Annotated in this window: 51 protein-coding genes, 1 rRNA gene and 1 pseudogene (1 of these 53 running past the window's edge); 27 read left to right on the top strand and 26 right to left on the bottom strand. The window is 67.3% G+C overall.

Translation table 11 applies throughout. The features are described 5' to 3' along the window. Positions 1 to 812, bottom strand: a 16S ribosomal RNA gene (locus tag PLC66_RS11970); the annotation flags it as partial. A gap of 430 nt (positions 813 to 1242) precedes the next feature. Further along, positions 1243 to 2652 carry a hypothetical protein gene (locus tag PLC66_RS11975; protein WP_324540662.1) on the bottom strand — a complete coding sequence of 470 codons (1410 nt, stop codon included), beginning with the start codon at positions 2650 to 2652 and terminating at the stop codon, positions 1243 to 1245. Between the two features lie 243 nt (positions 2653 to 2895). Here PLC66_RS11975 and PLC66_RS11980 point away from each other — a divergent pair, with 243 nt between their 5' ends. Beyond that, positions 2896 to 3690 (top strand): thymidylate synthase, encoded by a 795-nt coding sequence (locus PLC66_RS11980; RefSeq protein WP_324540663.1) that lies wholly within the window; start codon positions 2896 to 2898, stop codon positions 3688 to 3690. Continuing rightward, the gene (locus tag PLC66_RS11985) at positions 3687 to 4184 is read left to right on the top strand and encodes a dihydrofolate reductase (protein WP_324540665.1); all 498 of its coding nucleotides are present in this window, start codon (positions 3687 to 3689) and stop codon (positions 4182 to 4184) included. Before PLC66_RS11980 ends, PLC66_RS11985 begins: the two co-directional genes overlap by 4 nt. Positions 4185 to 4265: 81 nt before the next feature. Here the strand turns inward: PLC66_RS11985 and PLC66_RS11990 are convergent, their stop codons facing one another. From PLC66_RS11990 to apbC, 3 genes are all read right to left on the bottom strand, one after another. Continuing rightward, positions 4266 to 6509 (bottom strand): Orn/Lys/Arg family decarboxylase, encoded by a 2244-nt coding sequence (locus tag PLC66_RS11990; RefSeq protein ID WP_324540668.1) that lies wholly within the window; start codon positions 6507 to 6509, stop codon positions 4266 to 4268. Between the two features lie 149 nt (positions 6510 to 6658). Continuing rightward, on the bottom strand, positions 6659 to 7225 hold the full coding sequence (gene dcd, locus PLC66_RS11995; RefSeq protein WP_324540670.1) for a dCTP deaminase: 567 nt from the start codon (positions 7223 to 7225) through the stop codon (positions 6659 to 6661). A gap of 152 nt (positions 7226 to 7377) precedes the next feature. Next, positions 7378 to 8469, bottom strand: coding sequence for an iron-sulfur cluster carrier protein ApbC (gene apbC / locus PLC66_RS12000; RefSeq protein WP_324540671.1), 1092 nt, complete (start codon positions 8467 to 8469; stop codon positions 7378 to 7380). A 159-nt stretch (positions 8470 to 8628) separates the two neighbouring features. On the opposite strand from apbC, the gene PLC66_RS12005 reads away from it, so the two are divergent. From PLC66_RS12005 to PLC66_RS12020, 4 genes are all read left to right on the top strand, one after another. Continuing rightward, on the top strand, positions 8629 to 9210 hold the full coding sequence (locus PLC66_RS12005; protein ID WP_324540673.1) for an OmpA family protein: 582 nt from the start codon (positions 8629 to 8631) through the stop codon (positions 9208 to 9210). 124 nt (positions 9211 to 9334) lie between these two features. Then, entirely contained in the window at positions 9335 to 11515 is a 2181-nt protein-coding gene (gene metG, locus PLC66_RS12010; protein ID WP_324540675.1) for a methionine--tRNA ligase, read from the top strand. A gap of 136 nt (positions 11516 to 11651) precedes the next feature. Then, positions 11652 to 13343, top strand: coding sequence for a SulP family inorganic anion transporter (locus PLC66_RS12015; protein ID WP_324540677.1), 1692 nt, complete (start codon positions 11652 to 11654; stop codon positions 13341 to 13343). Further along, positions 13336 to 13644 carry an acylphosphatase gene (locus PLC66_RS12020; protein WP_324540679.1) on the top strand — a complete coding sequence of 103 codons (309 nt, stop codon included), beginning with the start codon at positions 13336 to 13338 and terminating at the stop codon, positions 13642 to 13644. The genes PLC66_RS12015 and PLC66_RS12020 overlap by 8 nt, the downstream gene beginning before the upstream one ends. A 50-nt stretch (positions 13645 to 13694) precedes the next feature. Here PLC66_RS12020 and dnaE read toward each other — a convergent pair whose 3' ends face one another. The 4 genes from dnaE to PLC66_RS12040 form a co-directional block, all read right to left on the bottom strand. Further along, complete coding sequence (dnaE, locus tag PLC66_RS12025; protein ID WP_324540681.1) at positions 13695 to 17201, bottom strand: DNA polymerase III subunit alpha; 3507 nt, start codon at positions 17199 to 17201, stop codon at positions 13695 to 13697. Positions 17202 to 17296: 95 nt separating this feature from the next. Next, complete coding sequence (locus PLC66_RS12030; protein WP_324540683.1) at positions 17297 to 18271, bottom strand: quinone oxidoreductase family protein; 975 nt, start codon at positions 18269 to 18271, stop codon at positions 17297 to 17299. A gap of 56 nt (positions 18272 to 18327) precedes the next feature. Continuing rightward, entirely contained in the window at positions 18328 to 19533 is a 1206-nt protein-coding gene (locus PLC66_RS12035; RefSeq protein WP_324540685.1) for a phospholipase A, read from the bottom strand. 128 nt (positions 19534 to 19661) lie between these two features. Continuing rightward, a complete protein-coding gene (locus PLC66_RS12040) occupies positions 19662 to 21956 on the bottom strand; it encodes an NADP-dependent malic enzyme (protein WP_324540686.1) in 2295 nt (764 codons plus the stop codon). Between the two features lie 362 nt (positions 21957 to 22318). Between PLC66_RS12040 and PLC66_RS12045 the strand changes: the two genes are divergently transcribed. After that, positions 22319 to 23098, top strand: coding sequence for a ParA family protein (locus PLC66_RS12045; protein ID WP_324540689.1), 780 nt, complete (start codon positions 22319 to 22321; stop codon positions 23096 to 23098). A 91-nt stretch (positions 23099 to 23189) separates the two neighbouring features. On the opposite strand, the gene PLC66_RS12050 is transcribed toward PLC66_RS12045, so the two are convergent. From PLC66_RS12050 to PLC66_RS12065, 4 genes are all read right to left on the bottom strand, one after another. Next, positions 23190 to 23594 carry an FKBP-type peptidyl-prolyl cis-trans isomerase gene (locus PLC66_RS12050; RefSeq protein ID WP_324540691.1) on the bottom strand — a complete coding sequence of 135 codons (405 nt, stop codon included), beginning with the start codon at positions 23592 to 23594 and terminating at the stop codon, positions 23190 to 23192. A gap of 148 nt (positions 23595 to 23742) precedes the next feature. After that, entirely contained in the window at positions 23743 to 26364 is a 2622-nt protein-coding gene (gene alaS, locus PLC66_RS12055) for an alanine--tRNA ligase (protein ID WP_324540693.1), read from the bottom strand. 85 nt (positions 26365 to 26449) lie between these two features. Then, a complete protein-coding gene (locus tag PLC66_RS12060; RefSeq protein WP_324540771.1) occupies positions 26450 to 26863 on the bottom strand; it encodes a type II toxin-antitoxin system VapC family toxin in 414 nt (137 codons plus the stop codon). Further along, positions 26853 to 27104, bottom strand: a complete 252-nt coding sequence (locus PLC66_RS12065; RefSeq protein WP_324540695.1) for a ribbon-helix-helix protein, CopG family — start codon at positions 27102 to 27104, stop codon at positions 26853 to 26855. Before PLC66_RS12065 ends, PLC66_RS12060 begins: the two co-directional genes overlap by 11 nt. Before the next feature lie 124 nt (positions 27105 to 27228). Between PLC66_RS12065 and PLC66_RS12070 the strand changes: the two genes are divergently transcribed. Continuing rightward, positions 27229 to 27780 carry a cob(I)yrinic acid a,c-diamide adenosyltransferase gene (locus PLC66_RS12070; RefSeq protein ID WP_324540697.1) on the top strand — a complete coding sequence of 184 codons (552 nt, stop codon included), beginning with the start codon at positions 27229 to 27231 and terminating at the stop codon, positions 27778 to 27780. Between the two features lie 43 nt (positions 27781 to 27823). Here the strand turns inward: PLC66_RS12070 and PLC66_RS12075 are convergent, their stop codons facing one another. The 3 genes from PLC66_RS12075 to aroG form a co-directional block, all read right to left on the bottom strand. Beyond that, complete coding sequence (locus PLC66_RS12075; RefSeq protein ID WP_324540699.1) at positions 27824 to 29833, bottom strand: ATP-binding cassette domain-containing protein; 2010 nt, start codon at positions 29831 to 29833, stop codon at positions 27824 to 27826. A 13-nt stretch (positions 29834 to 29846) separates the two neighbouring features. Next, positions 29847 to 30953 carry a DNA polymerase IV gene (gene dinB / locus PLC66_RS12080; RefSeq protein WP_324540701.1) on the bottom strand — a complete coding sequence of 369 codons (1107 nt, stop codon included), beginning with the start codon at positions 30951 to 30953 and terminating at the stop codon, positions 29847 to 29849. Between the two features lie 66 nt (positions 30954 to 31019). Continuing rightward, a complete protein-coding gene (gene aroG, locus PLC66_RS12085; RefSeq protein ID WP_324540703.1) occupies positions 31020 to 32102 on the bottom strand; it encodes a 3-deoxy-7-phosphoheptulonate synthase AroG in 1083 nt (360 codons plus the stop codon). 192 nt (positions 32103 to 32294) lie between these two features. On the opposite strand from aroG, the gene msrP reads away from it, so the two are divergent. Both msrP and msrQ read left to right on the top strand, forming a co-directional pair. Further along, positions 32295 to 33242, top strand: a complete 948-nt coding sequence (gene msrP / locus PLC66_RS12090) for a protein-methionine-sulfoxide reductase catalytic subunit MsrP (RefSeq protein WP_324540704.1) — start codon at positions 32295 to 32297, stop codon at positions 33240 to 33242. Then, positions 33242 to 33913 carry a protein-methionine-sulfoxide reductase heme-binding subunit MsrQ gene (msrQ, locus tag PLC66_RS12095; protein ID WP_324540706.1) on the top strand — a complete coding sequence of 224 codons (672 nt, stop codon included), beginning with the start codon at positions 33242 to 33244 and terminating at the stop codon, positions 33911 to 33913. The genes msrP and msrQ overlap by 1 nt, the downstream gene beginning before the upstream one ends. Here the strand turns inward: msrQ and PLC66_RS12100 are convergent. From PLC66_RS12100 to yjgA, 3 genes are read right to left on the bottom strand one after another with little or no spacing between them, the layout of a single operon-like run. Continuing rightward, entirely contained in the window at positions 33900 to 35072 is a 1173-nt protein-coding gene (locus PLC66_RS12100) for a methyltransferase (RefSeq protein ID WP_503012200.1), read from the bottom strand. The genes msrQ and PLC66_RS12100 overlap by 14 nt on opposite strands. A 7-nt stretch (positions 35073 to 35079) precedes the next feature. Beyond that, a complete protein-coding gene (mog, locus tag PLC66_RS12105; protein WP_324540708.1) occupies positions 35080 to 35670 on the bottom strand; it encodes a molybdopterin adenylyltransferase in 591 nt (196 codons plus the stop codon). Between the two features lie 21 nt (positions 35671 to 35691). After that, complete coding sequence (yjgA, locus tag PLC66_RS12110; protein WP_324540710.1) at positions 35692 to 36330, bottom strand: ribosome biogenesis factor YjgA; 639 nt, start codon at positions 36328 to 36330, stop codon at positions 35692 to 35694. 56 nt (positions 36331 to 36386) lie between these two features. Between yjgA and pmbA the strand changes: the two genes are divergently transcribed. From pmbA to ribD, 9 genes are all read left to right on the top strand, one after another. Next, complete coding sequence (pmbA, locus tag PLC66_RS12115) at positions 36387 to 37733, top strand: metalloprotease PmbA (RefSeq protein WP_324540712.1); 1347 nt, start codon at positions 36387 to 36389, stop codon at positions 37731 to 37733. 55 nt (positions 37734 to 37788) lie between these two features. Continuing rightward, entirely contained in the window at positions 37789 to 38895 is a 1107-nt protein-coding gene (locus PLC66_RS12120) for a TRAP transporter substrate-binding protein (protein WP_324540714.1), read from the top strand. A gap of 76 nt (positions 38896 to 38971) precedes the next feature. Then, the gene (locus PLC66_RS12125) at positions 38972 to 39646 is read left to right on the top strand and encodes a histidine phosphatase family protein (RefSeq protein ID WP_324540716.1); all 675 of its coding nucleotides are present in this window, start codon (positions 38972 to 38974) and stop codon (positions 39644 to 39646) included. A gap of 150 nt (positions 39647 to 39796) precedes the next feature. Continuing rightward, entirely contained in the window at positions 39797 to 40879 is a 1083-nt protein-coding gene (locus tag PLC66_RS12130) for a TRAP transporter substrate-binding protein (RefSeq protein ID WP_324540718.1), read from the top strand. A 138-nt stretch (positions 40880 to 41017) separates the two neighbouring features. Then, positions 41018 to 41596, top strand: coding sequence for a TRAP transporter small permease subunit (locus PLC66_RS12135; RefSeq protein ID WP_324540720.1), 579 nt, complete (start codon positions 41018 to 41020; stop codon positions 41594 to 41596). Continuing rightward, positions 41593 to 43278, top strand: a complete 1686-nt coding sequence (locus PLC66_RS12140; RefSeq protein ID WP_324540722.1) for a TRAP transporter large permease — start codon at positions 41593 to 41595, stop codon at positions 43276 to 43278. The genes PLC66_RS12135 and PLC66_RS12140 overlap by 4 nt, the downstream gene beginning before the upstream one ends. Before the next feature lie 112 nt (positions 43279 to 43390). Next, positions 43391 to 44641, top strand: coding sequence for a serine hydroxymethyltransferase (glyA, locus tag PLC66_RS12145; protein ID WP_324540724.1), 1251 nt, complete (start codon positions 43391 to 43393; stop codon positions 44639 to 44641). Positions 44642 to 44699: 58 nt separating this feature from the next. Next, a complete protein-coding gene (gene nrdR / locus PLC66_RS12150; protein ID WP_324540726.1) occupies positions 44700 to 45218 on the top strand; it encodes a transcriptional regulator NrdR in 519 nt (172 codons plus the stop codon). Continuing rightward, a complete protein-coding gene (ribD, locus tag PLC66_RS12155; RefSeq protein ID WP_324540728.1) occupies positions 45199 to 46296 on the top strand; it encodes a bifunctional diaminohydroxyphosphoribosylaminopyrimidine deaminase/5-amino-6-(5-phosphoribosylamino)uracil reductase RibD in 1098 nt (365 codons plus the stop codon). The genes nrdR and ribD overlap by 20 nt, the downstream gene beginning before the upstream one ends. A 21-nt stretch (positions 46297 to 46317) precedes the next feature. On the opposite strand, the gene PLC66_RS12160 is transcribed toward ribD, so the two are convergent. The 4 genes from PLC66_RS12160 to PLC66_RS12175 are packed head-to-tail and all read right to left on the bottom strand — an operon-like array spanning position 46318 to position 50343. Further along, the gene (locus PLC66_RS12160) at positions 46318 to 47067 is read right to left on the bottom strand and encodes a HesA/MoeB/ThiF family protein (RefSeq protein WP_324540730.1); all 750 of its coding nucleotides are present in this window, start codon (positions 47065 to 47067) and stop codon (positions 46318 to 46320) included. A 9-nt stretch (positions 47068 to 47076) separates the two neighbouring features. Then, positions 47077 to 47526 carry a hypothetical protein gene (locus PLC66_RS12165; protein ID WP_324540731.1) on the bottom strand — a complete coding sequence of 150 codons (450 nt, stop codon included), beginning with the start codon at positions 47524 to 47526 and terminating at the stop codon, positions 47077 to 47079. A 23-nt stretch (positions 47527 to 47549) separates the two neighbouring features. After that, a complete protein-coding gene (locus tag PLC66_RS12170; protein ID WP_324540733.1) occupies positions 47550 to 48926 on the bottom strand; it encodes a S41 family peptidase in 1377 nt (458 codons plus the stop codon). A gap of 49 nt (positions 48927 to 48975) precedes the next feature. After that, positions 48976 to 50343 carry a murein hydrolase activator EnvC family protein gene (locus PLC66_RS12175; RefSeq protein ID WP_324540735.1) on the bottom strand — a complete coding sequence of 456 codons (1368 nt, stop codon included), beginning with the start codon at positions 50341 to 50343 and terminating at the stop codon, positions 48976 to 48978. A gap of 215 nt (positions 50344 to 50558) precedes the next feature. Here PLC66_RS12175 and PLC66_RS12180 point away from each other — a divergent pair, with 215 nt between their 5' ends. From PLC66_RS12180 to PLC66_RS12205, 6 genes are all read left to right on the top strand, one after another. Further along, positions 50559 to 50888, top strand: coding sequence for an ArsR/SmtB family transcription factor (locus PLC66_RS12180; protein WP_324540737.1), 330 nt, complete (start codon positions 50559 to 50561; stop codon positions 50886 to 50888). 44 nt (positions 50889 to 50932) lie between these two features. After that, positions 50933 to 51349: a rhodanese-like domain-containing protein gene (locus PLC66_RS12185; protein ID WP_324540739.1), complete on the top strand. Its 417-nt coding sequence runs from the start codon at positions 50933 to 50935 to the stop codon at positions 51347 to 51349. A 2-nt stretch (positions 51350 to 51351) separates the two neighbouring features. Then, positions 51352 to 51621, top strand: a complete 270-nt coding sequence (grxC, locus tag PLC66_RS12190; RefSeq protein WP_324540740.1) for a glutaredoxin 3 — start codon at positions 51352 to 51354, stop codon at positions 51619 to 51621. Positions 51622 to 51740: 119 nt separating this feature from the next. Continuing rightward, a complete protein-coding gene (gene secB / locus PLC66_RS12195; protein ID WP_324540743.1) occupies positions 51741 to 52205 on the top strand; it encodes a protein-export chaperone SecB in 465 nt (154 codons plus the stop codon). 10 nt (positions 52206 to 52215) lie between these two features. Then, positions 52216 to 52695 carry an SH3 domain-containing protein gene (locus PLC66_RS12200; RefSeq protein ID WP_324540745.1) on the top strand — a complete coding sequence of 160 codons (480 nt, stop codon included), beginning with the start codon at positions 52216 to 52218 and terminating at the stop codon, positions 52693 to 52695. Then, complete coding sequence (locus PLC66_RS12205; RefSeq protein WP_324540747.1) at positions 52692 to 53684, top strand: NAD(P)H-dependent glycerol-3-phosphate dehydrogenase; 993 nt, start codon at positions 52692 to 52694, stop codon at positions 53682 to 53684. Before PLC66_RS12200 ends, PLC66_RS12205 begins: the two co-directional genes overlap by 4 nt. Positions 53685 to 53718: 34 nt before the next feature. Here the strand turns inward: PLC66_RS12205 and PLC66_RS12210 are convergent, their stop codons facing one another. The 3 genes and pseudogenes from PLC66_RS12210 to PLC66_RS12220 all read right to left on the bottom strand — a co-directional run. Next, positions 53719 to 54189: a tRNA (cytidine(34)-2'-O)-methyltransferase gene (locus tag PLC66_RS12210; protein WP_324540749.1), complete on the bottom strand. Its 471-nt coding sequence runs from the start codon at positions 54187 to 54189 to the stop codon at positions 53719 to 53721. An 89-nt stretch (positions 54190 to 54278) separates the two neighbouring features. Next, positions 54279 to 54758 (bottom strand): ComF family protein, encoded by a 480-nt coding sequence (locus PLC66_RS12215; RefSeq protein WP_324540775.1) that lies wholly within the window; start codon positions 54756 to 54758, stop codon positions 54279 to 54281. A gap of 45 nt (positions 54759 to 54803) precedes the next feature. Continuing rightward, positions 54804 to 55034 (bottom strand): annotated as a pseudogene (locus PLC66_RS12220) (double zinc ribbon domain-containing protein); the annotation flags it as partial. Between the two features lie 92 nt (positions 55035 to 55126). Between PLC66_RS12220 and PLC66_RS12225 the strand changes: the two are divergent. Next, positions 55127 to 56053, top strand: a complete 927-nt coding sequence (locus PLC66_RS12225; protein ID WP_324540751.1) for a methyltransferase domain-containing protein — start codon at positions 55127 to 55129, stop codon at positions 56051 to 56053. A 29-nt stretch (positions 56054 to 56082) separates the two neighbouring features. Continuing rightward, positions 56083 to 56462, top strand: partial view of a pyrimidine 5'-nucleotidase gene (locus PLC66_RS12230; protein WP_324540753.1) — the 5' portion only. Its footprint extends 268 nt past the window's final position; the window shows 380 of its 648 coding nt (coding positions 1-380); it begins with the start codon at positions 56083 to 56085; its stop codon lies off the right edge, out of view.

A 56462-nucleotide genomic window follows, 5' to 3' on the forward strand; every position in this document is an offset into this window, starting at 1 on the left:
TTAGGGCGTGGACTACCAGGGTATCTAATCCTGTTTGCTCCCCACGCTTTCGTGCATGAGCGTCAGTACAGGCCCAGGGGATTGCCTTCGCCATCGGTGTTCCTCCGCATATCTACGCATTTCACTGCTACACGAGGAATTCCATCCCCCTCTGCCGCACTCCAGCGATGCAGTCACAAAGGCAGTTCCCAGGTTAAGCCCGGGGATTTCACCTCTGTCTTACAAAACCGCCTGCGCACGCTTTACGCCCAGTAATTCCGATTAACGCTCGCACCCTACGTATTACCGCGGCTGCTGGCACGTAGTTAGCCGGTGCTTCTTAGTCCGGTACCGTCATCCAGCGACTATGTTAGAGTCGCCGATTTCTTCCCGGCCGAAAGAGCTTTACAACCCGAAGGCCTTCTTCACTCACGCGGCATGGCTGGATCAGGCTTGCGCCCATTGTCCAAAATTCCCCACTGCTGCCTCCCGTAGGAGTCTGGGCCGTGTCTCAGTCCCAGTGTGGCGGATCATCCTCTCAGACCCGCTACAGATCGTCGCCTTGGTGAGCCTTTACCTCACCAACTAGCTAATCTGACATCGGCCGCTCCAATTGCGCGAGGTTCCGAAGAATCCCCCGCTTTCCCCCTCAGGGCGTATGCGGTATTAGCTACGCTTTCGCGTAGTTATCCCCCACAACATGGGCACGTTCCGATGCATTACTCACCCGTTCGCCACTCGCCGGCAGGCCGAAGCCCCCGCTGCCGTTCGACTTGCATGTGTAAAGCATGCCGCCAGCGTTCAATCTGAGCCAGGATCAAACTCTTAAGTTCAATCCAGCAAAGTACTCAAAATACTGACTTTAATCAGCATGAGCACCTAATCATTGCGAAACCAAAGCAACCGAAGTCACTTTCGACCACAACCACCAAGCACCCACACTTATCGGTTGTTCAATTTTTTAAAGAGCGCTGCAGTCGCTGCAGCAGAGAAACGAGATTATGATCAACTTCAAAATCACTGTCAAGCATCCGAAGCATCTTTTTTTACCGCCGCCCGACTCAACCGCCGAACAAAGTGCCCACAAACACCCGCCTCGCCCCCCCTCTCCACCACCGAATCGCCTTCCGAAGAAACCGCTGCAGCGCTGAAGAGGTGCGCATTATAGACCCCCAACAAACAACGTCAACACCCAGGAAGAATCGAAAAATCTATGCGCGGATAATCTGGAATGAAGCAAGCGCGAAGCCACGGCTGGGTGGCTCACAGGACCTGGAAGGCAGACAGCTGGTAATCGGACTCGACTCGCTTGGCTTCGAGAAAATGCAGCTTGTAAACAGCGCCATCCGCCTTCATGAATACCGTGTCATCCGCGCCGAGGGCTCCAGGCGGCAGGATGAGGCGCACGGCCTCTCCCTGCTGCGGCGCATCACAGAGCACCGCATCGATGGCGCGCTGCCCGTCATCCACCGTCACCAGCATCGGTTTGCGCGCGAGCAGTTCCAGCCCCAGGCCAGCGCAATCGGGCCACATGCGCAACCGCTGAACGACGGCGAGTTGCCAGCCGTCGCCATCGGTGAAGTGCACACCAAGCAGTTCTCCGATATCCGGCCAGGCGCCGCTCGGATCGCTGGAGGCGAGTACATAAAGGCCGTTGCGGCTGAAGTCGCGGGCCTTCCAGGCGCGAACAACGGCCGGCCGCGATCCCCCAAGGATGCCCCTGCACTGCTCAAGGCCGCGCGCAACCTCCAGACCGGCGTCCTGCGGGTAGCGACGCCGCAGGCGCAGCGGCGGCCGGGTCGACCATTGCCGGCGAAGATATCTGATCGCCGCGAGCACTGTGTCGGCAGGCAGCTTGCCAAGCACCGCCGGGACCTTGCCGACCAAGAGCTGGGCCTCGAAATCGGCGAGCAGTTCGTCCGCAGACCACGGCACGAAGTAGAGCGCCGCCGCATCGCGCCCGCCAGACTGCCGCACCGGCGGCTGGCCGGACTCGGGGCACACCACATATTGCGGGTGTGGCGCGGGCGTTCTACTCAAGGAAACGAAGGGCAGACAAAGGTCGATGAGGTGAATCAGCACGATCGCAGTCCTGAGATCGAACTGGTCGAGGTTCGCGCTGTGATAGGCTACCGCACGCACGTACTCACGCGCGACGCCGGGCACATCCCCTGCCACCAGTGCGGCGGCGCGGGCCTCGCGGTCGTCCGCGTAGAGCGCACCAAGGCGGTGCCAGAGCAACCCGTCCGGACTGAACCGATCACAGGCCGACCACTTGAGGGCCTCAACCACGCTGGTTGCCAACCTCAAGCGGACCACGCCGTTGCCTGCGGTGTTTCGGCTCGCCGACGGCACGCACCAATAGGCATCACACACGGCGAGGGAGGCATCACGGACCCCCGCAAGCCAGCGCACCCACCATGTCGCATCCCGAGCGCCGGCATCCTCGGCAAGCTGGGCCGGGCCGACAGGCGCGGAACGCTCGATGGCAACCCGCAGCGCATCGTCAAACGCCGAAGCGATGTAGAGCCCCGCAGCTTCGGCCTTCGGGCTCCCGGGCTTGTACAGGGCGCGCAGCGTCGCGGTGGCAGCCTCCAGACCGACCACGGCATTGCCCCCGCCCGCCAGCACGCCGGCGGGGGTAAAGTCGAGCGCTGTGCCTTTGTTGTCCACCACTGATTCTCCAGGACCCGCGGCGCACACGAGGGTCGCCGAGTCACGCCTGTCGCCACCTCCGGCCGCCCACTCGGGCACCAGCAAGGGACCAAGCATGTTGACGCGCGAGCTTAGCACAATGTCCAGATCATATGCGGAGCCTCACGATGACGCTCCATCGCACGCTCGTCCACCACGCACGATCGTGCGCGGCAGGCACCGCTTTGCACGTTAAAATCGGCACTTTTTCAGGATGCTTCGATGCGACAGTACCTCGACCTGATGCGTCACGTGCTTGAGCACGGCGACGCCAAGACCGATCGCACGGGAACGGGCACGCTGTCGGTTTTTGGCTGGCAGATGCGCTTTTCGCTGCGCGACGGCTTTCCGCTGGTGACCACCAAGAAGCTGCACACCCGCTCGATCATCCACGAACTGCTGTGGTTCCTGCAGGGCGACACGAACATTCGATATCTCAAGGAGAACGGGGTATCGATCTGGGACGAGTGGGCCGATGCCAACGGCGAGCTGGGCCCCGTGTATGGAAAGCAGTGGCGACGCTGGGAGACCGCCGACGGTCGCAGCATCGACCAGATCATCCGCCTGATCGACGGCCTCAAGCGCAACCCCGACTCGCGCCGCCACATCGTGTCCGCATGGAACCCGGGCGAAGTCGACAGCATGGCCCTGCCCCCTTGTCACGCGCTGTTTCAGCTCTATGTCGCCAACGGCCGGCTGTCCTGCCAGCTTTACCAGCGCAGCGCGGACATCTTTCTTGGCGTGCCTTTCAACATCGCCTCCTACGCGCTGCTCACGCACATGATTGCGCAGGTGTGCGACTTCGAAGTGGGCGATTTCATCTGGACCGGGGGCGACTGCCACCTCTACCTGAACCACCTCGACCAGGCGCGCGAGCAGCTTGGTCGCGCGCCGCGCGCCCTGCCGCGCTTGAAGCTGAATCCGGCGGTGAAGGACATCCTCGCCTTTAGCTTCGAGGATTTCAGCCTCGAGGGCTATGACCCACATCCTCACATCAAGGCTGCCGTTGCCGTATGAACAAGACACCTGAAATCGTCATCGTCGCTGCGCTGGCCCGCAATGGCGTGATCGGCCGCGACAATGGCCTGCCCTGGCGGCTGAAGGCCGACCTTCAGCATTTTCGCGCGCTCACCATGGGCCACCCCATCCTGATGGGCCGCAATACCTGGGAGTCACTCGGCCGCCCGCTGCCGGGGCGGCGCAACCTGGTGGTCACGCGCGACACCACATTCAAGGCGGATGGCGCCGAAGTCTTCACCGACCCCGAAGCCGCGATCGCCGCCGCTGCGGACGCCGAGCGCCTGTTCGTGATCGGTGGCGCGCAACTCTACAAGACGCTGTTTCCGCGGGCCGAGCGGTTGGTGTTGACCGAGGTCTGGGCCGACGTCGAAGGCGACGCGCACTTCCCGATGTTCGACCGCTCGGACTTCGTCGAGGAGCGCCGCGACGTGCGCACCGCGGACGCCGACAACGAGTACGACTACGACTTCGTGGAATACCGCCGCCGCTGAAGGGCGGCGCCGCACGCGCCTCCTTACGCACGAAGGGCCGCAAACTTGCGGCCCTTCGCTTTTCCGCCCCGGCGCAGGCGATCAGTCGGCAACGCAATCCACGTGGTAACGCCCGTCCTCGCCCTTCACCAGGCCGTGGATGTCAGTCTCGAAGCCGGGGAAACGTGCGTTGAAATCACGCGCGAACTTCAGGTAGCGCACGATCGTGGCATTGAAGCGCTCGCCCGGGATCAGCAGCGGGATGCCCGGCGGGTAGGGCGTGACCAGCATCGCCGTGACGCGCCCTTCGAGCTCGTCCAGTGCCACACGCTCGATCTCGCGGTGGGCCATCTTGGAGAAGGCATCGGCCGGCTTCATCGCCGGCACCATGTCCGACAGGTACATCTCGGTGGTCAGGCGGGCGATGTCGTGCGACTTGTAGAAGCTGTGGATCTGGTTGCACAGATCCTTCAGACCCACGCGCTCGTAGCGCGGGTGCTTGGCGATGAACTCGGGCATCACGCGCCATAGCGGCTGGTTGCGGTCGTAGTCGTCCTTGAACTGCTGCAACTCGGTCACCATGGTGTTCCAGCGGCCCTTGGTGATGCCGATGGTGAACATGATGAAGAAGGAGTAGAGGCCGGTCTTCTCGACGATGATGCCGTGCTCGGCCAGGTACTTGGTGACGATCGCCGCCGGAATGCCGGTGTGCTCGGCAAAGTCGCCGTCCATGTTCAGGCCCGGGGTGATGATCGTGGCCTTGATCGGGTCGAGGATGTTGAAGCCCTCGGCCAGATCGCCGAAGCCGTGCCAGCGCTCGCCCGCCTTCAGCGTCCAGTCCTCGCGACTGCCGATACCCTCTTCGGCCAGGAACTCCGGCCCCCACACCTTGAACCACCAGTCGTCGTCGCCGAATTCAGCATCGACCTTGCGCATCGCGCGGCGGAACTCGACCGCTTCCGACAGCGATTCGTTGACCAGCGCGGTGCCGCCCGGCGCCTCCATCATCGCCGCCGCCACGTCGCAGGACGCGATGATCGCGTACTGCGGCGAGGTCGAGGTGTGCATCAGGTAGGCCTCGTTGAAGATGTCGCGGTCGAGCTTGCGCGTCTGCGAGTCGTGCACCAGGATCTGCGACGCCTGGCTGAGGCCGGCCAGCAGCTTGTGGGTGGACTGGGTCGAGAACACCATCGACTCACGACAACGCGGACGGTCCTCGCCGATCGCGTGGTAATCGCCATAGAAGTCGTGGAAGGCCGCATGCGGCAGCCAGGCCTCGTCGAAGTGCAGGGTGTCGATCTCGCCGTCGAGCATGTCCTTGATCGTCTCGACGTTGTACACCACGCCGTCGTAGGTCGACTGGGTGATGGTCAGGATGCGCGGCTTCTTGCTCTTGGCCTCGCGCGCGAAGGGGTTGGCGTCGATCTTCTTCTGGATGTTCTCGATCGCGAACTCCTCGAGCGGGATCGGGCCGATGATGCCGTAGTGATTGCGCGTCGGCGTCAGGAACACCGGCACCGCCCCGGTCATGATGATCGAGTGGAGGATGGACTTGTGGCAGTTGCGGTCGACGACGACGATGTCGCCGGGCGCGACCGTGGTGTGCCACACCATCTTGTTCGAGGTCGAGGTGCCGTTGGTGACGAAGTAAAGATGGTCGCAGTTGAAGATGCGCGCCGCGTTGCGCTCAGAGGCCGCCACCGGGCCGGTGTGATCGAGCAGCTGGCCGAGTTCGTCGACCGCATTGCACACATCCGCGCGCAGCATGTTCTCGCCGAAGAACTGGTGGAACATCTGCCCCACCGGACTCTTCAGGAAGGCGACGCCACCCGAGTGCCCGGGGCAGTGCCACGAATACGAACTGTCGGCGGCATAGTGCACCAGGGCGCGGAAGAAAGGCGGTGCCAGCGAATCGAGATAGTTCTTCGCCTCGCGCACGACGTAGCGCGCGATGAACTCCGGCGTGTCCTCGAACATGTGGATGAAGCCGTGCATCTCGCGCAGCACGTCATTGGGGATGTGACGTGTGGTGCGCGTCTCGCCGTGCAGGAAGATCGGGATGTCCGCGTTGCGCAGGCGAATCTCCTGGACGAAGGCACGCAGGCCTGCGATGGCCTTGTCGGACGCCTCGGGTGAGGAAAACTCTTCATCGTCGATCGACAGGATGAAGGCAGAGCCGCGGCTCTGCTGTTGCGCGAAGGAGGTGAGGTCGCCGTAGCTGGTTACCCCCAGCACCTCGATGCCCTCCTCCTCGATCGCCTTGGCGAGCGCGCGGATCCCCAAGCCCGAGGTGTTCTCCGAGCGGAAGTCCTCGTCGATGATGATGATGGGGAAGTGGAATCTCATCCTGGTCGTCTCCAGCGGGGTCCTTGCGGGACGGACAAAGCACGCAGTTTACTCGTCGAGCGTTGCCTGCGCGTTACCGAAAGTGGTTCGAAAAAGCACAAGGGGCCGTCAGGCGGCCCCGTCGATGCAATGGTGGCGCACGCCGGCGATCAGATCTTGGGCAGGGTGACGCCGGTCTGGCCGAGGTACTTGCCGCCCCGGTCCCTGTAGGACGTCTCGCACACCTCGTCGGACTCGAAGAACAGCATCTGCGCCACGCCCTCATTGGCGTAGATCTTGGCCGGCAAGGGTGTGGTGTTGGAGAACTCGAGCGTCACATGCCCCTCCCACTCGGGCTCGAGCGGCGTGACGTTGACGATGATGCCGCAGCGCGCGTAGGTGCTCTTGCCCAGGCACACCGTCAGCACGCTGCGCGGGATGCGAAAGTACTCTACCGTGCGCGCCAGGGCGAAGGAATTGGGCGGGATGATGCAGACGTCGCCGGTGAAGTCGACGAAGTTGCGCGCGTCGAAATCCTTCGGGTCGACGATCGTCGAGTTGATGTTGGTGAAGATCTTGAATTCGTTCGCCACGCGTACGTCGTAGCCGTAGCTCGAGGTGCCGTAGGAGACGATGCGGCCGCTGTCGTTGCTGCGCACCAGTTCCGGCGCGAAAGGCTCGATCATGCCGGCCTCTTGGGCCATGCGGCGGATCCACTTGTCGGACTTGATGGACATCGGCGCGCTTCCAGTGCGGCCCGGGGGCCAGTTCAAAGAGGCGTGAGTTTAGGCCAAGCGCCGCGCGGGCGAAAGAGCGCCGCAATCGAGGCGTGCTGCAATGCAACAACCTGGACCCAGCCCACGCCGTCCGCGAACGGCTCCTGTCGTGCTCAGGTGCTCTTGATGACGATGTTGGGAAACTTGTGCGTCATGTCCTTCGACTTCTCGGCGATACGCACCGCCACCTTGCGCGCGATCTCCTTGTACAGCGCGGCGATGCGGCCATCGGGGTCGGCGACCACGGTCGGCGCGCCGCTGTCGGCCTCGGAGCGGATCTGGATGTCGAGCGGCAGCGCGCCCAGGAAGGGGATGCCGTACTCGGCGCACATCCTCTCGCCACCGCCATGGCCGAAGATGTGCTCCTCGTGGCCGCACTTCGAACAGATGTGGATGCTCATGTTCTCGACCACGCCGAGGATGGGCACGCCCACCTTCTCGAACATCTTCAGGCCCTTGCGCGCATCGAGCAGGGCGATGTCCTGTGGCGTGGTGACGATGACCGCGCCGGTCACCGGCACGCTCTGCGACAGCGTGAGCTGGATGTCGCCGGTGCCCGGCGGCATGTCGATGACGAGGTAGTCGAGGTCGTGCCAGGCGGTGTCCTTCAGCATCTGGTTGAGCGCCTGCGTCGCCATCGGGCCACGCCACACCATCGGCGTATCCTGCTCGATCAGGAAGCCGATCGACATCGCCTGCAGGCCATAGGCCTCGAGCGGAATCATGGTCTTGCCGTCGTCCGACATCGGGCGCTGGTCACCGATGCCCAGCATCTGCGGCTGCGACGGGCCGTAGATGTCGGCGTCCAGGATGCCCACGCGCGCGCCTTCCGCCGCCAGCGCCAGCGCCAGGTTGACCGCGGTCGTGCTCTTGCCGACGCCACCCTTGCCCGATGCCACGGCGATGATGTTGCGCACGCCCGGCAACAGCTTCACGCCCTGCTGCACCGCATGCGCCACTACCTTGCTGCTGACGCGCGCCTCGACCGCCGTCACGCCGGGCAGCTTGCCCAGCGCTGCGGTGAGCAGTGCGCGGATCGGCTCGTGCTGGCTCCTGGCCGGATAACCGAGCTCGACGTCGAAGCGCACGCTGCCGCCTTCCACGACCAGGTTGCGGATGCAGCGACCGCTGACGAAGTCCTTGCCCGTGTTCGGGTCGATGACCTGTCGGAGCGCTTCGGTTACGGTTTCCTGATCAAGACTCATCGCGTTTTCCTCGATAATCGCTAAACCCGCTGCCGGGCGAAAGTCGCAGAATCATACCGGAGCGCGGCGTTTGACTCACCCGCGCCGCGAACAGGGTTTCCCCGGCAGGCAAGGCCATCGACACCGGCCCCAGCCTCCTTTCCGACCAGCCAACCATTCATGAACCCGTTCCAAGTCACCTCCCGCCTGTTCGCCAGCCTCGCCGCACTCCTGCTCGCCGCCTGCGCCACCCCTGGTCCCGCCCCGGGCAGCGCAGTGGACGACCCGATCCATCGCCACGCCCTGGTGCGCACGACCAGCCCGGCGCCCGACTGGGCGGCGCTGCGCGCAGACCTGGTGGCCGTCGCCGCCACGCTGCCCGGCATCGAGATCAGCCCGGTCGAGCACCAAGGCATCAACCTGCAGATCCCGGTCGCCGACGGTTTCCCCTCTGCCAGCACCGAGATCCGGCCCTCGCTCGCGCGCGCGCTCGACGCCATCGCGCCCATCCTCGCGGACAGGCCAGGTGCCGCGGTTCAGGTGATCGGCCACACCGACAGCCAGGGCAGCGAAATGGTCAATCTGCGGCTGTCGATCGCCCGCGCCGAGGCCGTCGTCGAGCATCTGCGCCAGCGCGGCATCGCTCTCGAGCGCCTGAGCGCCGACGGCCGGGGCGAGGCCGACCCGCTCACCAGCAACGCCACCGAGGAGGGTCGAGCACGCAATCGCCGGGTCGAACTGCTGCTACGCAACATGCCCTGACCCGCGGCCGGGTTCGCGATCCGAGACCGCGCGCGCCAGACATCGCCCACGCACGGGCGCCGTCCGCCGTACGTCGAGGCCGGCGTTTGCTAAACTCGCGCTCTTTGATCCGCGCCAACCGACCATGCCCCGCAAGCTCCTCGTCACCAACGCTCTGCCCTACGCCAACGGCGACATCCACCTCGGCCACCTGGTGGGCTACATCCAGGCCGACATCTGGGTGCGCTACCAGCGCATGCGCGGCCATTCGGTGCATTACGTGTGTGCGGACGACACCCACGGCACGCCGGTCATGCTGCGCGCCGAGAAGGAAGGCCTCACCCCCGAGCAACTCATCGAGCGCGTGCACGGCGAGCACCTGCGCGACTTCACCGCCTTCGGCGTCGCCTTCGACAACTACCACTCCACGCACAGCAGCGAGAATCGGTTCTACGCCGAGGACATCTACGGCAAGCTCAAGGCCGGCGGCCTCATCGACACGCGCTCGATCGAGCAGTACTACGACCCGGTCAAGGAGATGTTCCTGCCCGACCGCTTCATCAAGGGCGAGTGCCCCAAGTGCGGCGCCCCTGACCAGTACGGCGACAACTGCGAGGCCTGCGGCGCGGCCTATGCCCCCACCGAGCTCAAGAATCCCTACTCGGCGGTGTCCGGCGCCAAGCCGGTGCTGAAGACCTCCGAGCACTACTTCTTCCGCCTCTCCGACGAGCGCGCGGTGGCCTTCCTGCGCGAGTGGACCCGCGGCACCAACGCTGCCGGCGAGCGCCGCCTGCAGATGGAGGCCGCCAACAAGATGAAGGAATGGCTCGGCGAGGAAGGCGAGAACACGCTCTCCGACTGGGACATCTCGCGCGACGCGCCCTACTTCGGCTTCGAGATTCCCGGCGCGCCGGGCAAGTACTTCTACGTCTGGCTGGACGCGCCGATCGGCTACCTCGCCAGCTTTCGCAACCTAGCCGCCAAGCGCGCCGCCGCGGGCGAGACGATTCCCCTCGAGGACTACACCGACGCTGCCCGCGCCGCCGCGGCCGGCACCGAGATGGTGCACTTCATCGGCAAGGACATCCTCTATTTCCACGCCCTGTTCTGGCCCGCGATGCTCAAGTTCGCCGGCTACGCCACGCCCAGCCAGTTGTGCGTCAACGGCTTCCTCACCGTCGATGGCGCCAAGATGAGCAAGAGCCGCGGCACCTTCATCACCGCGCACTCCTACATCAGCCAGAAGCTCAACCCCGAGTGGCTGCGCTACTACTTCGCCGGCAAGTCGAACGGCACCATGGAAGACGTCGACCTCAACCTCGACGACATGATCGCCAAGGTCAACGCCGACCTCGTCGGCAAGTTCGTGAACATCGCCAGCCGCTGTGCCGGCTTCATCGGCAAGCGTTTCGACGGCAGGCTGGGCGAGGTCGATGCCGCCGCCTGTGCCGACTTCGCCGCCGCCTGGGCCGATGGCCGCATCGCCGCCGCCTACGACGAGCGCGACTACAGCCGCGCGCTGCGCGAGATCATGCGCCTGGCCGATCTCGCCAACCAGTACGTGAATGACCACAAGCCCTGGGAGCTGGCCAGGCAGGAGGGCCAGGAAGCCCGCCTGCACGCGGTATGCAGCACCGCGCTGACCATGTTCCGCGACCTCACCCGCTACCTCAAGCCGGTGCTGCCGGCGCTCGCCGCGCAGGTCGAGACCTTCCTCGCCATCGCGGCGATGGACTGGCGTGGCGAGTGGGCGCCGTTGCCCGCCGGCCACGCCATCCAGGCCTACAGCCACCTGATGACCCGCGTCGAGCGCAAGCAGATCGATGCGCTCCTCGAAGCCAATCGCGAGTCGCTCGCGCCTGTCGCCGCCGCGCCGGTCAAGGACGCCGCGGTGGCCAAGACCGCCTCCTCGCAGCAGCGCCACGCCGAGAAGCAGCAGCACGCCGCACAGGCGGCCGAGACGCCCTCGGCCCACATCTCGATCGACGACTTCACCAAGGTCGACCTGCGCATCGCGAAGATCGTCAACGCCGAGCACGTCGAGGGTGCGGACAAGCTGATCCGCCTCTCGCTCGACATCGGCGAGACCGACGAGGCCGGCCAGCCGAAGCCGCGCCAGGTCTTTGCCGGCATCAAGTCGGCCTACGATCCGGCCACGCTGATCGGGCGCATGACGGTGATGATCGCCAACCTGGCGCCGCGCAAGATGAAGTTCGGCATGAGCGAGGGCATGGTGCTGGCCGCCTCGGATGCCGAGGGCAACACGCCCGGCCTCTTCATCCTGTCACCCGACGCCGGCGCCCTGCCCGGCATGAAGGTCAAGTAAGGCTCCGCCCTCATGCCGCTCACGCCCTCGAAACGCTGGATGGTGCTGCACCATGCGGGTCGAGGGCGGCTGTCTCCCTAGCGCCGCCCAGGCGGGCGGCCTTGCAAGCCTCGTCCAGATTTGCAACGGAGACAGCATGAAGATCCAGTTCCGCCCCAAGCTCCTCGACACCCTGCAGGGCTACGACCGCGCCAGCACTGCAGGGGACATCTCCGCCGGCATCACCGTCGGCGTGCTCGCCCTGCCACTGGCGATGGCCTTCGCCATCGCCAGTGGCATGTCGCCCACCGCCGGCATCTGGACGGCCATCGTCGCCGGCTTCCTGATCTCGCTGCTCGGCGGCTCGAGGGTGCAGATCGGCGGCCCCACCGGCGCCTTCATCCCCACCCTCTACGCCATCGTCGTCGACCATGGCGTGCAGAACCTGCTCATCGCCACCATGATGTCGGGCGTGCTCCTGTTCGCCATGGGCGCGCTGCGCCTGGGCAGCATGATCCGTTTCATCCCGCTGTCGGTGGTGATCGGCTTCACCAACGGCATCGCGGTGGTGATCTTCATCTCGCAGATCAAGGACTTCCTCGGGCTCAAGGTCGATAACCTGCCGGGCGAGTTCTTCGCCAAGATGGAAGCGCTGTGGGCGGCGCTGCCGAGCATCGAGGCCGCCACCGTCGCCGTCGCCACGGTGTCGCTCGCCATCCTGGTGGGCTGGAACCGGCAGGCGGCACGCACGGCCTGGATGCGCCGCCTGCCCGGCCCGCTGGCAGTGCTGATCATCATGACGGCGGTGAATGCCCTGTTCGCCCTGCCGGTCGACACCATCGGCAGCCGCTTCGGCGGCATCCCGCAGGAGATCCCGGCCTTCGGCCTGCCCGAGCTGAGCCTGGGCACGCTGGGCAAGCTGATCACGCCCGCACTGACCATTGCGCTGCTCGGCGCAATCGAGTCCCTGCTGTCGGCCCGCGTCGCCGACAGCCAGATCGACGACCGCCACGACCCCAACCAGGAGCTGATGGCCCAGGGCGTGGCCAACGTCGCCGCCCCGCTGTTCGGCGGCTTCGCCGCCACCGGCGCCATCGCGCGTACCGCCACCAACATCCGCAGCGGCGGTCGTACCCCGGTCGCCGGCATGATCCACGCCGCTGTGCTGCTGGCGATCGTGCTCGTGCTGGCGCCGCTGGCGAGCCACATTCCGCTCGCGACGCTGTCGGCCATCGTCGTCATCGTCGCCATCAACATGGGCGAGTGGCACGCCTTCGCCCCCAGGGAGCTGGCGCGCTACACGCTGCAGTACCGCACCATCCTGCTCGGCACCTTCTTCACCACGGTATTGTTCGATCTCACCCTGGCGGTCGAGATCGGCATGGTGCTGGCAAGCCTGTTCTTCATCTACCGCATGTCCGACCTCACCCGCATCGAGCGCGTGCCGCTCGAGGACTACTATGGCGCCGGCGCGGTCTCGCGCGCGGACGGCACGCCGCGCATCCTCGCCTACAAGATGTTCGGCAGCCTGTTCTTCGGCGCGGCCAACAAGCTCGAAAACCTGCTGCTGATGCAGCATGGCCACCCGGATGTGGTCATCCTCGACATGGACAAGGTCATCAGCATCGACACCACAGGCCTCGACATCCTGCAGACCCTGCACCGCAACCTCGGCAAGCGCGGCGCCTACCTGGTACTGTGCGGATTGAACTCGCAGCCCGGTTCGCTCGTCTTCCGTTCGGGTTTCCTCGACCAGCTCGGTGACCAGAACGTCGCCGAAAACCTCACCGCCGCGCTGATGCGCGCCCAGCACCTGAGCGGCAAGGACCCGGAGATCGCCTATGCCTGAACAATCCAGGCTTCAGCCAACCGAGATCAGCAGCCGCCGGCTCGACATCCATGGCCGGGTGCAGGGCGTGTGGTACCGCGCCAGCGCGCAGACCGAAGCGACACGTCTGGGCCTGCGCGGCTGGGTGCGCAACCGTCATGACGGCCGTGTCGAGGCACTGGTCATCGGCGAACTCGCCGCGATCGAAGCCTTCATCGACTGGGCGTACCAGGGGCCGCCCAAGGCCGAGGTCACCCGCATCGACATCAGCGCCGCCGAGGTGGAAGCCACCGACGGCTTCGAACAGCGCCCGACCGCCTGAGCGCCACGCGCCCGGGCGTAGCCGCGGCAGGCCCCCGCCGGGGCGAGACTTCAAGCCGGATAGACGACCTCGACCGCCTCGGGCGGCAGCCACTCGCGCAGGCTCTCGAGCAGGGCGTCGTCCAGGCGCACGCGCCAGCCATCGCCCAGCGGCAGGTCCGCCTCGGCGGCCTCGTTGCGGTAGCTGACGCGGATGGGGCAGCCGCCTTCACGGAAGGGCTCGAGCAGGGTCTGCAGCTTGCCGGCGGCGGCCACCGGCCCGCCGCTGCTGCCGACCTCGCCATTGATGCGCAATTGCAGCGCGCGCGCAAAGCGGCTACGCGCCTCGCCCAGCGTCAGCAGCCGATCGGCGATGATGCGCAGCCCGCCCGAGAAGTCGTCGTTGCTGACCTTGCCTTCCACCACCAGCACCTCGTCGGTGAGGATCTTGCCGCGGCTGGCGTCCAGCACCTCGGAATACACCATGACCTCGCGCGGCTGCGTGCCGTCATCGAGCGTCACGAAGGCCATCTTGCCGCGGTTGCCCATCTTGGTCCGCGTCTCCATGACCACGCCGGCCAGCATCGTAATGTCGCGCGAGGGCTCGATCTGGGCCAGCGTGCGGCGCACGAAGCGGCGCACCTCGGCCTTGAATGCGTTGAAAGGATGGCCGGAGAGGAAGAAGCCGATCGCGAGCTTCTCTTCCTTCAGCCGCTCGCGCTCGCCCCACGGGCGGATGCGGGCAAACTGCGGGGCGGCGCCGGCCGCCTCCGGCAGCAGGTCGAACAGCCCGCCCTGCATCGCATTGGCCGCGGCCTGCTCGGCCGCCTCCATCGCCAGCGCCACGGTCGCCATCAGTTGCGCGCGGTCCAGTCCTGCGTGCCCCGCCAGCGTGTCCATCGCCCCGGCGCGGATCAGGGCCTCGATCACGCGGCGGTTCACCATGCGGCGGTCGACACGCTCGCAGAAGTCGAACAGGTCGCGGAACTCGCCACCCTTGTCGCGCGCACCCAGGATCGCGCGCACCGCCGGCTCGCCCACGCCCTTCACCGCGCCCAGGCCGTAGCGGATGGTCTTGCGATCGACCGGCACGAAGCGGTAGTCGGAGGCGTTCACGTCCGGCGGTAGCACTGCGATGCCGTTGGCGACGGTGTCCTCGTAGAAGATCTTGACCGTGTCGGTGTTGTCGAGGTCGGACGACATCGTCGCCGCCATGAAGGCCGCGCAGTGATGCGCCTTGAGCCAGGCGGTGTGGTAGGTGACGACCGCGTAGGCCGCGGTGTGCGACTTGTTGAAGCCGTACTCCGCGAACTTGGTCATGAGGTCGAAGAGTTGCTCGGCCAGCGCCGGATCGTAGCCCTTGTGCTTGGCGCCCTCGGCGATGGTGGCGCGGTGCTTGGCCATCTCGTCGGCCTTCTTCTTGCCCATCGCGCGGCGCAGCATGTCGGCGCCGCCCAGGGTGTAGCCGCCGATGATCTGGCTGATCTGCATCACCTGTTCCTGGTACACGATGACGCCGTAGGTCGGTTCCAGGCAGGCTTTCAGATCCGGGTGGAAGTAGTCGATCTCCTGCTGGCCCTTCTTGCGCAGGATGAAGTCGTCCACCATGCCCGAGCCGAGCGGCCCCGGGCGGTAGAGCGCGAGCACCGCGATGATGTCCTCGAAGCGGTCGGGCGCGAGCTTCTTCAGGAGCTTCTTCATGCCGTCCGATTCGACCTGGAAGATCGCCGTGGTGTTGGCGTCCTTCAGGATCTGGTAGGCGGCGGGGTCCTCGAAGCCCAGGCTCATCAGGTCGGGGCGGCTGCCCGTCATGCGCGCGATGTACTCCAGCGCGAGCTCGATGATGGTGAGGTTGCGCAGCCCGAGGAAGTCGAACTTGACCAGGCCGACCGCTTCGACGTCGTCCTTGTCGAACTGCGACACCGGCGTGGCGTCGTCGCCGTCGGCGATGTAGAGCGGGCAGAAGTCGGTGAGCTTGCCGGGCGCGATCAGCACCCCGCCCGCGTGCATGCCGACGTTGCGACTCAGGCCCTCGAGCGGCTGCGCCAGCCCCCACAGGGTCTGGATGGCCTCGCCGTCGTTGCCGTCCTTCATCATCTCGCCGATCTGCGGCTCCATCTCGTAGGCCTTGTTCAGCGAGACGGGCTTGGCGCCCTCGATCGGGATCAGCTTGGAGAGGCGGTCGCACAGGCCATAGGGCAGGTCCAGCACGCGGCCGACGTCGCGCACCACCGCCTTCGAGGCCATGGTGCCGAAGGTGGCGATCTGGCTCACCGCGTCCTTGCCGTAGCGCTCGCGCACGTACTCGATGACGCGGTAGCGGTTGTCCTGGCAGAAGTCGATGTCGAAGTCGGGCATCGACACCCGCTCGGGGTTCAGGAAGCGCTCGAACAGCAGGGCGTATTCCAGCGGATCGAGGTCGGTGATGTCGAGCGAATAGGCCACCAGCGAGCCGGCGCCCGAGCCGCGGCCCGGGCCGACGGGGACGCCGTTCTTCTTGCCCCAGCGGATGAAGTCGGCAACGATCAGGAAGTAGCCTGGGAAGCCCATCTGGATGATGGTGTCGGTCTCGAACTTCAACCGCTCCTCGTAGCGCGGGCGCTGGCGCTCGCGCTCCTCGGGGTCGGGATAGAGCTGGGCGAGGCGGCGCTCGAGGCCGTCCTTCGCTTCCTGGACGAGGAAGTCGTCCAGCGTCATGCCGTCGGGCGTCGGGAACAGCGGCAGGAAGTTCTTGCCCAGCTGCACCGTCAGCGAGCAGCGGCGGGCGATCTCGACCGCGTTCTCGAGCGCCTCGGGGAGGTCGGCGAACAGCGCGCACATCTCGGCCTGGCTCTTGAGGTATTGCTCCTCGGTGAAGTCGCGCGGGCGGCGCTTGTCCGCCAGCACGTAGCCCTGCGCGATGCACACCCGTGCCTCATGGGCCTGGAAATCCTCGCGCTTCAGGAACTGCACCGGGTGGGTCGCCACCACCGGCAGCCCAAGGCGGCCGGCGATGTCCACCGCGTGGCGGATGTAGCCCTCGGTGCCGGGGTGGCCGGCACGCTGGACCTCGATGTAGAAGGCATCGGGGAACAGGCGCGCCCAGTCGGCGGCGAGTTGCTCGGCGAGCGCCAGGTTGCCGGCGGCGATCGCCGCGCCGACGTCGCCGCTCATCGCGCCGGACAGGCACAGCAGCTCGCTCGCGGCGCCCTCTTCGAACCAGGCGCGGCGCATCTCGGCGCGGCCGCGGTACTTGTTCTCCATGTAGGCACGCGTCAGCAGCTCGCACAACTGGCCGTAGCCCGCGCGGTTGCGGCAGATCAGCAGCACCCGGTGGGGCTTGTCGCGCTCGGCCTCGTTCTGGATCCAGGCGTCCACGCCGACGATGGGCTTGATGCCCTTGCCGCGCGCGCCCTTGTAGAACTTGACCATGCCGAACAGGTTGGCCAGGTCGGAGACGCCGAGCGCCGGCATGCCGTCGGCCGCGGCGGCGGCAATCGCCTGGTCGAGCTGGACGATGCCGTCGGTGATCGAGTATTCGGAGTGAAGACGGAGGTGGACGAAGCGGGGTTCGGCCGAAGTGCGGGCAAGGGCATTCATGGGCGGGATTTTACCCGAGGCGGCCGCCCCGCCCTCGCCCGATCAGCCTCGAATACGTCCCGGCACCAGACGGTCCGATCCTGACACCCGGCTCTTCACGGCAGCAGCACGGTCGAACCCGTGGTCCTGCGCGCTTCGAGATCCCGATGCGCCTGGGCCGCATCCTTGAGCGCGTAGCGCTGCAGGATCTCGACCTTCAGCTTGCCGCTGCTCACCACCTCGAACAGGGACGCGGCGCGCTCGACCAGTTCCTCGCGCGTGGCGATGTAGTCGGGCAGGCCGGGACGGGTCACATAGACCGAACCGGCCTTGTGCAGCAGTGCGCAATCGAAGGGCGCCACCGGCCCGGTCGCGTTGCCGTAACTCACCATCGTGCCGCGCCGACGCAGGCAGGCGACCGAGCCGAGGAAGGTGTCGCGACCGACCGAGTCGTACACCACCGCCACGCCCGCGCCGCCCGTCAGCGCCCGCACCCGCTCGGGGAAGTTCTCGCGCGAGTAGATGATGACGTCGTCGCAGCCCAGCGCACGCGCACGCTGCGCCTTGTCGTCGTTGCCGACGGTGCCGATCACGGTGGCGCCGAGCAGCTTCGCCCACTGCACCAGGATCGAGCCCACGCCGCCGGCCGCCGCATGTACCAGGATGGTCTCGCCCGCCTTCACCGGGTAGGTGGAATGCAGCAGGTACTGCGCGGTGATGCCCTGCAACATCATCGCCGCCCCCTGCTCGAAGGACAACGCGTCGGGCAGCAGCACCAGATGGCGAGCGGGGATGTTGCGCACCTCGGAATAGGCGTCGAGCGGGCCGTTGGTGTAGGCCACGCGGTCGCCCACGCGCACCTCGCTGACGCCCTCGCCCACCGCCTCGACCACGCCCGCGCCCTCCATGCCGAGACCGGACGGCAAAGGCAGCGGATAGAGTCCGCTGCGGTGATAGGTGTCGATGAAGTTGAGCCCCACGGCGTGGTGGCGCAGGCGCACCTCGCCGGGGCCGGGCGGCGGCAGCTCGACCGCCTCCCACTGCAGGACTTCGGGACCGCCGGTGCGGTAAAAACGGATCGCATGGCTCATGCGTGACCTCCTCGTCTCTCATTGCGCCGCCCCGCGGGCGGCCTTGTTCGGGGCGCTCAGCGTACCAGCGAAATCCCCAGCCGGTACTGGGTGTCCTTGTTCTGGTCGTATTCGAGCAGGGTCTCGCCGTAGCCCTTGAAGGCCTGCAGGTGGACGAAGGCACCCACGCCCGAGAACACGCTGCGCCGCAACGGATAGGACAGGTCGTACTGGGTGCCGATCTTGCCCTCCGTGCCGCGCCGGATCAGCGTCGACAACAGCAGCCCGTCGTCGCGCCCGAGGCGCAGGCCCAGCTCGGCATGGCCGCGGTAGCGGGCGATGTCCGGATTGTCCTCGCGGTCGAGGTAGGACCAGAACTTGGGGGCGATGCCCAGATAGGTCGCGGACTCGCCAAGCCTCAGGCGCGCATCGGCCCGCAGGAACAAGGTGTCGATGCTGCGCGAGGGCACGTCCTCCTTACCGTTCGATTCATGCTCGTAGCCGCCCGACAAGGCCAGCGCGCCGCGTCCTTGCGGATCGTCGAGGGTCCACCGGTAAAACAGCGAGGGCCGGAAGCTCGAATCGCGAAAGGGCTTCGACTCCGACTGCAAGTCCCATAGCGAGGTCTGGGTAAAGCCGAAGTACACGCCGCCCGCCACCGGAAGGGTTTCAGCGACAACGCCCTGCGTGTCGAAGATGCGATAGCGGAAGCTGAACTGGAAGCGTGCGCTCACCGGGTCCTTGCCGCCGACGAGGAAATACATCGGCTCATGAAAGCCGATTGCCGAAGGCTCCACCGCCGCCACATCGGCGATGAGCTCGCTCGCCTGTCCGGTCGGCACCCGCGCAGGCGCGGCCTCGGCTGCGGCCGTCGTCGGATCGGGCGTCACGGCAGTGGCCGCCACCCTGGAGGGGTCGGCATCGAGCAGCAGGCGTGCCGCGGGGTGGTCCGCCAGCGCGAGCGTCGCCACGCCCGCCACCTCGGCCGGCCAGCGCCCGAAGTAGCGGCGCTGGCGCGCATTCGCCTGCGGCCTGCCGATCGCCACCAGCTCGAGCGCGATGGCCGGGCCGCCCTCGCGCCGCTCGATGCGCGCCGCCAGGCGCGCGGGCCAGTCCGCCGCCCTGCCCTCGCCGATGAGGATCACCTCGAAGCGCTGGCCAGGCAGGACCTGCGGCGTGCTCGCCGCCAACAGCCAGTCGGCGGCGATCGCTTGCGGTGCAGCAACAAAGAGCGCGCAGGCAAGGAGCAGTGCGCGCATCGAGGACGAGCTCGGATTCATCATCGGACACTTCCTCCACGACACAAACGAAGCGGGGCAGCCCCTCGCAGGACTGCCCCGAACCTGCATCGCTGCCGCCATGCCTGGCAGCCGCGCAGGGGTGGCGCGCACCACGTGCCACCCCTGCCGCATCAGGCGCTGGCGTTGCGCGACTCCTTCGCATCCACCACCGCTAGCGCGGTCATGTTGACCAGGCGGCGCACGGTGGCCGAGGGGGTCACGATATGCACCGACTTGGCCGCGCCGAGCAGGATGGGCCCTACCGAGACGCCATCGCCGTTGGCCATCTTCATCAGGTTGAAGGAAATGTTGGCGGCATCGAGGTTGGGCATCACCAGCAGGTTGGCCTCGCCCTTCAGGCGCGAATCCGGATGCAGCTTGTCGCGGATCTCCTGCGACAGCGCGGCATCACCGTGCATCTCGCCGTCGACGTTGAGGTCGGGCGCGGTGGCATGCAGGATCTCGCAGGCGCGGCGCATCTTGCGCGCCGAGGCCGAGTTCGAGCTGCCGAAGTTCGAGTGCGACAGCAGCGCCAGGCTCGGCTCGATGCCGAATCGACGCAGCTCGTCTGCCGCCATGCGCGCGATCTCGGCGACTTCGTCGGCGCTCGGGCTCTCGTTCACATAGGTGTCGGTGATCGCCAGCATGCGTTTGGACAGCAGCAGCAGGTTCATCGCCGCAAACTGCTTGGCGCCCGGCGCCAGGCCGATGACGTCCCGCACCTGCTTGAGGTGGTAGTCGTAGGTGCCGACGGTGCCGCACACCATCGCGTCGGCGTCGCCGCGGCGCAGCAGCATGACGCCGATCAGCGTGGTGTCGCGACGGACTCGGGCCTTGGCCACGTCGGGGGTCACGCCGTCTCGGCTCATCAGCTTGTAGTACTCGGTCCACAGCTCACGGTAACGCGGATCGGACTCCGGATTGATGATCTCGAAATCGCGCTCGGGCACCAGGTTGAGACCGATCTTCTTGATCCGCATCTCGATGACTTCGGGACGACCGATCAGGATCGGACGTGCCAGGCCCTCGTCCAGCACCACGCGCACCGCGTGCAGCACACGCTCGTCCTCGCCCTCGCAGTAGATCACGCGCTTCTGCTCGGGCGGCACGGCCTTGGCTGCCGAGAACACCGGCTTCATGACGATGCCGGACTGGTACACGAAGCCGGTCAGGCTGGTGATGTAGGCGTCGAAGTCCTCGATGGGCTTGGTCGCCACGCCGGATTCCATCGCCGCCTTCGCCACCGCCGGCGCGATCTTGACGATCAGGCGCGGGTCGAAGGGCTTGGGGATGATGTACTCGGGGCCGAAGCTCAGCTCCTGGCCACCATAGGCGCTGGCGACGATGTCGCTCGCCTCGGCTTCGGCCAGCTCGGCGATCGCCTTCACGCAGGCGAGCTTCATCTCCTCGTTGATGGTGGTCGCGCCGACGTCGAGCGCACCCCGGAAGATGAAGGGGAAGCACAGCACGTTGTTGACCTGGTTCGGGAAGTCCGAACGGCCGGTGGCGATGATGCAGTCCGGGCGCACCGCCTTGGCGTCGGCCGGCAGGATCTCGGGGTTCGGATTGGCGAGCGCGAAGATCAGCGGCTTGTCGGCCATCTTCGCCACCATCTCGGGCTTGAGCACACCGGCCGTCGACAAACCGAGGAAGACGTCGGCGCCGACGATCGCGTCACCCAGGGTGCGCGCATCGGTCGTCTGCGCATAGCGCGCCTTGGTCGGCTCCATGTTCGGTTCGCGACCCTCGAAGATGACCCCCTTGGAGTCGCAGACGAAGATGTTCTCGCGCTTGACGCCAAGGCTGACCATCAGGTCGAGGCAGGCGATCGCCGCCGCGCCCGCCCCCGAGCACACCAGCCTGACCTTGTCGATGTCCTTGCCGATGACCTTGAGCCCGTTCAGCAGGCCGGCCGCGGAGATGATCGCGGTGCCGTGCTGGTCGTCGTGGAAGACCGGGATCTTCATGCGCTCGCGCAGCTTCTTCTCGATGTAGAAGCACTCGGGCGCCTTGATGTCCTCGAGGTTGATGCCGCCCAGCGTGGGCTCGAGGGCGGCGATGATGTCGATCAGCTTGTCGGGGTCGTTCTCTGCCAGTTCGATGTCGAAGACGTCGATGTTGGCGAACTTCTTGAACAGGCAGCCCTTCCCTTCCATGACCGGCTTCGAGGCCAGCGGGCCGATGTTGCCCAGGCCGAGCACCGCCGTGCCATTGGTGACCACCGCCACCAGGTTGCCGCGGCTGGTGAGCTCGAAGGCCTCAGCCGGGTCGGCGACGATCGCGTCGCAGGCCGCGGCGACGCCGGGCGAGTACGCGAGCGCGAGGTCGCGCTGGTTGGTGAGGCCCTTGGTGGGCACGACCGAAATCTTGCCGCGCGTGGGCGAGCGGTGATAGTCGAGTGCTGCGGCGATGAAATCCTGATCCATGTTCTCCCCTCTACAATTCGTGAGGTCTGTTTTTGGCAACGCGGGCGACAAGTCGCCCACAGGGCAGCGTCGGGCCGGGACGGCCGCGCGCCGTGTGCATCGTTCGGGATGTTCTCTGGAAAATGATGTTGTTGTTTTCTGCGCCTCGGGCGGCACAGGAACGACCTCGATTGACGTCGCGGCAGTTTAGCGCAGCCACCCCCGCTTTGGCATCGCGCGCCGCTGATCCGCCCCATCACGCCAAGGCATCATGGCCAGCCAGCGCGCCGCATCCGCCCCCGACAGGGGTGTCTTTTTGGCAGAATGCGGGCTCCGGACGCGCCGAACGCAGCGCGTTGCGCACACGAACAGGGGAGAAAGGCATGCGGCGAGTGGTGTTCAATCAGAAAGGCGGGGTCGGCAAATCGACCATCACCTGCAACCTGGCAGCAATCAGCGCCCAGCAGGGCAAGCGCACCCTCGTCGTCGACCTCGACCCGCAAGGCAACTCCACCCAATACCTGCTCGGCGCCGGCGGCGAGAACCTCGACGCCACCCTGGCGGACTTCTTCGACCAGACCCTCAACTTCAAGCTCAACCCGCGCGACACCGAGGAGTTCGTCGTCGCCAGCCCCTTCGCGGGGCTGCACGTGATGCCCTCTCACCCGCAACTCGAGGAGCTGCAGGGGAAGCTCGAGTCGCGCTACAAGATCTACAAGCTGCGCGACGCCCTCGAGGAGCTGGCGAAGGATTTCGACTGCGTGTACATCGATACCCCGCCGGCGCTCAACTTCTTCACCCGCTCGGCCCTGATCGCGGCCGATGCCTGCCTGATCCCCTTCGACTGCGACGAATTCTCGCGCAAGGCGCTGTATTCGCTGCTCGAGAACGTGCAGGAGATCAAGGCCGACCACAACCGTGGCCTGCAGGTCGAAGGCATCGTGGTCAACCAGTTCTTGCCGCGCGCCAGCCTGCCGCAGAAAGTGGTACAGGAGCTCATCGACGAGGGCCTGCCGGTGCTGCAGCCCTACCTGTCGGCCTCGGTGAAGATCAAGGAGTCGCACGAGCAGGCCAGGCCGATGATCCACCTCGACCCCAGGCACAAGCTGTCGCAGGAGTTCGTCGCCCTGCACGACACCCTGGTGCGCAAGTACGGGACCTGAGGGGACGCGCGCTCGGCCGCAGGGCGACGCCCGTGCGGAAAGGGCCGGAGTCAGCCCGAACGACCGCCAGCCGACCTCGCGCGCAACACCCTCAGCGCTTGACCTCGAGCAGCTCGATCACGAAGGTCAGCGTGCTGTCGGGCGGAATCTTGCCGGCCACGCCGCGGCTACCGTAGGCGGTCTCGGGCGGGCACACGATGCGCACCGCGCCGCCCGGCGACATCTGCTGCAGCACCTCCTGCCAGCACGGAATCAGCGCCTCCAGCGGCAGCTCCGCCGGCTGGCCGCGATCGTAAGAGCTGTCGAACGCCTTGCCGTCGGCGAGCGTGCCCTGGTAATGGACGCGCACCACGTCGGCCAAGGTCGGCGAGCGGGGGGAGCCATCGCCCTGGCGATAGGTCTGGACGGCGACACCCGAAGGCAGGGTCACGGACTCGGGACCGGCAGCCTGGGCCGCGGTGAGCGCAAGCAGGGCAAGCAGGACTAGGTGGCGCATCGATCACTCCAATTGAACCTCGCGGCGTGCGTTCCGCGGCAGGACATGGATCGCCTGCGACCGCCGCTCGCCGGGCGCAGGCACTTCAGTACGCTTCGGGCCCTGCGTGCGGCGCAGCCCTCACGCCACTCGCAGGGCCGGCGGGCGCTCACAGCTTGCCGGCGACCCACTCCTTGACCCCCGCCAGCGCCGCCGCCAGGTTCTCTGGCTGGGTGCCACCGGCCTGGGCCATGTCGGGGCGGCCACCGCCCTTGCCGCCGACCTGCTGGGCGACGAAGTTGACCAGCTCGCCGGCCTTGACCTTGGCCGTGTAGTCGGCGGTGACGCCGGCGATCAGGCTGACCTTGCCTTCGGCCACGCTCGCCAGCACGATCGCGGCCGACTTGAGCTTGTCCTTGAGCTTGTCCATGGTGTCGCGCAGGGTCGGCACGTCGGCGCCTTCGAGCACCGCGGCGAGCACCTTGAGGCCGCCCACCTCCACCGCCTGGTTCACGAGCTCGTCGCCCTGGCTGGCGGCGAGCTTGGCCTTGAGACGGGCGAGCTCCTTCTCGAGCATGCGCACGTTGTCGAGGATGCCGGCGACGCGCTCGGCGACCTCGTCGGGCTGAACCTTGAGCAGCGCCGACATGCCCCGCACGCGGCGCTCCTGCTCCTGCGCGTAACGCAGCGCGTTCTCGCCGGTGATCGCCTCGACGCGGCGGATGCCGGCGGCGACGCCGCCTTCGGACACGATCTTGAACAGGCCGATGTCGCCGGTGCGCGCGACATGGGTGCCACCGCACAGCTCCTGCGTGCTGCCAATCGACAGCACGCGCACCTCGTCGCCGTACTTCTCGCCGAACAGCATCATGGCGCCGGTCTTCTGCGCCGCCTCGAGGGCCATCAGCTCGGCCTTGGTGTCCGTATTGGCGAGGATCTCGCGGTTGACGAGCTCCTCGACCTCGCGGATCTCCTCGGCGCTCATCGGCCCGGTGTGGACGAAGTCGAAGCGGGTCTTGTCGGGATCGACCAGCGAGCCCTTCTGCTGCACGTGGGTGCCGAGCACCTCGCGCAGCGCCTTGTGCATCAGGTGGGTGACCGAGTGGTTGCGTGCGGTGGCGGCGCGCGCGGCGACGTCCACCCGGGCGGTCACGCCCTGCCCCACCGCCAGCTTGCCGGTGCGCACCACGCCGTGGTGGCCGAATACCGCGGCCTGGATCTTCTGCGTGTCTTCCACGCCGAAGATGCCGGCGGCGCCGCGCAGTTCGCCGCGGTCGCCAACCTGGCCGCCGGATTCTGCATAGAACGGGGTATGGTCGAGCACGACCACGCCCATCTCGCCCTCGAGCAGCTCATTGACCGGGGCGCCGTCCTTGTACAGCGCGAGGATGTTGCCCTTTTCCTCCAGCAGCTCGTAACCGTGGAAGGTGGTCTCGGGGCCTTCGTACTCGAGGTTGGCCGCCATCTTGAACTTGCCGGCGGCGCGCGCCTGCTCCTTCTGGCGCGCCATCGCGGCGTCGAAAGCGGCGGCATCGACGGTCACGCCACGTTCGCGGCAGATGTCGGCGGTGAGGTCGAGCGGGAAGCCGAAGGTGTCGTGCAGCTTGAAGGCAGTGTCGCCGTCGAAGACCTTCTTGCCGGCGGCTTCCATCGCGGCGAGCTCGGACTCGACGATCGCCATGCCGTTCTCGATGGTGGCGAAGAAGCGCTCTTCTTCCTGGCGCAGCACGTCCATGATGCGGCGCTCACCGTCCTTGAGTTCGGGATAGGCGCTGCCCATTTCGCCGACCAGGTCCGGCACCATCTTGTGGAAGAAGGCGGCGCGCGCGCCGAGCTTGTAACCGTGGCGGATGGCGCGGCGGATGATGCGGCGCAGCACGTAGCCGCGGCCCTCGTTACCCGGGATCACGCCATCGGCGATCAGGAAGGAGCAGGCACGGATGTGGTCGGCCAGCACCTTCAGCGAGGGCGAGTCCATGTCGGCACTGGAGGTCTCGCGCGCGGCCGCCTTGATCAGCGCCTGGAAGAGGTCGATCTCATAGTTGGCGTGCACGTGCTGCAGTACCGCCGAGATGCGCTCGAGGCCCATGCCGGTGTCGACCGAGGGCTTGGGCAGCGGATGCATCACGCCCTGCTCGTCGCGGTTGAACTGCATGAACACGTTGTTCCAGATCTCGATGTAGCGGTCGCCGTCTTCCTCGGGCGATCCCGGGGGGCCGCCCCAGATGTGCGGGCCGTGGTCATAGAAGATTTCGGTGCACGGGCCACAGGGGCCGGTGTCGCCCATCATCCAGAAGTTGTCGGACGCATAGCGCGCGCCCTTGTTGTCGCCGATGCGGATCACCCGCTCCGCCGGCACGCCGACTTCCTTGGTCCAGATGTCGTAGGCCTCGTCGTCCTCGGCATACACCGTGACCCACAGTTTCTCCTTGGGCAGCTTGAAGACCTCGGTGAGCAGCTCCCAAGCGTACGAAATCGCATCGCGCTTGAAGTAGTCGCCGAAGCTGAAGTTGCCCAGCATCTCGAAGAAGGTGTGATGGCGCGCGGTGTAGCCGACGTTCTCGAGGTCGTTGTGCTTGCCGCCGGCGCGCACGCACTTCTGCGAGGTGGTGGCGCGGGTATAGGGCCGCTTGTCGAAGCCGAGGAACACGTCCTTGAACTGGTTCATGCCGGCGTTGGTGAACAGCAGCGTCGGGTCCTCGTGCGGCACGAGCGAACTCGAGGCCACGATCTGGTGGCCCTTGGATTCGAAGAACTTGAGGAAGGCGTCGCGGATTTCGGCGGATTTCATGAAGGATCCAGAGGAGAGAGATGTTTTTTCGCGGTCGGCACGAGACTACTTCAGCATCGACCCGGATGAAAACCCGGTGCTGCGCTCAATGAGCCTTGTCGCGTAGCGGATTGTTGAGCCAGGCACCGTCCGGCAGGCGGTAGATGTCGAAATCGCTGTCGATCGACAGTACGTCACGGCAGCCGGTCTGAATGGAAAGCTGCACCACCGAGGCATCGGCAAGGTCCATCGGGCGGTCGCGATACTTGTCGATGAGGCCGGCGACTGCGCCGATGCAGCCCTGCTCCAGCTCGGCGATCGCCAGCCCCCCGCGATCGATCCAGCTCAGCAGGCGCAACTGCGCATCCACGCTGTAACGCAGCAGATGCATGACCTCGGTGAGCACCGGCCAGGTCGTCACCAGTGCCAGCTCGTTACCGCGCAGGAAAGACACGCACACCTGATGGTGCCGGTCGGCCGGATTGAACAGCGCCAGCAGAGGCCCCGCATCAACGATCATGCTTCGCACGCAGCGACTCCGTCAGGTAGTCCTTGCGGCGCTCGGCGAGATCCGTCGGTCCGGCGTCGGCGCCGCCGAAGAGATCCTTGCCGAGCTCGTAAGGCGTCTTGCGCGGTGCGATGCGGGCGAGATATTCGCGCAAGCTCGCTTTCACCAGCTCGCTCTTGCTGCGGCCTGTCTGCGCGGCGGCGCGCGCGAGTTCGGCCTCGAGTTCGGGGTCGAGCCGGATCGACAGGGTCATGGCGAGAGCCTCTTGTAATACAAAACGTATCGCATCGTATGCCGCACTCGAATCGAAGTCAATTTCAGCGCCGGCGCCTATAATTGACGCTCACGTCAACCAACGAACGGGACACGAGCACACCATGGGTAACCGCCTCTCAAAGATCTACACCCGCACCGGCGACGCCGGCACCACCGGCCTGGGCGACGGCAAGCGCGTCTCCAAGAACAGCCTGCGCATCCACGCCCTGGGCGAGGTGGACGAGACCAACGCCATCGTCGGCCTGCTGCTGTGCGAGGAACTGCCGGAGGAAGTGCGCGCGCTGCTGACCAACGTCCAGCATGACCTCTTCGACCTCGGCGGCGAGGTGTGCATCCCGGGCATGAGCATGATCACCGACAAGCAGGTGACGCATCTCGAGGAAGAACTCGACCGCTTCAACGAGCCGCTCGAGCCGCTCAAGGACTTCATCCTGCCCGGCGGCACCCGCGCCGCCGCCTACGCGCATCATGCCCGCACCGTGTGCCGGCGCGCCGAGCGCGCGCTGGTGGCACTGGCGCTGGAAGAGGCGGTCAATGACGCCCCGCGCCAATATCTGAACCGCCTCTCCGACCTGCTGTTCGTGCTCGGCCGTGTGCTCAACCGCGCCGGCGGCCGCGGCGACGTGCTGTGGCAGAAGCGCAAGAACGCCTGATCGCTCCCGTCGTCCGGCCCCACCCCGCCAGGGCCGGACGGCCTCAAGCCTGATCGGTGCCGCGGGCGCGGGTCATCGCGGAAGCCGTGTGCTCGAAGCGACCGCCCGCCTGGTGCGCTGACTGCCCCGCTTCCTGATCACCTTCCCGATCCCATTCGCGGCCGCCCTCCTCCCCGCTCACCGCCTGCGCCGCAAGCAGCTCGCGGAACAACGCGGACGTCTGCGCCAGCTCCCACGCCCGCCCCACCGCCTCGATACGCCCGCCGCGCATCAGGATGACCTCGTCGAAGCGATCCAGCAGGTGCAGCCGATGCACGGAGGACACCAGCGCGGCGTCGGCAAAGTGGGCGAACAGGCGCTGGTACACCCGCGCCTCCGTCTCGGGGTCGAGGCTGCTGGTGGGCTCGTCGAGCAGCAACAGGCTCGTGCCCTCTGCGGCGAGTGCGCCACGTGCAAGTGCCAGGCGCTGGCGCTGGCCGCCCGACCAGTTGGCGCCGCCTTCCACCACCCGCGTCTGCAACCGCTCGGGCAGGCCTTCGACCACGATGTCGGCGCAGGCTGCATGCACCGCCGCATCGATGCGCTCGGGCGAGACAGCGTCGCCGAGCAGCAGGTTCTCTGCCAGCGTACCGTCGAACATCTCGGCCTGCTGCGGGATCAGCGTCGCCAGCGCGCGCAGCCGGCCCGGCATGTCGTGGTCGGCTTGACCATCGAGCAGCAGGCGCCCGGCCGCGGGCGAATCCAGCCCGGCCAGCAGGCGCAGCAAGGTGGTCTTGCCACCACCGCTCGGGCCGACCAGCGCATAGCGCCGGCCGCGCATGAGTTCCAGGCGATCGAGTTCCAGCGCCGCCGCGCGCGCATCGCCATGCGCGAAGCGCACGCCCTCGAGCGTCAGGGCCTGCCAGCGCGGGGCGGCGGAGGCCTCGGCGGAGGCCGCTTCGGACGGTGAGGGCGCGACACTCGTCTGCGCAGCCGTAAACAGCGGCTCGGCCGCGGCATAGTTGGCGCGCTGGCGGGCGAGCGACTGGAAGTGGGCGGCGATCGCGGTGATCACGCCGCCGGCCTGCTGCGAGTACTCGTACACCATGAACACCTTGCCGAGCGCGATCGTGCCCGCCGCGGCCGCTGCACCGCCCGCCGCCGCGCCGAAGGCGAACACGCCGGCGGCCTCGGCCGCATACACGCCGACCAGCACGCACCACAGCGCGCTGGCGAGCAGGTCCACCGAGCACCACTTGGCCTCGTTCAGCACGATGCTCTTCTTCAGCGGCCCGAACACCGCCTGCAGGCGCTCGCCGATCAGCCGCGCCACCCCGGCTCCGCGGCGCAGTGCGAGCACCGACAGCACGTTGCCGAGCACGTCGACCAGCGTCGCCGAATACGCGCGCTCGGCACGGTTCTCGTCCACCGCGATACGCATCATCACGCGGTCGAAGCGGGTGATCAGCAGGCCGATCAGGCCGTAGCCCACTGTCGCCACCGCGCCCACCAGCGGCGAGATCAGCCACAGCGCGACGATCGGCCCGACCAGGCGCACCGTGTTCTGCAGGTAGATGAACTGGCTCTGTGCGAAGTCGTAGAGCGCGTTGGTGCTCTGCTGCACGCGGTGGGTGGTCTCGCCTGAATGATGGCGTTCGTGCCAGGAGAGCGGCGCTGCGAGCAGCCGCCCGACGAGCAGCGCCGACAGGCGCTCGCGCACCTTGAGCGCAACGTTGCGCTCGAGGATGCGGCCCGGCCCGTGCAGCACCCAGCTCGCGACGATGGCGGCGAACACCATCGCCAGCCAGCGCGCGGCCTCGTTCATCGCCTCCAGTCCGCCGGACTGGATCAGGTTGATCGCATTGCCCGCCAGCCAGGGCACCGCGAGCTTGAACAACTGCGACGCGAGCAGCAGCAGGAAGGCGAACAGCAGCAGATGGCGCGCGCCCGCGGCGTGCTGCCAGAGCGCGCCGTACAAGGCCCCCAGGCTGACCGGGCGTTCGGGTGCCGGCTGCGGCGGAGCTGCGCCCGTCGGGGCGCCGACGGCAGGCTGGGCGAAAGGGGCGTCGGACATGCAGGACTCGGTCTCAGAGGTGGTCGCCGTGCAGCGCGGGCAGCGGCGGCGAATCGAACAGGGAGATCTGGGCCGCCGCCGCGCCGGGGGCATCCTCGGCAAAGCGCACGCCGACGCCGAGCAGACGCACGGCCAGCGGCTTGCGCGCATGGGCCTCGTCGAGCAAGGCCAGCCAGACGGACTCGTCCGGCGCGCCGCTGACGCACTCGGCCGTGGTGCGGCTGAAGTCGGCGAAGCGCACCTTGACGAAGGCCTTGTGCACCGGCGGCCGGTCGCGGGCGCGCTCGAAGCGGCGGTGGAAATCCGCCAGCAGCGCACGCAGGGCGCTGCGGCAGGCGTCCAGATCGGCCAGATCGGGCGTGTACGTGGTCTCGACCGACAAGGACTTGCGGATGCGATCGGGCTGCACCGGGCGCTCGTCGATGCCGCGGCACAGGCGATACAGGCTGGCGCCGAAGCTGCCGAAGGCGTGGGTCAGGTCGGCCGCGCTCCAGGCACGCAGGTCGCCGCAGGTGTGCACGCCCAGCCGGTTGAGCTTCGCCGCGGTCACCTTGCCGACGCCGAAGATCTTCTTCACCGGCAGCGCGGCGACGAAGGCATCGACGTCCTGCGGACGCACGACGAACTGGCCGTCGGGCTTGTTCCAGTCGCTCGCCACCTTGGCGATGAACTTGTTCGGCGCGATGCCGGCCGAGGCGGTGATGCCCACCTCCTCGCGAATGCGCGCCCGAATCTCCTGCGCCATCAGCGAGGCCGAGCCGCGGCAGCGGTCCACGCCGCTGACGTCGAGGTAGGCCTCATCCAGCGACAGCGGCTCGACCAGCGGCGTGTAGTCGCGATAGATGGCGAGGATGGTGCGCGAGGCCTCGCGGTAGCGCTCGAAGTCGGGCGGCAGCAGGATCAGCTGCGGACACAGCTGCAGCGCGCGCGCGGTGGCCATTGCCGAGTGCACGCCGAAGGCGCGCGCCTCGTAGTTGCAGGTGGCGATCACGCCGCGCGTCTCGGCGCGTCCGCCGACGGCCAGCGGCCGGCCACGCAGCGCGGGGTCGTCACGCATCTCGACCGCGGCGTAGAAGCAGTCGCAATCACAGTGGATGATCTTGCGCGTGGGCTCGCTCATGCGCCCGCCTTCAATGCAGAAGGCCTGCACGCGGCAGGCCCTCTGCGATGCCAACCGGGCCGCGAATCAGAACTCGGCGGCGCGCTTGACCCGCCGCTGACGCACGCCCTCGGCGAGGATGTCGAGCACCTCGAGGCTGTCCTCCCAGCCGATGCAGGCGTCGGTGATGCTCTTGCCGTATTCGAGCTCCTTGCCGGGCACCAGGTCCTGGCGGCCTTCCTTGAGGTGGGACTCGACCATCACGCCCATGATGCGGTCGTCGCCGGCGGCGAGCTGCTCGGCAACGTCACGCGCCACCTCGATCTGCAGCCGGTGCTGCTTGCGGCTGTTGCCATGCGAGAAGTCGACCATGACCTTGTTGCACACGCCCGCTGCGGCCAGTTCGCGGCTGGCCGTGTCGACGCTGGCGGCGTCGTAGTTGGGCTCCTTGCCGCCGCGCAGGATGGCGTGGCAGTCCTCGTTGCCGCGGGTGGAGACGATCGCCGAGTGGCCGGCCTTGGTCACCGACAGGAAATGATGCGGTGCCTGTGCGGCCTTGATCGCGTCGGCGGCAATGCGCAGGTTGCCATCGGTGCCGTTCTTGAAACCAACCGGGCACGACAGCCCGGAGGCGAGCTCGCGGTGCACCTGGCTCTCGGTGGTGCGCGCGCCGATCGCGCCCCAGGCGATGAGATCGCCGATGTACTGCGGCGTGATCATGTCGAGGAACTCGGTGCCTGCGGGCAGGCCAAGCTCATTGACCTCCCACAGCAGCTTGCGCGCCAGGCGCACGCCGTCGTTGATACGGAAGCTGTTGTCGAGGCCGGGATCGTTGATCAGTCCCTTCCAGCCCACGGTGGTGCGCGGCTTCTCGAAGTAGACGCGCATGACGATCAGCAGGTCGTCCTTCAGCCGGTCTGCCTCGCTCTTGAGTTTCTTCGCGTATTCGATCGCCGCCGCCGGGTCGTGGATCGAGCACGGCCCGATCACCACCAGCAGGCGGTCGTCGGCACCGTACAGGATGCGGTGGATCGCCTGGCGCGCCTCGTAGGAGACCTCCGCCGCCTTCGGAGTGGCGGGAAACTCGCGCAGCACGTGCGCGGGCGGCACGAGCTCCTTGATTTCCTGGATGCGGACGTCGTCGATATGGATCTTCATGGAGGCAGACATGCGGCAACTCTGAGTCGGGGCTGGAATAAGCGTCCGATTCTAGCCCAAACCACCAACAGGCTGCAGGCGCCGCCCGCTATGCCACCGATGCACTGAACCGATCGCGGTTCCGCACGTCTGTTCGTACAGTCGCAAGCTTGAAGCCGCGACGCCAGAACCCACGCAGTCAAGATAAGAGAAAGCGACCTCCCCATGCTGATCAAGCGTCCCCCCGACATCCCCTCCTCCGAGATCACCTCACGCGACCTGTTCCATGACCGGCGCGCCTTTCTCGCCCGTGCCGGCGTCGGCCTGGCGGCCGGTGCGGCGCTCTGGCACGGCGTGCCCGAAGCGGCGCGGGCAACGAGCGCCAGCACCGCGCTCGCGACCACGCCCTCGGCCTTCAGCACCACCGAGGCGCTGACCGACTACAAGTCGGTCACCACCTACAACAATTTCTACGAGTTCGGCACCGACAAGGCGGATCCGGCGCGCAACGCCGGCCGCATGGCTGTACGCCCCTGGACCTTGCGCGTCGAAGGACTGGCGGGCAAGCCGCGGATCTTCGACATCGACGCGCTGCTCAGGCTCGCCCCGCTCGAGGAACGCATCTATCGCATGCGCTGCGTCGAGGGCTGGTCGATGGTGATCCCCTGGGTCGGCCTTCCGCTCGCCGCCCTGCTGAAGGAAGTGGAACCGCTCGGCAGCGCGAAGTACGTCGAATTCCTGACCCACTACGACCGCGAGATCATGACCCGCCGACCGGTGCTGGAATGGCCCTACGGCGAAGGCCTGCGCATGGACGAGGCCCTGCACCCGCTCACCCTGCTCGCAGTCGGGCTCTACGGCGAGACCCTGCCCAACCAGAACGGCGCTCCGGTGCGCCTGGTCGTGCCCTGGAAGTACGGCTTCAAGAGCGCGAAGTCCATCGTCACGATTCGACTCACCGAGAACCAGCCGGCCACCGCCTGGAACCGTGCGGCGCCGCAGGAATACGGCTTCTACTCCAACGTAAACCCCGAGGTGTCGCATCCGCGCTGGAGCCAGGCGACCGAGCGCCGCATCGGCGAACTGCGCCGACGGCCGACCCTGATGTTCAACGGCTACGCCGACCAGGTCGCCGGGCTGTACCAGGGCATGGACCTGAGGAAGCACTACTGATGCTGCGCACGCCCTCGCCAATCGCCCTTGGCGCCATCAAGATCCTGGTCTTCATGCTGTGCCTGATGCCTGCGGCCGACCTCGCCCTCGGCTGGCGCGCCGACGCCCTCGGGGCCAACCCGATCGAGACGCTCACCCGCGCCAGTGGCGAGTGGGCGCTTCGTCTCCTGCTGATCACGCTCGCCGTGACCCCGCTGCGCCGCTACACCGGCCTGCACTGGTTGATGCGGCTGCGGCGCATGCTGGGCCTGTTCGCCTTCGCCTATGCGCTCGGCCATTTCGCGATCTGGATCTGGCTCGACCTGTACTTCGACTGGCCGGCGATCGCGCGCGACATCCTCGAGCGCCCCTTCGTCACCGTGGGCTTCGCCGCCTTCGTGCTGATGATCCCGCTCGCTGCCACCTCCAGCCACTTCGCCATGCGCCGCCTCGGCGGCCGCAGGTGGCAGTCACTGCACCGCGCCACCTACGGTATCGCCATCCTCGGCGTGCTGCACTTCTGGTGGCTGGTGAAGGCCGACGTGCTCGAGCCGCTGATCTACGCGCTGATCCTGGCCGCGCTGCTGGGCGTGCGCGCCTGGTGGCGCGAGCTCGAGCGCCGGCGCCAGCTGTCGGTGCCGCCGCCGGCGAAGCATCTGCAGCGCCCGGTGATCCGCATCATGCCGAAATAGCGAGCCGCCACAGCGAGGTGATCTCCGCTGCGCGCGCCGCGTGCAGCGGGTCGTCCGCGTCGCGCGCCTTGGCATGGCGCGGGCGGATGTCCTCGCGACGGAGCACGCGCAAACCCGCCGCCGCGATCCAGCCCAGCAGTTGCTCGCGCGAGCGCAGGCCGAGGTGCTCGGCAAGGTCCGACAGGATCAGCCAGCCCTCGCCGTTGGCCGTCAGGTGTGCTGCCAGGCCGTCGAGGAAGCCGCGCAGCATGCGACTGTCGGGGTCGTACACCGCGCGCTCGATCGCCGCCGTCGGCTTGGCCGGCAGCCAGGGCGGGTTGCACACCACCAACGGTGCGCGGCCGGGCGGGAAGAGGTCGGCCGCGGCCACCTCCACCGCGCCATCGAGCCCGAGGCGGGAGAGGTTGTCGCGCGCACAAGCGAGCGCACGCGGATCCTGGTCGGTGGCGATCACGCGCTCGACGCCGCGCCGCGCCAACAGGGCGGCAATCACCCCGGTGCCGGTGCCGATGTCAAAGGCAAGTGTGCGCGCCGGCAGCGGCACGCGCGCGACGAGATCGAGGTATTCGCCGCGGATCGGCGAGAACACGCCGTACCAGGGGTGGATGCGCGCGCCCAGCGCCGGCACCAGCACGCCCTTGCGCCGCCATTCATGCGCGCCGATCAGGCCGAGCAGCTCGCGCAGCGACAGCACGCAGGGGGCATCGAGCAGATCGGCATCCGCCGTGCCGTCGATGGCCTCGGCCAGCGCCTCGACGACGTCCGGCGCCCGTCGCAGCGCAATGCGGCCACCCGCCTCGACCGGGATCAGCAGCATGCCGAGCGTGCGTGCGCGCTGCGCCTGGGCCATGCGGTGCAGGTGAAAGGCCTCGGCGGGCGAAGCCGGCTCGCGGCTGCGCTTGCGCGGACGGGCGTCGGCGCGTCGCGCCATCGCCTGCAGCAACTGGCGGGCGTTGTGATAATCGCCGCGCCACAGCAGGCCCGTGCCCTCGCAGGCCAGCCGCCACGCAGTGTCCGCCTTCATCGTGTCATCGGCAACGACGACCCGACGGGGTGGCGGCACGCCGTTCTCCGAGCGCCAGCGCGCCCGGCAGGGTACGGCCGCGTCCGGCTCCGCAGCGCCCTCCTCCTCCCAGCACAGCTCGGCGGCCGCTTCCACGTCGGCTTCAGCCCTGCTTCGGACGAATCGCGGTCTTCGGCCGGAAGGTCTTGATCACCGCCTCGTCGGTCTCGATGTAGGGCCCGCCGATGAGGTCGATGCAATAGGGCACGGCGGCGAAGATGCCGACGTGGCGCACGGCACCGTCGGCGTCGCGCACGCCCTCGAGCGTCTCGCGGATCGACTTGGGCTGCCCCGGCAGGTTGATGATCAGGCAGTTGCCACGGATCACCGCCACCTGGCGCGACAGGATCGCGGTCGGCACGAAGTTGAGACTGATGCGGCGCATCTCCTCGCCGAAGCCGGGCATCTCCTTGTCACCGACCGCCAGCGTCGCCTCGGGCGTCACGTCGCGCGGCGCCGGACCGGTGCCGCCGGTGGTGAGGACGAGCTTGCAGCCGGCAGCGTCGGCGAGTTCGATCAGGGTGCGCTCGATCGTCGCGCGCTCGTCCGGGATCAGGCGTGTCTCGGCGGTCCACGGCGAGCTCAACGCCTTGCCCAGCCAATCCTTCAGCGCCGGGATGCCCTGGTCTTCGTAGGTGCCTTCGGAGGCGCGGTCGCTGATCGACACGAGGCCGATCCGGATCTGTTCGCTCATGAGTCTGGTTGTCCTGGTTCTTCAGTGCTTGGGGTCGGCGGCCTGACCGTCGCCGTCCGTGCCATCAGCGGACCCCGTGTCGATGTCCGTTGCCTCCTCGGCGGCCACGCCTTCGTCGTCCGCCGCCTCCGCCGCCTGCAGCATGCGCAGGGTCTGGAAGATCTCGCGGAAGGCCTTCGGCGGCTTGCCCGCCTCGCGCTCCTTGAGCGCATTGCGGCGCAGGGTGCGCAGGTATTGCAAGTCAGCGCCCGGCCAGGTCTCGGCGATGACGCCGATCACCTTCTCGTCCTCGAGCAGTTGTTCGCGCAGGCGCTCGAGGCGGTGCATCTTCGCCACCTCGGCGGCCGAGTTGCCGGCGAAGACCGCGAGCTGGGCCTGGATCGGCGCGGGGTCGATCTTGCGCATCAGCTTGCCGATGTACTGCAACTGGCGGCGGCGCGCTTCCATCTTGAAGCCCTGGGCGGCGCGGATGGCGTCGAACAGGGATTCGGGCAGCGGCACCTTCTTGAGCTGGTCGACCGACAAGGCCACGAGCTGCTCGCCGAGATCCTGCAGCGCCTGCATCTCGCGCTTGCGGCTGCTCTTGCTGGGCGGCTCGACGTAGTCGTCATCGGCGTCGTCGTGGGTGGATTGGCGCGAATCTGGGCGCATTGCGGGCATGGGGGCTGGCTTGATCGGGTTAAGATTATAGCCTTTGCACGCACCCGGCCCGCTCCATGTCCGCTCAAGGCTTCTCCTTCTCCCAGGCGCACCTCGCCGAAATCGCCACCGACATCCTCAAGCACGCGAAAAAGCACGGCGCCTCGGCCTGCGAGACCGACGTCTCGGAAGGCTTCGGCCAGTCGGTCGCGGTGCGCAAGGGCGAGGTCGACACGATCGAGTACAACCGCGACAAGGGCGTGGGCGTCACCGTCTACGTCGGCCAGCAGCGTGGCTATGCCAGCACTTCGGACTTCTCCAAGAAGGCGCTCAAGGCCACGGTCGAGGCCGCGATCTCGATCGCCCGCTTCACCGCGCCCGACCCCTGCGCTGGCCTCGCCGACGCGGCGCTGATGGCGCACGCGAAGGACATGCCCGAGCTCGACCTCTTCCACCCCTGGGCGATCGACGTCAACGCGGCAATCGCGCTCGCGCGCCGCTGCGAGGAGGCGGCCTTCGCGGTGAGTCCGAAGATCAGCAACTCGGAAGGCGCCAACACCTCGATCCAGCAGTCGCATTTCGTGTCGGCCAACAGCCACGGCTTCATCGGTGGCTATGCGACCACCCGCCATGGCCTGTCGTGCTCGGTGATCGCCGGCGAGGGCGACGCCATGCAGCGCGAATACTGGTACGACTCGCGCCGCGATGCGCCCGAGCTGATGTCGCCGGAGGAGATCGGCCGCCGCGCCGGCGAACGCGCGCTGGCCCGCCTCGGCGCGAAGAAGATCCGCACCTGCGAGGTGCCGGTGCTGTTCGAGGCGCCGCTCGCGGTGGCGCTGATCGGCAATTTCGTGCAGGCGGTGAGTGGCGGCTCGCTGTACCGCAAGTCCAGCTTCCTGCTCGACAGCCTCGGCCAGCCGGTGTTCTCGCCGGTGGTGAGCATCGCCGAACGCCCGCACCTGAAGAAGGCTTTCGGCTCCAGCCCCTTCGACAGCGATGGCGTCGCCACCCGCGACCGCGAGGTGGTGAGCGAGGGCGTGCTGCAGGGCTACTTCCTGTCGACCTACTCGGCGCGCAAGCTCGGCATGCAGACCACGGGCAACGCTGGCGGCTCGCACAACCTGATCGTCAAGCCGGGCGAGCACGACCTCGCCGGCCTCATCAAGCAGATGGACAGGGGCCTGCTCGTCACCGAACTGCTGGGCCATGGCGTGAATTACGTCACGGGCGATTACTCGCGCGGTGCGGCAGGCTTCTGGATCGAGAAGGGCCGCATCAAGCATGCGGTCGAGGAGATCACCATCGCCGGCAACCTGCGCGACATGTTCCGCAGCATCGTCGCCATCGGCAACGATGCGCTGCCGCGGGGTGCAAAACTGTGCGGCTCGGTCCTGATCGAGCGCATGAAGGTGGCCGGGCGCTGATCCGCCTATATAATCGGCCACCGATATTCGGTGCCACTCAAGAAAAGGAGCAATCGTGGAACGTCGTTCATTCCTCAAGAAGGCAGGCGTGGGTCTCGCCGCAGGCGCCGCAGCCGGTGTCGCATCCAGCCCCGTCGCGGCCGCCCCGGCGGTCCATACCGGCCTGCCCGAGATCAAGTGGCGCATGACCTCGAGCTTTCCGCGCGGTGTCGACACACTGTTCGGCAGCGCCGAGTTGCTGTCGACCCGCGTCAGCGAGATCACCGGCGGCAAGTTCGACATCCGCGTCTATCCGGCCGGTGAACTGCTGCCCGCGCTGCAGGCACTCGACGCCGTCCAGCAGGGCACGGTCGAGATGAGCCACACCTGCTCCTACTACTACACCGGCAAGGACAAGGCCTTCGGCTTCGGCACGGCGATCCCCTTCGGCCTCAACGCGCGCCAGATGGACGCCTGGATCATCGCCGGCGGCGGCCAGGAGCTGCTCGACGAGTTCTACAGCAACTACAACATCCGCTCCTTCCTCGGCGACAACACCGGCGTGCAGATGGGCGGCTGGTACCGCAAGGAGATCAACACCGTCGCCGACATGAACGGCCTCAAGATCCGCATCGCGGGTCTGGGCGGCGAGCTGCTCGCGCGCATGGGCGCCGTACCGCAGCAGCTCGGCGCGGGCGACATCTACACCGCGCTGGAGAAGGGCACCATCGATGCCGCCGAATTCGTCGCCCCCTACGACGACGAAAAGCTCGGCCTGCACAAGGTCGCACCCAACTACTACGCCCCCGGCTTCTGGGAGCCCGGCCCCGCGGTGCACTTCTTCGTGAACAAGCTGGAATGGGACAAGCTGCCGAAGGAGTACCAGGCCGCCTTCCAGGCCGCTTCGCGCGAGGCTCACATCCTCATGACCGCAAGCTACGACCACAAGAATCCGCAGGCGCTGGCCCGCCTGCTGAGCCAGGGCGTGAAGCTGCAGCGCTTCTCCAACGAGATCATGAAGAAGGCCTACGACCTCAGCCAGGAAATGTACGCCGAGGAATCGGCCAAGAACCCGGCGTGGAAGAAGATCTACACCGAGTTCGTGAAGTACCGCCAGTCGCAGAACGCCTGGTTCGGCGTTGCCGAAGCGAGCTACGACCGCTTCATGCAGTCGATCCGCTAAGCACGGCGCCCGCCCGCGTTGCGCAAGGGGAGAGCCCGCCCGGGCTCTTCCCTTTTTCGGACCCCGCACAGACCCCATGACGACCCTGCCCCCCTCCCCCGCCGATGCCGGCACCGCGTGCACGCTCTGCCTGGTCCGCCACGGCGAGACGGACTGGAACGTGGAACGGCGCCTGCAGGGGCACATCGACATCCCGCTCAATGAGCGCGGCCAGGCCCAGGCCGAAGCCACCGCCCGCAGCCTGGCGGGGACGCGCTTTTCCGCGCTGTACTGCAGCGACCTCGCACGCGCGCGCCAGACCGCGGCTGCGATCAGGCGCCGCCACCCGATGCCCGAAACCACCGACGCCCGCCTGCGCGAGCGCCACTACGGCATGTTCCAGGGCCTCACCTACGACGAGGCGGCGCGCCGCCACCCCGAGTTCTATCATCGCTTCAAGGCGCGCGAACTCGATTTTGCGCTTGCCGATCGGGGCGAGAGCCTGCACGAGTTCGCCGAGCGCATTCGCGCCGCACTGCACGATATCGCGCTGCGCCATCGCGGCGAGCGTGTGCTCGTCGTGACCCACGGCGGCGTGCTCGACATCGCCTACCGCATCGCCGCGGGCCGCGAGCTGGAGTCGGCACGCGACTTTCCGATTCCCAACGCGGCACTGAACTGGATCGAGCATCAGCCGGCAGGATGGCGGCTGCTGGCGTGGGCGGACGAGCGCCACCTGGACCACAGCCTGGACGAACTCCCCAACGGCTGATTTCACGACCGTGTCATTTTTCACGAAAAATTCGGCAAATCAGGGTTTTCCTCGGCTCCCGTTGCGCCCCGGCCCCTTCCTATAATTCGGCTGGTTTTCGCCGTTCAGGCCCACTCGCTGAACGCCCCCACCCCGGAACAAGGAGAAACCGTGGAACGTCGCAAATTTCTGCAGGGCACCGGCATCGCCGGCATTCTGGCGGCAGGCGCCGCCCCCGCCATCGTGCACGCACAGGAGCAGATCCGCTGGCGCCTGGCCTCGAGCTTCCCGAAGTCGCTCGATACCGTGTTCGGCGCATCGGAGGTGTTCGCCAAGAATGTGGCCGACGCGACCGGCGGCAAGTTCAACATCACTGTCTATCCGGCCGGCGAGCTGGTGCCCGCGTTCGGCGTCGTCGATGCCGTCCAGCAGGGCACGGTGGAGGTCGCCCACACCGCGCCCTACTATTTCTTCGGCAAGGACGAGACCTTCGCCCTCGACTGCGCCGTGCCCTTCGGCATGACCTCACGCGCGATGACGGCGTGGATGTTCGAAGGCAACGGCCTCAAGCTGTTCCGCGAGTTCTACGCCCAGTTCAACATCGTGAACATCCCCTGCGGCAACACCGGCGCACAGATGGGTGGCTGGTACCGCAAGGAGATCAAGTCGGTCGCCGACCTCAACGGCCTCAAGTTCCGCGTCGGTGGTTTCGGTGGGCGCGTGCTGAGCAAGCTCGGCGTGGTGCCGCAGAACATCCCCGCCGGCGAGATCTACCAGTCCCTGGAAAAGGGCACGATCGATGCCGCCGAATGGATCGGCCCCTATGACGACCTCAAGCTCGGCCTGCACAAGGTTGCCTCCAACTACTACTTCCCGGCGTGGTGGGAAGGCAGTACCCAGTTCTCGCTCTATATCAACGACAAGCAGTGGAACGGCCTGTCGAAAGAGTACCAGGCGATCGTGCTGCAGGCGGCCTCCAACGCACACATCCACTGCCAGGCGCGTTACGACGCCCGCAATCCGACTGCGCTCAAGCAACTCGTCGCCGAGGGCGCAAAGTTGAGTCGCTTCCCGCGCGACGTGATGGACGCCGCATTCAAGGCGTCGCGCGAGGTCTATGACGAACTCAACGACAAGAACGCGAACTGGAAGAAGATCTTCCCCGACTACTCTCGCTTCCTGGCCGATCAGGTGCAGTGGGAGTCGGTCGCCGAGGGCAACTACTCGCAGTACATGGCCGCACAGAAGCTGTAACATGGCGCGGCGCTCCCTGGCCCCCGCTCGCGGCGCGCCCCGCTGCCTCACCCCCGCAGCAATGCCTCACCCCTGCTCACCGAGCCTGCTACCCGCAGCGCTCGGTGTCCTTGTCCCTTCACGCTTCCAGGCTACCCCATGGGAACGCTCCTCCGCCTCTCCCGGCTGATCGACGGCTTGAGCCGTCTGGTCGGCAAGACGACGCTCTGGCTCGTACTTGCCGCCTCGCTCATCAGCGCGGCCAATGCCATCATGCGCAAGGCCTTCAACGTCAGCTCGAACGCCTACCTCGAGATCCAGTGGTATCTGTTCGCCGCCGTGTTCCTGCTCGGTGCCGGCTACGTCCTGATGCAGAACGCCCATGTCCGCATCGACGTGGTCGCGAACAAGCTGAAGATGCGCACGCGCATCCTGATCGACATCATCGGCATCGTCGTATTCCTGCTGCCGATGTGCTGGTTCATGATCGAATTCTCCTGGCCCCTGGTGCGCAACGCCTTCGTGTCAGGCGAGGTCTCGTCCAACGCGGGCGGCCTCATTCGCTGGCCGGTCTACGCCATGGTGCCGGCCGGCTTTGCGCTGCTCGCGCTGCAGGCGGTCTCCGAGCTGATCAAGCGTATCGCCTTCCTGCAAGGCCTTGCACCCAACCCGCTGCTGCGCGGCGGCCACGACACCGGCGCGGCGGAGCATGCCGCTCAAGGCGAGGCCCACAAATGATCGAGCTGCTCTCCTCCAGCCTGCCGCAGCTGATGTTCGTGGCCCTGGTCATCTTCCTGCTCACCGGTTTCCCGGTGGCGTTCTCGCTGGCCGCCACCGGCCTCATGTTCGGCTTCATCGGCATCGAACTGGGCCTGCTACCAATCAGCCTGTTCCAGGCCCTGCCCCTGCGGGTCTTCGGCATCATCCAGAACGACACCCTGCTCGCGATCCCCTTCTTCACGCTGATGGGCCTCATCCTCGAGCGCAGCGGCATGGCCGAGGATCTGCTCGACACGGTCGGCCAGGTCTTCGGGCCGGTGCGCGGGGGCCTGGCGCTGGCGGTCGTCCTGGTCGGCGCCCTGCTTGCCGCGACCACCGGCGTGGTGGCGGCCTCGGTGATCTCGATGGGCCTGATCTCGCTGCCGATCATGCTGCGCTATGGCTACAGCCGCGCGATCGCCAGCGGCGCGATCACGGCCTCAGGCGCGCTTGCGCAAGCCGTACCGCCCTCGCTGGTGCTGATCGTGATGGCCGACCAGCTCGGCCGCAGCGTCGGTGACCTCTACCGCGGCGCCTTCGTCCCCGCCTTCATGCTGATCGGCATGTATGTCCTGTTCATCATCGCGCTGGCGATGTTCAAGCCGAAGATGCTGCCTGCCCTGCCCCCCGAGGCACTGCGCTACCGCGAGCCGGATGGCAGCTCGGGGATGCGCTCGCTCGGCGTGTTCTTCGCCGTGGTGGCGAGCCTGACGACCGCATTCGGCCTGTTCTACGCGGAGATCATGACCGCCTTCACCGGCAGCGAGGTGACGCCGGCGCTGGACGAGACCATCGTCGTGGCACTGAGCGTGGGCACCCTGATCGCCTTCTTCGCCGCGCTCATCAACAAGGCGCTGCGCTTCGGACTGCTGTCGCAGATCACCGAGCGCGTGACCTTCGTGCTGATCCCGCCGCTGGCGCTGATCTTCCTCGTGCTCGGCACCATCTTCCTGGGCGTGGCGACGCCCACCGAGGGCGGGGCGATGGGTGCCGTCGGCGCCCTGCTGATGGCCGTCGTGCGCCGCCGCCTGGATTTCGCAACGCTCAAGCGCGCGCTCGAATCCACCGCACAGCTGTCGACCTTCGTGCTCTTCATCCTGATTGGCTCCACGCTGTTCAGCTTCACCTTCATCGCGGTCGACGGCCAGATCTGGGTCGAGCACCTGTTTGACAAGCTGCCCGGCGGCGAGATCGGCTTCCTGCTGTTCGTAAACCTGATGGTGTTCGTGCTGGGCTTCTTCCTCGACTTCTTCGAGATCGCCTTCATCCTGGTCCCGCTGCTGGCGCCGGTGGCGGAGAAGCTCGACATCAACCTGATCTGGTTCGGCGTGATGCTGGCGATGAACCTGCAGACCTCATTCCTGACGCCACCCTTCGGCTTCGCGCTGTTCTACCTGCGCAGCGTCGCACCGGTCAGCAGCTTCCTCGATCGCGTGACCGGCAAGCGGGTCGAGGGCGTGAAGACGATGGACATCTATCGCGGCTCGATTCCCTTCGTGATCATCCAGCTCATCATGCTCGGCCTGCTGCTCGCCTTCCCGCAGCTGGTGACCTTCAGCCTGGACAAGCCGGTCCAGTTCGACCCCGACACGATGCAGCTCGAGATACCGGGCAACTTTGGCGGCGGGGGCTGGGACGACGACAAGAAGGACGGCTGGTAAGCCGCGTCCAACCCGGCACGGAGCGCGCATCTCGAGGGATGCGCGCTTTTTTTTGTGCACCGCCGCCGTGATAAACTCCGCGTTCGAAATCAACCCTTTCAGAGTCCGCACCATGTTCTCCGCGCAAGACACCCTCGCCAAGGTCGATCCTGAACTCTGGGCCGCCGTGCAGGCAGAAAACCGCCGCCAGGAAGACCATATCGAGCTCATCGCCTCCGAAAACTACGTCTCCCATGCGGTGATGGAGGCCCAGGGCTCCCAGCTCACCAACAAGTACGCCGAGGGCTATCCCGGCAAGCGCTACTACGGTGGTTGCGAGCACGTTGATGTGGCCGAGCAGCTGGCGATCGACCGTCTCAAGGCGCTGTTCGGCGCCGAAGCCGCCAACGTGCAGGCGAACTCGGGCTCGCAGGCCAACCAGGCGGTGCTGATGGCTTTCGCCAAGCCGGGCGACACCATCATGGGCATGAGCCTGGCCGAAGGCGGCCACCTCACCCACGGCATGCCGCTGAACATGTCGGGCAAGTGGTTCAACGTCGTCGCCTATGGTCTCAACGACAAGGAAGAGATCGACTACGAGGCCATGGAGCGCCTGGCGCGCGAGCACAAGCCGAAGATCATCATCGCCGGCGCCTCAGCCTACGCGCTGCGCATCGACTTCGAGCGCTTCGCGAAGATCGCCAAGGAGATCGGCGCCATCTTCTGGGTCGACATGGCGCACTACGCCGGCCTCATCGCCGCGGGCTTCTACCCCAACCCGGTACCGCACGCCGACGTCGTCACCTCGACCACCCACAAGACCCTGCGCGGCCCGCGCGGCGGCATCATCCTGATGAAGGCCGAACACGAGAAGGCGCTGAACTCGGCGATCTTCCCCGGCCTGCAGGGCGGCCCGCTGATGCACGTGATCGCCGCCAAGGCGGTCGCCTTCAAGGAGGCGGCCACGCCCGAGTTCCGCAACTATCAGGAACAAGTCATCGCCAATGCGCGCGTGATGGCGCGCGTGCTGTCGGAAGAGCGCGGTCTTCGCATCGTCTCCGGTCGCACCGAGAGCCACGTCTTCCTGGTCGACCTCCGCAACAAGAAGATCACCGGCAAGGCCGCCGAAGCGGTGCTCGGCAGCGCCCACATCACGGTGAACAAGAACTCGATCCCGAACGACCCCGAGAAGCCCTTCACCACCTCGGGCATCCGCATCGGCTCGCCGGCGATGACCACACGCGGCTTCACCGAGATCGAGGCGGAGAAGATCGCCCACCTGATCGCCGACGTGCTCGACGCACCCGAAGATGCGGCGGTGATCGAGCGCGTGCGCGGCCAGGTGGCCGACCTGTGCGCCAAGTTCCCGGTCTACGGCAAGTAAGCCGCGGCGGGGTGGGCATCGAGACGAAGCCTGCCCCGCCCGCCAACGCCTTCCGGCCATGAAATGCCCTTTCTGCGCTGACCCCAACACCCAGGTCACCGACACGCGCGAGAACGAGGACGGCGACGTCGTCAGGCGTCGCCGTCGCTGCGTGAAATGCGACAAGCGCTTCACGACGTATGAACGCATCGACCTGAAGATGCCGCACATCGTCAAGCGCAACGGCAATCGCACCGAATTCGACCACGCCAAGCTCGCGGGCAGCATGAAGCTCGCGCTGCGCAAGCGCCCGGTGACGATCGAGGACATCGACGCTGCTGTGGACCGCATCGAGGCGCGCCTGCTGTCGATGGGCGAGCAGGAGGTGCCGAGCGAGAAGATCGGCGAACTGGTCATGAAGGAGCTCAAGAAGCTCGACAAGGTCGCCTACATCCGCTTTGCCTCGGTGTATCGCAATTTTGCCGATGTGGACGAGTTCTCCGAATTGATCCGCGAAGTGCAGAGCCGCCCGCGGCGCAGCCGCAGCAACCCGAGCGCGGCGCCCGCGACCGGCGAAGATGACCTTTTCGGCAACTGACCACGCGGCCATGGCGCGGGCGCTCGCGCTTGCCGCGTGCGGGCTCGACACCACCCCGCCCAATCCGCGTGTGGGCTGTGTCCTGATCAAGGACGGCGAGATCGTCGGCGAGGGCTGGCACCGGCGCGCCGGCGAGGCCCATGCCGAGATCCACGCCCTGCGCATGGCGGGGGAGCGGGCGCAGGGCGCCACCGCCTATGTGAGCCTCGAACCCTGCTCCCACTTCGGTCGCACGCCGCCCTGCGCGGACGCCCTCATCGAGGCCGGCATCGCCCGCGTCGTTGCCGCCATGGAAGATCCCAATCCGCTTGTGGCTGGCCGCGGCATGGCGCGCCTGCGCGCCGCCGGCATCGTCACCGAGCACGGCCTGCTCGAGGTCGCGGCGCGCGAGCTGAACATCGGTTTCGTGTCGCGCATGGCGCGCGGACGGCCCTGGCTGCGCCTCAAGGCGGCCGCCACGCTGGACGGCAAGACCGCACTCAACAACGGCGTCAGCCAATGGATTACCGGCGCTGCCGCGCGCCGCGACGGCCATCGCTGGCGCGCACGTGCCTGTGCCATCCTCACCGGCATCGGCACCGTGCGTGAGGACGACCCGCAACTGACGGTGCGCGACGTTCCCTGCGAACGCCAGCCGCTGCGCATCCTGATCGACGCCCGGCTCGACGTCTCGCCCCAGGCTCGCATCCTGCAGGGCGCGCCGGTGCTGATCGCCACCGCGGTCGAGGACGCTGCACGCATGGCGCCGCTGCTCGATCGCGGCCATCAGTTCGTGGTGACGGCGAACCAGGCAGGAAAGGTGGACCTGCCCGCCCTGCTGCAGGAACTCGGTCGCCGCGACATCAACGAGGTGCATGCCGAGGCGGGGCTCAAGCTCAACGGCTCGCTGCTGCGCGAAGGCTGCGTGGACGAACTGCTGCTCTACCTGGCACCGATGCTGGCGGGCGACCTGGCTCAGGGGCTGTTCAATCTGCCCGAACTGGCCAGCCTGCAGGCGGCCACCCGCTTGAAGATCCACGACCTGCGCATGGTCGGCGAGGACCTGCGCCTGATCGCCAGGCCGCTCGCTGCGGCCTGAAGCCTGCGCCGCCGCCGGTGATCAGGCCGCGGCGCACACCGCGCAGCCCGGATCCCTGCCCAGGCTGATGCTGCGCCACTCCATGCCGAGCCCGTCGAGCAGCAGCAGGCGGCCATCGAGCGAGGTGCCGCATCCGATGATCAGCTTCAAGGCCTCGGCGGCCTGGGTCGTGCCGATCATGCCGACGATGGGCGCGAACACGCCCATCACCGCGCAGCGCACCTCCTCCAGGTCCTCGCCCTCGGGGAACAGGCAGTGATAGCAGGCGCTGTCCGGCTTGCGCAGGTCGAACACCGAGACCTGGCCATCGAAGCGGATTGCAGCACCGGAGACGAGCGGCTTGCGGTGTTTCACGCAGGCCCGGTTCACCGCATGACGGGTGGCAAAATTGTCGCAGCAGTCGAGCACCACGTCGGCGCGTGACACCTGCTCCTCGAGCGCTGAGCCTTCCAGGCGCTGCTGCAGGGCCTCGACACGGGTCAGCGGGTTGAGCCGGCCCAGCGCCAGGCGCGCCGACTCCACCTTGGGCGCACCGATCATCTCCGCCGAATGCATGATCTGGCGCTGCAGGTTGGTCAGGTCAACCGTGTCGTCGTCGGCGATCGCAATCGTCCCGACCCCCGCGGCGGCCACGTACAGCGCCGCCGGCGAGCCCAGCCCGCCGGCGCCGACGATCAGCACGCGGGCATCGAGCAGCGCCTGCTGCCCCTCCACGCCGATCTCGGGCAGCAGGATATGGCGGCTGTAACGCAGCAGCTGCTCGTCATTCATCGGTGAAGCTCACTTGTACTCCCGCAGCTCGGGCGGGGTGTCGTCGTGATCGCCATGCTCATGGTGGTCCCAGGCCTGGATGTAGACCTCGTGCGACTGCTTGATCAGACGCTCCGGCGACAACAGGTTGTGGCGCTGGGTTTCTTCGCTGAAATAGATGATTGCGCGCACCAGCTTGACAAAGAGCGAGTTCTCGAGCGCAAAGCCGGCATCGCGCAGCGCGTCTTCGAGGGTCTCGAGCGAGTAGTCGAGCACCGAGTAGCGCACGACGATGCTCAAGGGCTCATCGGTGCGCTCGATGTGAAGCCCCTTGAGCATGCGCAGGGCAAGCCAGGCGCGTTCGACCTGCCCGGGCGGCAGTGGCTTGAAACGGATCTCGCGCTGCTTGTGAATGTCGGCCCCGGGCACGGGACGGTCATGATGCCGGCCGGCCAGCTTGTAGGCGGTCTCCCTGCGCATCATGCCCCTCCCGAGCTCATGGATTATTTTTCATTCTGGACGATCTGCTCACCCTTGAGAAGGCGGATGGCCTGCTGGAGCTGGAAATCGTTCTCGCCCGCGAGCTCGAAGCGCACCGGCTCTGCTTCGTCTGCCCCATCGGCCGCTGTGCGTGCGCCTTCGGCCTTCTGACGCGCCTCGGCCTCGGGATCCTTGTCGTTGCCCAGATGCCCCTGCAGGTCGGCTTCGCGCATGCGCCGGCTCGAGCCATTGGCGGTTTCCTCGACCACGATGTCGGGCTCGATGCCCTTGGCCTGGATCGAACGCCCGTTCGGCGTGTAGTAGCGCGCGGTGGTGAGCTTGATCGCGGTGTTGTTGTTGAGCGGCAGGATGGTCTGCACCGAACCCTTGCCGAAGGTCTGGGTCCCCATCACGGTCGCCCGCTTGTGGTCCTGCAGGGCGCCGGCGACGATCTCCGAGGCCGACGCCGATCCGGCATTGACCAGCACCACCATCGGCACATCCTTGGCTGCGGCCGGCAGGCCGCGCAGGAAGTCATTGCGCGTGCCGCGCAGGTAGTCGGCCGGAATCGCGCGGTATTCGCGTTTGGCATCCTCGGTGCGGCCATCGGTCGACACCACCAGCGTATTGGCCGGCAGGAAGGCCGCAGACACCCCGACCGCCCCGTGCAGCAGGCCACCCGGATCGTTGCGCAGGTCGAGCACCAGCCCTCGCATCTCGCCCTCGGCGGCGAGCTTGTTGAGGTGATCGACCACCGCAGCCGCGGTGTTCTCCTGGAACTGGGCCACGCGCAGATAGCCGAAGCCTGGCTCGATCACCTTCGAACGCACGCTCTGCACCTTGATGACCTCGCGCGTGAGGGTGAGCACGATCGGACGCGACTCGCCCTTGCGCATGATCGTCAGCGTGATGTCGGTGCGCGGCTTGCCACGCATGCGCTTGACCGCATCGTTCAGGCTCATGCCCTTGACCGGTGTATCGTCGAGCTTGACGATCAGGTCGCCCGCCATCACGCCGGCGCGAAAGGCCGGCGTGTCTTCGATCGGCGAGATGACCTTGACGAAACCATCTTCCATGCCGACCTCGATGCCGAGCCCACCGAACTCGCCCTGCGTGCCCACCTGCAGGTCCTTGAAGGCCTCCGCATCGAGATAGGCCGAGTGCGGATCCAGGCCCGACAACATGCCGCTGATCGAGTCGGTGATGAGCTTCTTGTCCTCGACCGGCTCGACATAGCCCTGCTTGATCGCATTGAAGACGTCGGCGTAGGCGCGCAATTCGTCCACCGGCAGCGGCACCTGGGTACTGCGATCGGCGTTGGCGGAAAAATTGAGGCTGATCATGACCCCGGCCACCATGCCGGTCATCACCAGGCCAAACTGCTTCAGCTTGCTGCGCATGAAAACTCCATTGGTTCGCCGACGCTTGCCGCCAGCCCTACCGTCAGAACTAGTTGAGTCGCACCCACTGCAGCGGATCCAGGGCCTGCCCCTGGTGACGGATCTCGAAGTATAAACCCGAATCCCCGCCCACCCCGCTGCTGCCCACGCTGGCCACGGCATCCCCTCCCGCGACCCGGTCGCCGACCTCTTTCAGCAAGGCATCGTTGTTGCCATAGATCGAAAGATAGTCGCCGCCGTGATCGATGATGAGCAGGTTTCCATAGCCCCGCAGCCAGTCCGAAAACACCACCTCGCCCCCAGCCACGGCGCGCACGTCAGCCCCGACCCCGGTGCGGATGAAGACACCCTTCCAGGTCGTGCCACCGTCTGCCCTTGGAGCACCGAAGCGGCCAACGAGTTCGCCGCGCACCGGAAGCCGCAACTGGCCACGCAACTGGGCGAAGCGCACGCCGGTGGGGGTGGGACCCGGGGTGGCGCGCACCTCACCCACCACGGGCTCGGCCCGCCGCGCGACCGCCGCCGCAGGGGGCGTGGCGGGCTGGCTGCGCGCGCGCGCAGCACGGTCGGCCGCCGCGCGCTCCTCGGCGGCGCGGCGTTCGGCAGCGCGCTGCTCCGCCAGGCGGCGGGCCGCCTCCCGTGCAGCGGCCTCGCGCGCGCGCCTGACCAGGGTATCGATGACCTTGGCCAGGCGCTGCTCGTCCTGCTGCAGGCTGCTGACCTCCTTCTTCTGTGTCTGCAACTGGCGCGAGATCTCGGCCAGCGCCTGCTTGCGCCGCGCCTGCACCGACTCGAGTTCGGCGCGGCGGCTGCGCTGCTCGGACTCGAGCGCAACGAGGCCATCGCGGCGCGCCTGGATGTCCGCGGCACGCGCGGCGGTCTCGCGCAGGTCGGCGCGCAGACCCTCGATGAGGGCAAGGCGGGCACGCCCGAGGTGTTCCAGATAGCGTGCGTCGCGCGCGAGCTGATTGGGATCCTGCGCCGACAGCAGCGGTGCCACGCCGTCGGCCGCGCCATGCACGTAATGACGGCGCAGCCATTCGCCGAGCTCGTCGCGGCGCGACGCGATGCGCGCCTCGGTTGCGCGCTGCTCGGCCTCGAGCAGGTTCAGCTGCTTTTCGGTGCCCTTGCGCTCTGATTCAAGGCGAGCGAGCTCGCGCCGCACGCGCGACACACTGCGCTCCGCCTCTGCCACCGCGTTCGCCGCACCTGAGCGGCTGACCTCGGTGCGCGCCATCTCCTGCTGCAGGTCACGGATGCGCTTCTTGAGGTCATCGAGGTCGGAGCGCCGCTCGACGATCTCGCCGCTGGCCTGGGCAAAGGCATCCCCGGCCAGACCACCACCCAGCCAGGCCGCCAGCCCCGCGAGCACGACCAGCAACCGCCACCCAGCCATCACCGGCGACACGGAGCGCACTCCCGGCTCAAGGCCGCAAGCCCGCTGCTGCCGGCACGGCGGCGAGCGCAAGACTCCGAGCGCAGTGAGGGAGCGCGCCGGAGTGGAATGAGGCGGATGTGAACATGGACGGCACTTCCCGTTCTGCGGCATTGATGGTTGCGCGCGCAGCGCGTCTTCCCTGCATCAGGGCAACGCAATATTTTATACTATCGCTTTGCCCGAGCTGGCCCATCGTGACCAAAGACGACATATTCGCCCTCATCGACAAGCATGAGCACATCGAAACCGCAGCGCGCGCGCTGAAGGCGATCGCTCATCCGCTTCGTCTCAAGATCCTGTGCGTGCTGGGTGACGGCGAGGAGTGCGTGCAGGACATCGTCGAAGCCGTCGGGACCTCGCAAAGCAACATCTCCCAGCATCTCGCCATCCTGCGCGACAAGGGCGTGCTGCAGACCCGCAAGGACGCCAATCGCGTCTATTACCGTGTCGGCGACCAGCGCACGCTGCAGCTCATCGTGCTCATGCGCGAAGTGTTCTGCGGCGTCGAGCCGGACGGGCATTGAGCCCCACAGCCGACCCACTCACCCCAACCGGAGCCTGACCTTTCGTGGAATTCCTGCAACAAAACTGGTACTGGGCCGCGCTGGCCGCCGTCTCGGGTGCCTGGCTGATGGCCGACCTCATCCGCAACCATGGGGACAAGAGCCAGCTTTCGCCCGTCGAGGCGACACTGCTGGTCAACCGCGAGGACGCGGTCATCATCGATGTGCGCGAGCAGGGCGAATACGCCCAGGGTCACATTCCCAACGCCCGCCACATCCCGCTGGGCGAACTCGAACGCCGCAGCAAGGAACTGGAGAAGTGGAAGAGTCATCCGGTGATCCTGTGCTGCGCGACCGGCGCACGCGCCAGCACGGCGCTCAAGCAGCTCAAGCAGGCGGGCTTCGAGAAGCTCTTCAATCTGCGCGGCGGCATGATGGAATGGCAGAAGGCCGGGCAGCCCGTCAGCCGCAAGAGGAAATGAGCATGCAGCCCGTCGTGCGCATGTACGCCACTGCCACCTGCCCCTACTGCATCCGCGCCGAGCAGCTGCTGCAGCACAAGGGCGTGAGCGCGCTGGACAAGATCCGTGTCGATCTCGAGCCGGCGCGCCGCGAAGAAATGATGAAGGCAAGCGGACGGCGGACGGTTCCACAGATCTTCATTGGCGACTACCATGTCGGTGGCTGCGACGACCTGTTCGAGCTCGACCGCGCCGGCCGGCTCGACGGTCTGCTCCGCGGCGAGCCAGCCTGACTGCCGCGCACGGCAGCCGACCACGGACGCAAGGCCGTCAGCCGATCGCCCACTGTGCGACTGCCCCGCCCGGGGCAGCCGCCTCAACCTCCCACCGAACCTTCAGCGGACCCTCATTCATGTCGGAAAATACCCAACCCGTCTTCTCGATCGAAAAGCTCTACGTCAAGGACCTGTCGCTGGAGGTGCCGGGCGCGCCCAAGATCTTCCTCGAGCGCGAGAACCCGCAGATCAACGTGCAACTGCGCACTTCCGGACAGGCCGTCGACGACGGCGTGTATGAAGTGACCCTGACCGTCACGGTCGATGCCAAGATCGGCGAAGATCGCAGCCTGTTCATGGTCGAAGTCGCCCAGTGTGGCATCTTCCAGATCCGCAACGTACCCGAATCCGATCTCGAGCCGGTGATGATGATCGGCTGCCCGAACATCCTCTTCCCCTACGCCCGCGAGGCCGTATCGGATGCGGTGACGCGCGCGGGCTTCCAGCCGGTGCTGCTGTCCCCGGTCAATTTCGAGGCGCTCTACCAGTCCCAGCGTCAGCAGGCGGCACAAAGCCCCGCTGGCGAGATCCCGATCCAGTGAGGCCCTGACCATGAGCCGCGAGCGTCGCACCCCCACAGGCTGGCCGGCAGGGCTGCAGGGCCTCGCCTTCCTCTTCCTGAGTGCGGCCTCCGGCCTGGCCACTGCGCAGGGCATTCAGTTCCGCTCCGCCGGGGAAGGGGTCGTCGTGCGCGATGCGCCCTCGCCGCAGGGCCGCCAGCTGTTCGCATTGCGCGCCGGCACCCCACTCGAGGTCATCGTCATCCAGGATGGCTGGGTCCGCGTGCGCGAGCCGGGCGGCACCCTGAACTGGGTCGAGGAGCACACGCTGGTGCCGCGCCGCACCGTCATGGTGTCCGTCGACCGGGCGACCATCCGGCGCGAGGCGCGCGATGACGCTGCGCCCAGCTTCGAGGCGGCGCGCAACGTCGTCCTCGACCTGATTGAACCTGCCGCCTTCGGCTGGGCCAGGGTCCGCCACCGCGGCGGGCTCGAAGGCTATGTGCGCGTCAACGAGGTCTGGGGCCTGTGAGCGGCATCCGCATCGCCGTCTTCGGGGCCGGCGCATGGGGCACGGCGCTCGCGCAGGCCTTCAGCGCGAGCCATCAGGTGAGCCTGTGGGGCCGCGACCGGCTGCACCTGGGCGAGCTCGCTCGCACGCGCGAGAACCACCGCTATCTTCCCGGCGTCGCGCTGCATGAGGCGCTCGCCTTCGAGCCCGATTTCGACACCGCGGCACGCGACGCCGACCTCCACCTCGTGGTCACGCCCCTGTCCGGCCTGCGCGACACCGTCCGCCGCCTTCATCGCCTGCAGCCCGGCACGCCACTGCTGTGGGCGTGCAAGGGCTTCGAGGCCGGCAGCGGCCGCCTACCCCACGAGATCATCGCCGAGGAGCGCGGCGATGCGGCCACCTGCGGCGTGCTCACCGGGCCCAGCTTCGCCGCCGAGGTCGCGCGCGGCCTGCCTGCCGCGGTGACGCTGGCAGCGCACGATGCAGGCTTCGCCCGCCACTGGGTCGGCGTGCTGCACCAGCCGCGCCTGCGCATCTACGCCAACACCGACCTGGTCGGATGCGAGACCGGCGGCGCGGTCAAGAACGTGATGGCGATTGCCGCCGGCGTCGCCGACGGCATGGGCTTCGGCCTCAACGCCCGCGCCGCCCTGATCACCCGCGGCTTGGCCGAGATCGCCCGCCTCGCCCAGGCGCTCGGCGGCCGCAGCGAGACCTTGATGGGCCTCGCCGGCATGGGCGACCTGATCCTCACCTGCACGGGCGACCTGTCGCGCAACCGGCGCGTCGGCCTGGCGCTGGCCGCAGGCAAGACCCTGGACGACATCCTGCGCGAACTCGGCCACGTCGCCGAGGGCGTATCGACGGCACGCGAAGTCGTGCGCCTGGCCCATCGCCACGGTGTCGAGATGCCGATCTGCGAGGCGATCGACGCCCTGCTCCACCACGGCCTCAACGCCCGCAGCGCGGTCGAGCGCCTGCTCGCCCGCGACCCGCGCGAGGAATGAGCACATCGCGGGTCGCGGCAGAAGCGCGCTCGACCTACTGTGCCACTGCGCCGGAAAACTCGTGCTGGCGCCAGGCCTCATACACCACAACGGCCACCGCGTTCGAGAGGTTGACACTGCGATTGGTCGGGCGCATCGGAATGCGGATGCGACACTCGGGCGCGAAGGTCTGCAGCAGCTCATCGGGCAGGCCGCGACTCTCGGGACCGAACAGCAAGGCGTCGCCCTCGCGATATTCGATCAGGTCATGACGGCGGCTGCCGCGGGTGCTGAGCGCAAACATGCGGCGCCCGTGCAGGGCAGCCGCGCACTGCGGCCAGTCCGCATGCACGCTGACGCAGGTGAGGTCGTGATAGTCGAGCCCTGCCCGCGCGAGCTGCTTGTCGGAGAGGTCGAAGCCTAACGGGGCCACGAGATGCAGGCGCGAACCGGTATTCGCGGCCAGCCGGATGATATTGCCGGTATTGGGCGGGATCTCGGGTTGATAGAGGACGATTTCAAACATCGGCGTGGAGTCGGCAGGAGGGAGCGACGGCCTGCCAGCGCAGGAGCCGGGCGGCGATCGGGACGCCACTGTAAACCAGCTCGACCCGCTCAGTAAGGGGCGGGCGTGCGCGCCACGACCAGATTGCCCACCCAGATCGCACCGCTGCGCTTCAGGCAGCGCGCCAGTTCGTCGAGCGTCGCGCCGGTGGTCATGACGTCATCGACGACGATCACGCGCTGCCCATGCAGATCCATGTCGCAGACAAAGGCGCCGCGCGGGTTGCGCTGGCGTTCTTCGCGCCCCAGGCCGGCCTGGGCGGGAATGTCGCGGACCTTGCTCACCAGCGCGAGCGCCAGGGGCAGCGCCCTTCTGCGCGCCAGCGGCCGCGCGAGCTCGACGGCCTGGTTGAAGCCACGCTCGGCCAGACGCCGCGGATGCAGCGGCATCGGCAGCAGCAGATCCGCATCGGCGCCGAAGTCGCTCCCGAGTTCGCGCAGTTCGGCGGCGAAGCAGGCCGCCAGTGCGAGCTGGTGCCGGTACTTCAGGGCATGCACCATGGCATCGACCGGAAAGGCAAAATCGTACAATGCCCGCGTCGCATCATAGGCGGGTGGCCTGCGCGCACAGGCGGCGCAGAGCCCGCCGCCGAGACCGGGCAAGGCACAACGCGGACAGGCGGTGGAGGGACGCCGCGGCAAGGCCTGCCTGCACGGCGCGCATAGGGCATGGCCGCCCGAACTCGAACCGCAGGCGAAGCAGCTCTGAGGCGCGACGAAATCGGCAACACGTTGCCACAGCGCAAGCAGGGCGGGAGTTGGGTTTGACAAGATTTCGGCCGATGAAAGAACATGCGGGCCTCGCAATTACAGCCCGGAACGCACGCAATGACAATGGTCTCAGCTCCGAGCGACCGCGGCAGGCCGACGACACCGACTGCCTTGCAGGCCCCACGGCAATGAGCGCGCGCGCCATTGACAGCGCGAGCGAGTTCGCCCTCGATCGCAAGCTGCTGCGCCGTCGCTTCGAACGCGCTGCCGCAACCTGCGACGGCGCCGATGTGCTGGCACGCGAGGTGGCCCGGCGCATGGACGAGCGGCTGGACTACATCCGCCTCACGCCCCGCCGCATCCTCGATCTCGGCTGCGGCACGGGCGCTGACCTGCCGCGGCTTGGCACACGCTTTCCCGACGCCACCGTGCTGGCCGCCGACTACGCGCCCGCCATGGTCGCACGTGCCGGCGCGCGCATCGCGCCGCCGGCTGCACGCGCCGGCCTGCTCAAGCGCCTGCTCGGCAAACCCGCGGCCACGCCACCGCACGTCGTCGCCGACGCCCGCAGCCTGCCCTTCGCTCGCGCCAGCCTCGGCCTGGTGTGGTCCAACCTGATGCTGCCGGCCGAGGATGACCCGCTCCCCGTTCTCCAGGAGATCCACCGCACGCTCGAAGTGGGCGGCCTGCTGATGTTCTCCACCCTGGGGCCGGACTCGCTGCGTGAGTTGCGCGCGGCGCTGCCGCAGGGCGCGGGCGAGCGCGTGCACCGCTTCATCGACATGCACGACCTCGGCGACGCGCTGATCAAGGCCGGCTTCACCGATCCGGTGATGGACATGGAAATGCTCACCCTCACCTATACCGAACTCGACGACCTGCTGCGCGACCTGCGCGCCACGGGTGCCAGCAACGCGGCCCGCGGCCGGCCGCGCGGGCTGTCGGGACGCGGCGGCTGGACGGCGGCACGCGCCGCCTACGAGGCGATGCGCCTGGACGGGCGCCTGCCCGCGACCTTCGAAATCATCCAGGGCCACGCCTGGAAGGCCGCCCCCAGGACCACCGAGGACGGCCGCAGCATCGTCCGCTTCCAGCCCCGCCCGCCGGCGCGCTGATCACGCCACGCCAACTGCGCTCCCCCCCGATGACCCTGCCCCCCGTCTGGCTGTTCGACCTCGACAACACGCTGCACAACGCCAGTCCGCACATCTTTCCGCATATCAACCGCAGCATGACCGCCTACCTCGAGCGCCACCTGTCGCTGTCACGCGAGGAGGCCAACGCGCTGCGCATGCACTACTGGCGGCGCTACGGCGCCACCCTGCTCGGCCTGATGCGCCATCACGGCACCGACCCGCGACACTTCCTGCGCGAGACCCACCGCTTCGACCGCCTGCACGAGATGATGGTGTTCGATCGTGCCCTGCGCGGAATGCTGCGCCAGCTGCCGGGGCGCCGCTTCGTGTTCTCGAACGCGCCGCGCCAGTACGCGCTGGCCGCGCTCGACATCATGGGCGTGCACGA

This window comes from Thauera sp., assembly GCF_035444905.1.
GTDB lineage: Bacteria > Pseudomonadota > Gammaproteobacteria > Burkholderiales > Rhodocyclaceae > Thauera.

Excerpts from the sequence above, each read along its gene's own strand:
- PLC66_RS11980 (WP_324540663.1), top strand. The coding sequence starts at position 2,896 with ATGCGACAGTACCTCGACCTGATGCGTCACGTGCTTGAGCACGGCGAC.
- PLC66_RS11985 (WP_324540665.1), top strand. The coding sequence starts at position 3,687 with ATGAACAAGACACCTGAAATCGTCATCGTCGCTGCGCTGGCCCGCAAT.
- PLC66_RS11990 (WP_324540668.1), bottom strand. The coding sequence starts at position 6,509 with ATGAGATTCCACTTCCCCATCATCATCATCGACGAGGACTTCCGCTCG.
- dcd (WP_324540670.1), bottom strand. The coding sequence starts at position 7,225 with ATGTCCATCAAGTCCGACAAGTGGATCCGCCGCATGGCCCAAGAGGCC.
- apbC (WP_324540671.1), bottom strand. The coding sequence starts at position 8,469 with ATGAGTCTTGATCAGGAAACCGTAACCGAAGCGCTCCGACAGGTCATC.
- PLC66_RS12005 (WP_324540673.1), top strand. The coding sequence starts at position 8,629 with ATGAACCCGTTCCAAGTCACCTCCCGCCTGTTCGCCAGCCTCGCCGCA.
- metG (WP_324540675.1), top strand. The coding sequence starts at position 9,335 with ATGCCCCGCAAGCTCCTCGTCACCAACGCTCTGCCCTACGCCAACGGC.
- PLC66_RS12015 (WP_324540677.1), top strand. The coding sequence starts at position 11,652 with ATGAAGATCCAGTTCCGCCCCAAGCTCCTCGACACCCTGCAGGGCTAC.
- PLC66_RS12020 (WP_324540679.1), top strand. The coding sequence starts at position 13,336 with ATGCCTGAACAATCCAGGCTTCAGCCAACCGAGATCAGCAGCCGCCGG.
- dnaE (WP_324540681.1), bottom strand. The coding sequence starts at position 17,201 with ATGAATGCCCTTGCCCGCACTTCGGCCGAACCCCGCTTCGTCCACCTC.
- PLC66_RS12030 (WP_324540683.1), bottom strand. The coding sequence starts at position 18,271 with ATGAGCCATGCGATCCGTTTTTACCGCACCGGCGGTCCCGAAGTCCTG.
- PLC66_RS12035 (WP_324540685.1), bottom strand. The coding sequence starts at position 19,533 with ATGATGAATCCGAGCTCGTCCTCGATGCGCGCACTGCTCCTTGCCTGC.
- PLC66_RS12040 (WP_324540686.1), bottom strand. The coding sequence starts at position 21,956 with ATGGATCAGGATTTCATCGCCGCAGCACTCGACTATCACCGCTCGCCC.
- PLC66_RS12045 (WP_324540689.1), top strand. The coding sequence starts at position 22,319 with ATGCGGCGAGTGGTGTTCAATCAGAAAGGCGGGGTCGGCAAATCGACC.
- PLC66_RS12050 (WP_324540691.1), bottom strand. The coding sequence starts at position 23,594 with ATGCGCCACCTAGTCCTGCTTGCCCTGCTTGCGCTCACCGCGGCCCAG.
- alaS (WP_324540693.1), bottom strand. The coding sequence starts at position 26,364 with ATGAAATCCGCCGAAATCCGCGACGCCTTCCTCAAGTTCTTCGAATCC.
- PLC66_RS12060 (WP_324540771.1), bottom strand. The coding sequence starts at position 26,863 with ATGATCGTTGATGCGGGGCCTCTGCTGGCGCTGTTCAATCCGGCCGAC.
- PLC66_RS12065 (WP_324540695.1), bottom strand. The coding sequence starts at position 27,104 with ATGACCCTGTCGATCCGGCTCGACCCCGAACTCGAGGCCGAACTCGCG.
- PLC66_RS12070 (WP_324540697.1), top strand. The coding sequence starts at position 27,229 with ATGGGTAACCGCCTCTCAAAGATCTACACCCGCACCGGCGACGCCGGC.
- PLC66_RS12075 (WP_324540699.1), bottom strand. The coding sequence starts at position 29,833 with ATGTCCGACGCCCCTTTCGCCCAGCCTGCCGTCGGCGCCCCGACGGGC.
- dinB (WP_324540701.1), bottom strand. The coding sequence starts at position 30,953 with ATGAGCGAGCCCACGCGCAAGATCATCCACTGTGATTGCGACTGCTTC.
- aroG (WP_324540703.1), bottom strand. The coding sequence starts at position 32,102 with ATGTCTGCCTCCATGAAGATCCATATCGACGACGTCCGCATCCAGGAA.
- msrP (WP_324540704.1), top strand. The coding sequence starts at position 32,295 with ATGCTGATCAAGCGTCCCCCCGACATCCCCTCCTCCGAGATCACCTCA.
- msrQ (WP_324540706.1), top strand. The coding sequence starts at position 33,242 with ATGCTGCGCACGCCCTCGCCAATCGCCCTTGGCGCCATCAAGATCCTG.
- mog (WP_324540708.1), bottom strand. The coding sequence starts at position 35,670 with ATGAGCGAACAGATCCGGATCGGCCTCGTGTCGATCAGCGACCGCGCC.
- yjgA (WP_324540710.1), bottom strand. The coding sequence starts at position 36,330 with ATGCCCGCAATGCGCCCAGATTCGCGCCAATCCACCCACGACGACGCC.
- pmbA (WP_324540712.1), top strand. The coding sequence starts at position 36,387 with ATGTCCGCTCAAGGCTTCTCCTTCTCCCAGGCGCACCTCGCCGAAATC.
- PLC66_RS12125 (WP_324540716.1), top strand. The coding sequence starts at position 38,972 with ATGACGACCCTGCCCCCCTCCCCCGCCGATGCCGGCACCGCGTGCACG.
- PLC66_RS12135 (WP_324540720.1), top strand. The coding sequence starts at position 41,018 with ATGGGAACGCTCCTCCGCCTCTCCCGGCTGATCGACGGCTTGAGCCGT.
- PLC66_RS12140 (WP_324540722.1), top strand. The coding sequence starts at position 41,593 with ATGATCGAGCTGCTCTCCTCCAGCCTGCCGCAGCTGATGTTCGTGGCC.
- glyA (WP_324540724.1), top strand. The coding sequence starts at position 43,391 with ATGTTCTCCGCGCAAGACACCCTCGCCAAGGTCGATCCTGAACTCTGG.
- nrdR (WP_324540726.1), top strand. The coding sequence starts at position 44,700 with ATGAAATGCCCTTTCTGCGCTGACCCCAACACCCAGGTCACCGACACG.
- ribD (WP_324540728.1), top strand. The coding sequence starts at position 45,199 with ATGACCTTTTCGGCAACTGACCACGCGGCCATGGCGCGGGCGCTCGCG.
- PLC66_RS12160 (WP_324540730.1), bottom strand. The coding sequence starts at position 47,067 with ATGAATGACGAGCAGCTGCTGCGTTACAGCCGCCATATCCTGCTGCCC.
- PLC66_RS12165 (WP_324540731.1), bottom strand. The coding sequence starts at position 47,526 with ATGCGCAGGGAGACCGCCTACAAGCTGGCCGGCCGGCATCATGACCGT.
- PLC66_RS12170 (WP_324540733.1), bottom strand. The coding sequence starts at position 48,926 with ATGCGCAGCAAGCTGAAGCAGTTTGGCCTGGTGATGACCGGCATGGTG.
- grxC (WP_324540740.1), top strand. The coding sequence starts at position 51,352 with ATGCAGCCCGTCGTGCGCATGTACGCCACTGCCACCTGCCCCTACTGC.
- secB (WP_324540743.1), top strand. The coding sequence starts at position 51,741 with ATGTCGGAAAATACCCAACCCGTCTTCTCGATCGAAAAGCTCTACGTC.
- PLC66_RS12200 (WP_324540745.1), top strand. The coding sequence starts at position 52,216 with ATGAGCCGCGAGCGTCGCACCCCCACAGGCTGGCCGGCAGGGCTGCAG.
- PLC66_RS12210 (WP_324540749.1), bottom strand. The coding sequence starts at position 54,189 with ATGTTTGAAATCGTCCTCTATCAACCCGAGATCCCGCCCAATACCGGC.
- PLC66_RS12225 (WP_324540751.1), top strand. The coding sequence starts at position 55,127 with ATGAGCGCGCGCGCCATTGACAGCGCGAGCGAGTTCGCCCTCGATCGC.